This window comes from Pseudomonas sp. NFACC16-2 (assembly GCF_900119205.1).
Taxonomy (GTDB): Bacteria; Pseudomonadota; Gammaproteobacteria; order Pseudomonadales; family Pseudomonadaceae; genus Aquipseudomonas; species Aquipseudomonas fluorescens_Q.
The window spans coordinates 1-55604 of sequence record NZ_FPIX01000031.1 but is presented as its reverse complement, the minus strand read 5'-3'; the positions used below and the strand labels follow the sequence as shown (position 1 = coordinate 55604).

General features: G+C 61.0%; 56 protein-coding genes, 1 tRNA gene, 2 pseudogenes and 1 riboswitch (1 of these 60 running past the window's edge). Of the genes and pseudogenes, 34 read left to right on the top strand and 25 right to left on the bottom strand.

The genetic code is table 11. The features are described from left to right. Positions 1–859, top strand: partial view of an enoyl-CoA hydratase/isomerase family protein gene (locus tag BT116_RS21945; RefSeq protein WP_072347105.1) — the 3' portion only. It extends 254 nt beyond the left edge of the window; only the last 859 of its 1113 coding nucleotides appear in the window; the start codon falls outside the window, past its left edge; it ends in the stop codon at positions 857–859. A 174-nt stretch (positions 860–1033) separates the two neighbouring features. On the opposite strand, the gene BT116_RS21940 is transcribed toward BT116_RS21945, so the two are convergent. Next, positions 1034–1423 carry a hypothetical protein gene (locus BT116_RS21940; protein ID WP_072347104.1) on the bottom strand — a complete coding sequence of 130 codons (390 nt, stop codon included), beginning with the start codon at positions 1421–1423 and terminating at the stop codon, positions 1034–1036. Positions 1424–1727: 304 nt separating this feature from the next. Next, a riboswitch (guanidine-I (ykkC/yxkD leader) is annotated at positions 1728–1829 on the top strand. Positions 1830–1889: 60 nt separating this feature from the next. On the opposite strand from BT116_RS21940, the gene BT116_RS21935 reads away from it, so the two are divergent. From BT116_RS21935 to BT116_RS21875, 13 genes and pseudogenes are all read left to right on the top strand, one after another. After that, positions 1890–2957: a putative urea ABC transporter substrate-binding protein gene (locus BT116_RS21935; protein WP_072347103.1), complete on the top strand. Its 1068-nt coding sequence runs from the start codon at positions 1890–1892 to the stop codon at positions 2955–2957. Between the two features lie 15 nt (positions 2958–2972). Then, positions 2973–3788, top strand: coding sequence for an ABC transporter permease (locus tag BT116_RS21930; protein WP_072347102.1), 816 nt, complete (start codon positions 2973–2975; stop codon positions 3786–3788). Beyond that, positions 3785–4573: an ABC transporter ATP-binding protein gene (locus BT116_RS21925; RefSeq protein ID WP_072347101.1), complete on the top strand. Its 789-nt coding sequence runs from the start codon at positions 3785–3787 to the stop codon at positions 4571–4573. The genes BT116_RS21930 and BT116_RS21925 overlap by 4 nt, the downstream gene beginning before the upstream one ends. A 13-nt stretch (positions 4574–4586) precedes the next feature. Continuing rightward, positions 4587–5312 carry an urea amidolyase associated protein UAAP1 gene (locus BT116_RS21920; RefSeq protein WP_072347100.1) on the top strand — a complete coding sequence of 242 codons (726 nt, stop codon included), beginning with the start codon at positions 4587–4589 and terminating at the stop codon, positions 5310–5312. An 11-nt stretch (positions 5313–5323) separates the two neighbouring features. Further along, complete coding sequence (locus BT116_RS21915; protein WP_072347099.1) at positions 5324–5965, top strand: urea amidolyase associated protein UAAP2; 642 nt, start codon at positions 5324–5326, stop codon at positions 5963–5965. A 227-nt stretch (positions 5966–6192) separates the two neighbouring features. Beyond that, positions 6193–9873 carry an urea carboxylase gene (gene uca, locus BT116_RS21910; protein WP_072347098.1) on the top strand — a complete coding sequence of 1227 codons (3681 nt, stop codon included), beginning with the start codon at positions 6193–6195 and terminating at the stop codon, positions 9871–9873. Between the two features lie 22 nt (positions 9874–9895). Continuing rightward, the gene (gene atzF, locus BT116_RS21905; RefSeq protein WP_072347097.1) at positions 9896–11674 is read left to right on the top strand and encodes an allophanate hydrolase; all 1779 of its coding nucleotides are present in this window, start codon (positions 9896–9898) and stop codon (positions 11672–11674) included. Between the two features lie 344 nt (positions 11675–12018). Beyond that, positions 12019–12636, top strand: a pseudogene (locus BT116_RS21900) (GGDEF domain-containing protein); the annotation flags it as partial. Further along, positions 12629–12847, top strand: a complete 219-nt coding sequence (locus BT116_RS21895; protein WP_072347095.1) for a cysteine-rich CWC family protein — start codon at positions 12629–12631, stop codon at positions 12845–12847. The pseudogene BT116_RS21900 and the gene BT116_RS21895, both read left to right, overlap by 8 nt. Positions 12848–12882: 35 nt before the next feature. Beyond that, positions 12883–13575, top strand: a complete 693-nt coding sequence (locus BT116_RS21890) for a pseudouridine synthase (RefSeq protein ID WP_072347094.1) — start codon at positions 12883–12885, stop codon at positions 13573–13575. Between the two features lie 309 nt (positions 13576–13884). Continuing rightward, positions 13885–14769, top strand: coding sequence for an alpha/beta fold hydrolase (locus tag BT116_RS21885; RefSeq protein ID WP_072347093.1), 885 nt, complete (start codon positions 13885–13887; stop codon positions 14767–14769). A 162-nt stretch (positions 14770–14931) separates the two neighbouring features. Continuing rightward, positions 14932–15005, top strand: a tRNA-Gly gene (locus tag BT116_RS21880). A 141-nt stretch (positions 15006–15146) separates the two neighbouring features. Continuing rightward, entirely contained in the window at positions 15147–15728 is a 582-nt protein-coding gene (locus BT116_RS21875; RefSeq protein ID WP_072347092.1) for a hypothetical protein, read from the top strand. Positions 15729–15838: 110 nt separating this feature from the next. Here BT116_RS21875 and BT116_RS21870 read toward each other — a convergent pair whose 3' ends face one another. After that, positions 15839–16024, bottom strand: coding sequence for a hypothetical protein (locus BT116_RS21870; RefSeq protein WP_063322556.1), 186 nt, complete (start codon positions 16022–16024; stop codon positions 15839–15841). Positions 16025–16154: 130 nt separating this feature from the next. Next, entirely contained in the window at positions 16155–16349 is a 195-nt protein-coding gene (locus BT116_RS21865) for a hypothetical protein (RefSeq protein WP_072347091.1), read from the bottom strand. Between the two features lie 420 nt (positions 16350–16769). On the opposite strand from BT116_RS21865, the gene BT116_RS31910 reads away from it, so the two are divergent. Further along, positions 16770–17048 (top strand): DUF3077 domain-containing protein, encoded by a 279-nt coding sequence (locus BT116_RS31910; protein WP_371856177.1) that lies wholly within the window; start codon positions 16770–16772, stop codon positions 17046–17048. On the opposite strand, the gene BT116_RS21855 is transcribed toward BT116_RS31910, so the two are convergent. Continuing rightward, positions 16930–17412: an Lrp/AsnC family transcriptional regulator gene (locus tag BT116_RS21855; protein WP_024616088.1), complete on the bottom strand. Its 483-nt coding sequence runs from the start codon at positions 17410–17412 to the stop codon at positions 16930–16932. The two genes, BT116_RS31910 and BT116_RS21855, sit on opposite strands and share 119 nt — an antisense overlap. Before the next feature lie 145 nt (positions 17413–17557). Between BT116_RS21855 and BT116_RS21850 the strand changes: the two genes are divergently transcribed. From BT116_RS21850 to BT116_RS21830, 5 genes and pseudogenes are all read left to right on the top strand, one after another. Next, positions 17558–18187, top strand: coding sequence for a LysE family translocator (locus tag BT116_RS21850; RefSeq protein WP_072347090.1), 630 nt, complete (start codon positions 17558–17560; stop codon positions 18185–18187). A 297-nt stretch (positions 18188–18484) separates the two neighbouring features. Continuing rightward, entirely contained in the window at positions 18485–18787 is a 303-nt protein-coding gene (locus BT116_RS21845; protein ID WP_072347089.1) for a type II toxin-antitoxin system HigB family toxin, read from the top strand. Further along, a complete protein-coding gene (locus BT116_RS21840) occupies positions 18787–19146 on the top strand; it encodes a helix-turn-helix domain-containing protein (protein WP_063325151.1) in 360 nt (119 codons plus the stop codon). The genes BT116_RS21845 and BT116_RS21840 overlap by 1 nt, the downstream gene beginning before the upstream one ends. A 269-nt stretch (positions 19147–19415) precedes the next feature. Beyond that, positions 19416–19592, top strand: a pseudogene (locus tag BT116_RS21835) (type II toxin-antitoxin system HicA family toxin); the annotation flags it as partial. A gap of 40 nt (positions 19593–19632) precedes the next feature. After that, entirely contained in the window at positions 19633–20043 is a 411-nt protein-coding gene (locus BT116_RS21830; protein ID WP_058543061.1) for a type II toxin-antitoxin system HicB family antitoxin, read from the top strand. Between the two features lie 120 nt (positions 20044–20163). On the opposite strand, the gene BT116_RS31090 is transcribed toward BT116_RS21830, so the two are convergent. Beyond that, positions 20164–20310: a hypothetical protein gene (locus tag BT116_RS31090; protein ID WP_170845971.1), complete on the bottom strand. Its 147-nt coding sequence runs from the start codon at positions 20308–20310 to the stop codon at positions 20164–20166. A 176-nt stretch (positions 20311–20486) separates the two neighbouring features. On the opposite strand from BT116_RS31090, the gene BT116_RS21825 reads away from it, so the two are divergent. Then, complete coding sequence (locus BT116_RS21825) at positions 20487–20891, top strand: low affinity iron permease family protein (protein ID WP_025212333.1); 405 nt, start codon at positions 20487–20489, stop codon at positions 20889–20891. A gap of 46 nt (positions 20892–20937) precedes the next feature. Here BT116_RS21825 and BT116_RS21820 read toward each other — a convergent pair whose 3' ends face one another. The 4 genes from BT116_RS21820 to fos form a co-directional block, all read right to left on the bottom strand. Further along, a complete protein-coding gene (locus BT116_RS21820) occupies positions 20938–21846 on the bottom strand; it encodes an SDR family oxidoreductase (protein WP_072347088.1) in 909 nt (302 codons plus the stop codon). A gap of 77 nt (positions 21847–21923) precedes the next feature. Beyond that, positions 21924–22427 carry a DUF4142 domain-containing protein gene (locus BT116_RS21815; RefSeq protein WP_072347087.1) on the bottom strand — a complete coding sequence of 168 codons (504 nt, stop codon included), beginning with the start codon at positions 22425–22427 and terminating at the stop codon, positions 21924–21926. A gap of 325 nt (positions 22428–22752) precedes the next feature. Next, positions 22753–24102, bottom strand: a complete 1350-nt coding sequence (locus tag BT116_RS21810) for a sensor domain-containing protein (protein ID WP_072347086.1) — start codon at positions 24100–24102, stop codon at positions 22753–22755. Between the two features lie 178 nt (positions 24103–24280). After that, positions 24281–24694: a fosfomycin resistance glutathione transferase gene (gene fos, locus BT116_RS21805; protein ID WP_072347085.1), complete on the bottom strand. Its 414-nt coding sequence runs from the start codon at positions 24692–24694 to the stop codon at positions 24281–24283. Positions 24695–24951: 257 nt separating this feature from the next. On the opposite strand from fos, the gene BT116_RS21800 reads away from it, so the two are divergent. Both BT116_RS21800 and BT116_RS21795 read left to right on the top strand, forming a co-directional pair. After that, the gene (locus BT116_RS21800) at positions 24952–26187 is read left to right on the top strand and encodes an aminotransferase class I/II-fold pyridoxal phosphate-dependent enzyme (protein WP_063322565.1); all 1236 of its coding nucleotides are present in this window, start codon (positions 24952–24954) and stop codon (positions 26185–26187) included. A 13-nt stretch (positions 26188–26200) separates the two neighbouring features. Further along, a complete protein-coding gene (locus BT116_RS21795; protein WP_072347084.1) occupies positions 26201–27364 on the top strand; it encodes an MFS transporter in 1164 nt (387 codons plus the stop codon). 140 nt (positions 27365–27504) lie between these two features. On the opposite strand, the gene yiaY is transcribed toward BT116_RS21795, so the two are convergent. Further along, positions 27505–28653: an L-threonine dehydrogenase gene (gene yiaY, locus BT116_RS21790; RefSeq protein WP_072347083.1), complete on the bottom strand. Its 1149-nt coding sequence runs from the start codon at positions 28651–28653 to the stop codon at positions 27505–27507. Between the two features lie 140 nt (positions 28654–28793). Between yiaY and BT116_RS21785 the strand changes: the two genes are divergently transcribed. Continuing rightward, on the top strand, positions 28794–29813 hold the full coding sequence (locus tag BT116_RS21785) for a DUF4917 family protein (protein WP_072347082.1): 1020 nt from the start codon (positions 28794–28796) through the stop codon (positions 29811–29813). 163 nt (positions 29814–29976) lie between these two features. On the opposite strand, the gene BT116_RS21780 is transcribed toward BT116_RS21785, so the two are convergent. The 6 genes from BT116_RS21780 to BT116_RS21755 all read right to left on the bottom strand — a co-directional run bounded on the left by BT116_RS21780 (position 29977) and on the right by BT116_RS21755 (position 34852). After that, positions 29977–30321, bottom strand: coding sequence for a YegP family protein (locus BT116_RS21780; protein WP_057449704.1), 345 nt, complete (start codon positions 30319–30321; stop codon positions 29977–29979). 81 nt (positions 30322–30402) lie between these two features. Further along, positions 30403–30984: a DJ-1/PfpI family protein gene (locus BT116_RS21775; protein WP_072347081.1), complete on the bottom strand. Its 582-nt coding sequence runs from the start codon at positions 30982–30984 to the stop codon at positions 30403–30405. Positions 30985–31113: 129 nt separating this feature from the next. Then, positions 31114–32331, bottom strand: coding sequence for a class I SAM-dependent methyltransferase (locus tag BT116_RS21770; RefSeq protein WP_072347080.1), 1218 nt, complete (start codon positions 32329–32331; stop codon positions 31114–31116). A 436-nt stretch (positions 32332–32767) separates the two neighbouring features. After that, positions 32768–33385 (bottom strand): TPM domain-containing protein, encoded by a 618-nt coding sequence (locus tag BT116_RS21765; RefSeq protein WP_072347079.1) that lies wholly within the window; start codon positions 33383–33385, stop codon positions 32768–32770. Between the two features lie 28 nt (positions 33386–33413). Beyond that, the gene (locus BT116_RS21760; protein ID WP_256572591.1) at positions 33414–34244 is read right to left on the bottom strand and encodes a TPM domain-containing protein; all 831 of its coding nucleotides are present in this window, start codon (positions 34242–34244) and stop codon (positions 33414–33416) included. Then, entirely contained in the window at positions 34244–34852 is a 609-nt protein-coding gene (locus BT116_RS21755; protein WP_072347078.1) for a LemA family protein, read from the bottom strand. Before BT116_RS21755 ends, BT116_RS21760 begins: the two co-directional genes overlap by 1 nt. A gap of 252 nt (positions 34853–35104) precedes the next feature. Between BT116_RS21755 and bglX the strand changes: the two genes are divergently transcribed. Beyond that, entirely contained in the window at positions 35105–37396 is a 2292-nt protein-coding gene (gene bglX, locus BT116_RS21750) for a beta-glucosidase BglX (RefSeq protein ID WP_072347077.1), read from the top strand. Between the two features lie 64 nt (positions 37397–37460). Here bglX and BT116_RS21745 read toward each other — a convergent pair whose 3' ends face one another. The 5 genes from BT116_RS21745 to BT116_RS21725 all read right to left on the bottom strand — a co-directional run bounded on the left by BT116_RS21745 (position 37461) and on the right by BT116_RS21725 (position 41825). After that, a complete protein-coding gene (locus tag BT116_RS21745) occupies positions 37461–38618 on the bottom strand; it encodes a phospholipase D-like domain-containing protein (protein ID WP_072347076.1) in 1158 nt (385 codons plus the stop codon). Between the two features lies 1 nt (position 38619). After that, positions 38620–39210: a YceI family protein gene (locus BT116_RS21740; RefSeq protein ID WP_072347075.1), complete on the bottom strand. Its 591-nt coding sequence runs from the start codon at positions 39208–39210 to the stop codon at positions 38620–38622. Positions 39211–39458: 248 nt separating this feature from the next. Continuing rightward, complete coding sequence (locus BT116_RS21735; protein WP_072347074.1) at positions 39459–39767, bottom strand: amidase; 309 nt, start codon at positions 39765–39767, stop codon at positions 39459–39461. Further along, entirely contained in the window at positions 39764–40858 is a 1095-nt protein-coding gene (locus BT116_RS21730; RefSeq protein WP_072347073.1) for a serine hydrolase domain-containing protein, read from the bottom strand. The genes BT116_RS21735 and BT116_RS21730 overlap by 4 nt, the downstream gene beginning before the upstream one ends. A gap of 94 nt (positions 40859–40952) precedes the next feature. Continuing rightward, the gene (locus BT116_RS21725; RefSeq protein ID WP_072347072.1) at positions 40953–41825 is read right to left on the bottom strand and encodes an acyl-CoA dehydrogenase family protein; all 873 of its coding nucleotides are present in this window, start codon (positions 41823–41825) and stop codon (positions 40953–40955) included. A 144-nt stretch (positions 41826–41969) separates the two neighbouring features. Between BT116_RS21725 and olsB the strand changes: the two genes are divergently transcribed. Together olsB and BT116_RS21715 are read left to right on the top strand one after the other, a co-directional pair. Then, positions 41970–42725 carry an L-ornithine N(alpha)-acyltransferase gene (gene olsB, locus BT116_RS21720; RefSeq protein WP_003198679.1) on the top strand — a complete coding sequence of 252 codons (756 nt, stop codon included), beginning with the start codon at positions 41970–41972 and terminating at the stop codon, positions 42723–42725. After that, entirely contained in the window at positions 42725–43519 is a 795-nt protein-coding gene (locus BT116_RS21715; protein ID WP_072347071.1) for a lysophospholipid acyltransferase family protein, read from the top strand. The genes olsB and BT116_RS21715 overlap by 1 nt, the downstream gene beginning before the upstream one ends. Positions 43520–43571: 52 nt before the next feature. On the opposite strand, the gene BT116_RS21710 is transcribed toward BT116_RS21715, so the two are convergent. After that, positions 43572–44159: an acyl carrier protein phosphodiesterase gene (locus BT116_RS21710; RefSeq protein WP_072347070.1), complete on the bottom strand. Its 588-nt coding sequence runs from the start codon at positions 44157–44159 to the stop codon at positions 43572–43574. 154 nt (positions 44160–44313) lie between these two features. Between BT116_RS21710 and BT116_RS21705 the strand changes: the two genes are divergently transcribed. From BT116_RS21705 to BT116_RS21690, 4 genes are all read left to right on the top strand, one after another. Beyond that, positions 44314–44616 carry an ArsR/SmtB family transcription factor gene (locus tag BT116_RS21705; protein ID WP_072347069.1) on the top strand — a complete coding sequence of 101 codons (303 nt, stop codon included), beginning with the start codon at positions 44314–44316 and terminating at the stop codon, positions 44614–44616. 17 nt (positions 44617–44633) lie between these two features. Continuing rightward, positions 44634–45800 (top strand): MFS transporter, encoded by a 1167-nt coding sequence (locus BT116_RS21700; RefSeq protein WP_072347068.1) that lies wholly within the window; start codon positions 44634–44636, stop codon positions 45798–45800. Between the two features lie 37 nt (positions 45801–45837). Continuing rightward, positions 45838–46887, top strand: coding sequence for an alkene reductase (locus tag BT116_RS21695; RefSeq protein WP_072347067.1), 1050 nt, complete (start codon positions 45838–45840; stop codon positions 46885–46887). A 183-nt stretch (positions 46888–47070) separates the two neighbouring features. Next, positions 47071–47697 carry a hypothetical protein gene (locus BT116_RS21690; protein WP_072347066.1) on the top strand — a complete coding sequence of 209 codons (627 nt, stop codon included), beginning with the start codon at positions 47071–47073 and terminating at the stop codon, positions 47695–47697. 199 nt (positions 47698–47896) lie between these two features. Here the strand turns inward: BT116_RS21690 and BT116_RS21685 are convergent, their stop codons facing one another. Next, entirely contained in the window at positions 47897–48529 is a 633-nt protein-coding gene (locus BT116_RS21685; protein WP_072347065.1) for a TetR family transcriptional regulator, read from the bottom strand. A 261-nt stretch (positions 48530–48790) separates the two neighbouring features. Here BT116_RS21685 and BT116_RS21680 point away from each other — a divergent pair, with 261 nt between their 5' ends. The 3 genes from BT116_RS21680 to adeC are packed head-to-tail and all read left to right on the top strand — an operon-like array spanning position 48791 to position 54570. After that, positions 48791–49948, top strand: a complete 1158-nt coding sequence (locus tag BT116_RS21680; protein WP_139209471.1) for an efflux RND transporter periplasmic adaptor subunit — start codon at positions 48791–48793, stop codon at positions 49946–49948. Between the two features lie 3 nt (positions 49949–49951). Next, entirely contained in the window at positions 49952–53116 is a 3165-nt protein-coding gene (gene emhB, locus BT116_RS21675) for an efflux RND transporter permease subunit EmhB (RefSeq protein ID WP_072347063.1), read from the top strand. Then, complete coding sequence (adeC, locus tag BT116_RS21670) at positions 53113–54570, top strand: AdeC/AdeK/OprM family multidrug efflux complex outer membrane factor (RefSeq protein WP_072347062.1); 1458 nt, start codon at positions 53113–53115, stop codon at positions 54568–54570. The genes emhB and adeC overlap by 4 nt, the downstream gene beginning before the upstream one ends. 141 nt (positions 54571–54711) lie before the next feature. Here the strand turns inward: adeC and BT116_RS21665 are convergent, their stop codons facing one another. Both BT116_RS21665 and BT116_RS21660 read right to left on the bottom strand, forming a co-directional pair. Continuing rightward, positions 54712–54999 (bottom strand): type II toxin-antitoxin system RelE family toxin, encoded by a 288-nt coding sequence (locus BT116_RS21665; RefSeq protein ID WP_072347061.1) that lies wholly within the window; start codon positions 54997–54999, stop codon positions 54712–54714. Positions 55000–55010: 11 nt separating this feature from the next. Next, the gene (locus BT116_RS21660) at positions 55011–55301 is read right to left on the bottom strand and encodes a type II toxin-antitoxin system Phd/YefM family antitoxin (RefSeq protein ID WP_063322589.1); all 291 of its coding nucleotides are present in this window, start codon (positions 55299–55301) and stop codon (positions 55011–55013) included. Between the last annotated feature and the right edge of the window lie 303 nt (positions 55302–55604).

Genomic DNA, 55604 nt, shown 5'->3' with positions numbered 1-55604 from the left:
GCCGCTGGCTGCACAATTCTTCGCCGCGGAATACCGCTTGGACTTCAACCTGCACACCTACCCCAAACCCCTGCTGTGCTGGGGGCATGGCTATGTACTGGGTGGCGGCATGGGCCTGCTGCAAGGCGCCAGTACCCGCATCGTCACGCCAAGCAGTCGCCTGGCAATGCCGGAAATCAGCATCGGCCTGTACCCGGATGTCGGCGCCAGTTGGTTCTTGTCGCGCCTGCCTGGCAAGCTCGGCTTGTTTCTCGGCCTGACCGGCGCCCACATGAATGCCCGGGACGCCATCGACCTGGACCTGGCCGACCGCTTTTTGCTGGATGAACAACAGGACGACCTGATCGAAGGCCTGCTGCAACTCAACTGGCAGGAACAGACCGAGGTGCAGCTCAACAGCCTGCTCAAGGCCCTGCAACAGGAAGCGGTCGGCCAAATGCCCGAAGCCCAATGGCTACCACGTCGGCAGAAAATCGATGAATGGCTGGACGTCAGCGATGTGCGCTGCGCCTGGAAAGCCCTCAGTCTGCTGGTGGACTACTCGGACCCACTGATCGCCCGCGCCGCCAAGACCATGACCGAAGGTTCGCCCTTGACCGCTTATCTGGTCTGGGAACAGATCGCCCGTGCCCGGCATTTGTCCTTGGCCGGCGTGTTCCGGATGGAATACACCTTGAGCCTCAACTGCTGTCGCCATCCGGAATTCAGCGAAGGCGTGCGCGCGCGGCTGATCGACAAGGACCACAAGCCCCGTTGGCACTGGCCGGACATCAACCATGTGCCCGAGGCGGCGGTCGAGGCGCACTTTCACAAGGCGTGGGAGGGGCGGCATCCGTTGGCGGACTTGTCCAACGAGTAACGAGTCAGCAACTCCCTGTGGAAGCTTGCTCGCGATAGCGGCCTATCAGACACATGAATGTTGGCCGACCCGACGTAATCGCGAGCAAGCTCGCTCCCACAAGTGTTATCCCATCGGGTTTATTGCAGGCACAAAAAAGCGGCGCTTCATGCGCCGCTTTCTGTTGCCCTGGGATCAGCGGTGACTGCCCCGTCCATCGTGATCGCCGCGTCCCCGATGATCACGTCCGCCTCGACCGCCTCGGTCGTCATTCCAGCCGCCCCGGTCATGGCCGTCCCAGCCACCCCGGTTCGGATAAGACCGGTACGCCGCTCGCGGTGGCGAGTAGTAGCGTGGGCCTTGTTGGTAGTAACGCGGTGCCGAGTAATAGCGCGGCGCCGGTTGGTAATACCGCGGGGCGTAATAGCCACGCGGAGCCGAATAATAACTCCCGCCACCGTAATAGACCGGTGCCGGTGAGGTGTAGACCTCGGAACGGTAGTAGCTCGAGTCTCCGTCGTAGTAAGGCACGCATGCCGAAAGAGTCAAACCGAGAAACGCAATGAGGAGCAGTCGTCGATACATGGCGGCCTCCTGGACCGCGGATGGGCCACATCAGCGACGCTGATGGGCGGCAGCCAACTTTGTGTGACTGACGCATATTCAGACAGCAAAATCGGAATCTGGTGCGACCTGGCAACAACTAGAAACATGTCGCTCGTCGCCCTCTTCCGGTGCGCGACGGCACCACAAGCAAGCACAAATCCGCCCTCAATCGTCCTTCCCCAACTCCTGCCCTCTCTATCCCGGGCCTTTGCCCGAATTGGCACGGCTCTCGCTTTAACAAATTCCGTGCAGGAGTCATCACAGGTTCGCGGCACCACAATTTGCAATGGCTGACTAGGGTTCCGGCTCGCCTCTGGCGAGTGACTGGTCCGAGAGTTGGCGACCTCCAGTTGAGGTTACACGGCGGGACAAAAGCCCGGGAGACAAGCCACCGTTCGCGGTGCCGCGTTGCTCCTGTCCGCCCTTGATCAACTGGAGAACCACCATGTTCAAGCTTCGTCTGTCCGCCCTGCTCCTCGCCGTCCTCTCGGCCCTCGTGAGCTTCTCATCCGCCGCCGCCCAAAAAGACCACTTCAGCGTCTGCTGGACCATTTATGCCGGCTGGATGCCCTGGGAATACGCCGGTAGCCAAGGCATCGTCGACAAATGGGCGAAAAAATACGGCATCAAGATCGATGTCGTGCAGCTCAACGATTACGTCGAATCCATCAACCAGTACACCGCCGGTCAGTTCGACGGCTGCACCATGACCAACATGGACGCCCTGACCATTCCCGCCGCCGGCGGCGTGGACAGCACCGCGCTGATCGTCAGCGACTTCTCCAACGGCAACGACGGCATCGTCCTCAAGGGCGAAGGCAAGAAAGTCACCGACCTCAAGGGCATGGACGTCAACCTGGTGGAACTGTCGGTGTCCCACTACCTGCTGGCCCGCGCCCTGGATTCGGTTGGTCTCGCCGAGAAAGACCTGAAAGTCGTCAACACCTCCGACGCCGATATCTCCGCGGCCTTCAACACCGACCAGGTCAAGGCCGTCACCACGTGGAACCCGATGCTCTCGGACATCAAGGCCCAGCCCGGCGTGAGCGAAGTGTTCAACTCCAGCCAGGTCCCTGGCGAGATCATGGACATGATGGTGGTCAACACCCAGACCCTGCAGGACAACCCAGCCCTGGGCAAAGCGTTGACCGGCGCCTGGTTTGAAGTGGTGGCGCTGATGAACGCGAAAAACGCCGCGAGCAAGACTGCGTTGGAGCACATGGCCAAGGCCTCGGGCACCGACCTGCCCGGCTTCCAGGCGCAACTGGACACCACCAAGCTGTTCGCCACACCCAAGGAAGCCCTGGGTTTCGCCACCAGCGAACAACTGCCCGCCACCATGGGCAAAGTCGCCAACTTCTCGTTCCAGCACGGCTTGCTGGGCGAAGGCGCCAAGGACGCCAACGCAGTGGGCATGGCGTTCGCCAATGGCGTGACTCGCGGAGACAAGGCCAACCTCAAGCTGCGCTTTGACCCGACCTACGTACAGCTGGCCGCCGACGCCAAGCTGTAAACCGGAGGACCTGGCATGCGCCTGATCAACCGCTATCCGGATCGTCCCAGCCGCTTGTTGCTGGTGATCCTGCCCTTCGCGCTGGTGGTGTTCGCCTACTTCATGGGCTCGGCCGAACGGTTGACGGACAACCCCAACGACAAGCTGCTGCCCAGCGCCGTGCAAATGGCCGATGCGGTCAAACGCCTGGCCTTCACCGCGGACGCCCGCAGCGGCGAATACCTGCTCTGGCAAGACACCGCCTCGAGCCTGCGTCGGTTGGCCATCGGCCTGGGCATCAGCGCCCTGGCCGGACTGTGCCTGGGCATCGCCGCCGGCACGTTGCCGCTGTTGGGCGCGCCGTTATCGCCCTTGCTCACCGTGGTATCAATGGTGCCGCCGCTGGCCATCCTGCCGATTCTGTTCATCGTCTTCGGCCTGGGGGAATTGTCGAAAGTGATGCTGATCGTGATTGGCATCACACCGTGCCTGGCTCGCGACCTGGAACAGCGCGCCCGGGAAATTCCCACCGAGCTGCTGATCAAGGCCCAGACCCTCGGTGCTTCGACCTGGACCCTGATGCTGCGGGTAGTGCTGCCGCAACTGCTGCCGCGCCTGTTGATTTCCCTGCGACTGATGCTCGGTTCAGCCTGGCTGTTTCTGATCGCCGCCGAAGCCATCGCCTCCACCGATGGGCTGGGCTATCGGATTTTCCTGGTGCGTCGTTACCTGGCGATGGACGTGATCTTGCCGTACGTGGTGTGGATCACTCTGCTCGCCTGGCTGATGGACTGGGGCCTCAAGCGCCTGACCCGGCAAGCGTTCCCCTGGTATGAGGGGACGAAGGCATGAGTTTCATTAACGTGAACAACGTCTGGCAACAGTACGGCGACCAAGTCGTGCTCGAGCGCTTGAACCTGAGTGTCGCCGAGGGTGAGTTCTGCACCTTGGTGGGGGCGTCGGGTTGCGGCAAGTCGACCTTCCTGCGCTTGCTGCTGGGCCAGGAACGTGCCAGTCGCGGACAGATTCTCCTGGATGGCGAGCCCTTGGCCGGCGAGCCGGATGCCAGCCGGGGCGTGGTGTTCCAACGCTATTCGGTGTTCCCGCACCTGAGCGTGCTGGACAACGTCGCCCTGGGCCTGGAGTTGCCGCGCTCGCCGCTGCTGGGCCGTCTGTTCGGCAGTGCCAAGCGTCAGGCCCGGGAAGAAGCCGCACATCTGCTGGACAAGGTCGGACTCGGCCATGGGCAGGATAAATACCCGGCGCAACTGTCCGGGGGCATGCAACAGCGATTGGCCATCGCCCAGGCACTGATCATGAAGCCCAGGGTCCTGCTGCTGGATGAACCCTTCGGTGCCCTCGACCCGGGCATTCGCAAGGACATGCACGCCTTGTTGCTGGAGCTGTGGCGCGAAACCCGCCTGACGGTGTTCATGGTCACCCATGACCTGTCCGAAGGTTTCAGCCTCGGCACGCGCCTGCTGGTGTTCGACAAAGTCCGTGTCGATCCCCACGCCCCTGGCGCCTATGGCGCACGCATTACCTACGACATTCCATTGAACAGCGACCGCCGCACCGCCCGTGCCGCCGTCGACGCCCTGCCCGCCGAACTGGCCGGCACCTTGCGTATCGCTTGAAAGGAGTTTTTCCATGCCCGACTCGACCCGATTGTTTACACCCTTCGCCGAAGAACTGCTGCCCGGCGGCGGCCACCGTTCGTTCGTGCTCAAGCGCGGCCAACTGCTGCGCCTGACCGATCTGCGCGGCGGGGCCAACGTGAGCCTGACGCTACTCAATGCCAACGAGAAAACCGAACGCCTGAACCTGCCCGACAGCCTCAAATGCCAACACACCGCCAAACTCACCGCCGGCCATTGCCTGTATTCGGACATGGGCCGAGTGCTGGCGGCCATCACCGCCGACACCTGCGGCTGGAGCGACAGCCTGGGCGGCGTGCTCTGCGCCGAGGAAGTCGCGCAAAAATACGGCCAGGGCCGCTACCAGGAACTGCGTAACGGCTTCTTTCGCAACGGCACCGACAACCTGTTGGTGGAACTGGGCAAATGGGGACTGGGCCTGTCCGACCTGCTGATGACCCTCAACCTGTTCAGCCGGGTCGATGTCGACGAGGCCGGAAACTTTCACTTCGTCGAGGGCAATTCCCTGACCGGCGACTACATCGAGTTGTACGCGCCGATGGACACCCTGGTGGTGCTGACCGCGCTGCAACACCCGATGGACCCGAACCCGCAATACGCCCCGCAACCGCTCAAGCTCAGCTGGATGAATGCCGATGCCAGCGTCGCCGAGCACTGCCGCCTTTCGCGTCCGGAAAACCAGCGCGGCTTTATCAACACCGACCGCCTGTTCGCCTGAGGATCGCTGCCATGTCACTCGCCATCGCCACCGCACACAAGCAACCCGATACCGCCGTCTACCGTGCCACGATTCCCGCCGGGGAACCCTGGCTGGTGGAGGTCAAGGCCGGCCAGACCCTGCGCATTCTCGACCTGGAAGGCAACCAAGCGGTCGATACGCTGTTCTACAGCCTGGCCAACCCCAAGGAACGCTACGACGTGCAGCGCACCCTGCGCCGGCAAAACAACGTTTACCTGAGCACCGGCAGCGTGCTCTATTCGAACCTCGGCCACCCGATGCTGACCATCGTCGAAGACACCTGTGGACGCCACGATACCCTCGGCGGCGCCTGCGCCCAGGAAAGCAACACCGTGCGCTACGCCCTGGAAAAACGCTACATGCACAGCTGCCGTGACAACTACCTGCGGGCCTGCGCCCACGATGGTCGCCTGGGCAAGGGCGATATCGGGCCGAACATCAACTTCTTCATGAACGTGCCGGTCACCGCCGACGGCGGGCTGACCTTCGAAGACGGGATCTCGGCGCCAGGCAAATACGTCGACCTGCGGGCCGAGATGGACGTGATCGTGCTGATCTCCAACTGCCCGCAACTGAATAACCCGTGCAACGCCTACAACCCCACGCCAGCGGAGCTTTTGATATGGAACTGAAACTCACCCGCCTGCGGCGCTGGCTGTTCGCGTTGTGCCAGAGCCGGTCAGGGCAATGCATTAAATAACGCCCTGATCCCTTATGGGAGCGAGCTTGCTCGCTCCCATAAGGGGGCGCAGTGATGTTTGGAAATTTCGCCACCTGGGACGACCCCGGCGGCCATCGAAAACTGCGGGACGGCCCGCATCCCAATTCAGGCAGCACCCATGCCTGAGGGGGCAATGCCATGTTCGAAAAAATCCTGATCGCCAACCGTGGCACCATCGCCTGCCGCATCCTGCGGACCTTGCGTGAACTGAAGGTCCAAGGTGTCGCGGTGTATTCCCAGGCCGACGCCGCCAGCCTGCATATCTTGCAGGCCGACGAAGCCCACTGCCTGGGCGAGGGCGCGGCGGCCAATACGTATTTGGCGGTGGACAAACTCCTGGCGATTGCCAACAGCAGTGGCGCGACCGCGATCCATCCCGGCTACGGCTTTCTCTCGGAAAACGCCGCCTTCGCCGAAGCTTGCGAAGCGGCCGGTATTGCCTTCATCGGTCCGACGCCAGAGCAACTGCGTGTGTTCGGCCTCAAGCACACCGCCCGTGACCTGGCGCGCCGGCACGGCGTGCCGCTGCTCGAGGGCACCGAACTGCTCGACAGCCTCGACGCCGCACTGTTGGCCGCAACCCGGATCGGTTATCCAGTGATGCTCAAAAGCACCGCCGGCGGCGGCGGCATCGGCATGCGCGTGTGCCGCAGCGCCGCCGACCTGAGCGAATCCTTCGAAGCGGTCAAGCGCCTGGGCCAGAACAACTTCAGCGACGCCGGGGTGTTCATCGAGAAGTACATCGAACGCGCGCGGCATCTGGAAGTGCAGGTGTTCGGCGATGGCCAGGGGCAGGTGATCGCCCTGGGGGTGCGCGACTGCTCGGTGCAACGGCGCAACCAGAAAGTCCTCGAGGAAACCCCGGCGCCGAACCTACCCGAGGGCATGGCCGACGAACTCTGCGCAGCGGCAATCCAACTGGCCCAGGCCGTGAACTACCGCAGCGCCGGCACTGTGGAGTTCGTGTTCGACAGCGACGCGGGGCGCTTCTATTTCCTGGAAGTGAACACCCGCCTGCAAGTGGAGCATGGCGTCACCGAGCAGGTGTGGGGTGTGGACCTGGTGCGCTGGATGGTGCAATTGGCGGCCGGTGATTTACCGCCACTGAACGAGCTGGGCCAAGGTTTGAAAGCCGAGGGCCACGCGATCCAGGCGCGCTTGTATGCCGAGGACCCAGGCCGGGATTTCCAGCCAAGCCCGGGGCTTTTGACCGCCGTGGAATTTCCCCAGGCCGACGGCAAAGCACTGCGCATCGACACCTGGGTCGAGGCCGGTTGCCAGATCCCGCCCTACTTCGATCCGATGATCGCCAAGGTCATTCGCTGGGCGCCGACCCGCGAGCAGGCATGCCTGGGCTTGCATCAAGCGCTGGACGAAAGCCTGCTGTACGGCGTCGAGACCAACCGCCAATACCTGCAACAAATTCTCCTCGACACCCCGTTTGCCAGCGGCCAGCCCTGGACTCGTTGCCTGGAGGCGTTGGTCTATCGTGCCCACACCGTTGAGGTGCTCAGCCCCGGCACCCAGACCAGCGTCCAGGACTATCCCGGCCGCCTCGGTTATTGGGCCGTGGGTGTACCGCCGTCGGGACCGATGGACAGCCGTTCGCTGCGCCTGGGCAATCGCCTCTTGGGCAATGAAGAAGGTGCGGCGGCATTGGAAATCACCATGAACGGGCCGCTGCTGCGTTTCAACTGCGCCGCCCGAGTGGCGGTGACCGGTGCGGTGATTGCCCTCACGCTCGACGGTGAAGCGGTGCCGATGAATACACCGTTGTCGATTGCTGCCGGCGCCACCCTCGCGATCGGCAACATCTCTGGCGCCGGGGCACGCAGTTACCTGTGCCTGCAAGGCGGCGTGCAAGTGCCGGATTACCTGGGCAGTAAAAGCACCTTCACCCTCGGCCAGTTTGGCGGCCACGGCGGACGAGCGTTGTGTACCGGCGACGTGTTGCACCTGGCACCGCTGGATGAACACACGACACTGCCGCCAACGAGCGCACCGGACCTGGAACTGCCGAGCGTGCGGCAGATCCGCGTGATCTACGGCCCCCACGGCGCGCCCGAATATTTCACCGAGCGCTACGTCCAGACCTTCTTCGACACGGCGTGGGAAGTGCACTTCAACTCCAGCCGCACCGGCGTGCGCCTGATCGGGCCGAAACCCGAATGGGTCCGCGCCGACGGCGGCGAGGCCGGGCTGCACCCTTCCAATATCCATGACAACCCCTACGCCATCGGCGCCGTGGACTTCACCGGCGACATGCCCGTCATCCTCGGCCCCGACGGCCCGAGCCTGGGCGGTTTCGTCTGCCCGGTGACGGTGATCGAAGCGGACCTCTGGCAGTTGGGGCAACTCAAGGCAGGGGACAAGGTGCGGTTTGTGCCGGTGGACATATCGACCGCCCGCTCACTGGCGACACACATCCCTTGTGGCGAGGGAGCTTGCTCCCGCTCGAGTGCGCAGCACTCGCCAGACAATGATCCTACCGATAAAGAGTGGGGGCCGCTTCGCGACCCAGCGCGAGCAAGCTCGCTCGCCACAGGTTTTGGGTGTACCCAGAAATGGGGGTCGCCTGTGGTACTGGATATCGGCCAGGACGATACCCGCCTGGTTGCAAGGCTATCTGGCGACACCCACCTGCTGCTGGAAATCGGCGCCCCCGAACTGGACCTTGTGCTGCGCTTTCGCGCCCACGCCTTGATGCAAGCGTTGGAATACAAACACCTGCCCGGCGTGATCGACCTGACGCCGGGCATTCGCTCGCTGCAAGTGCACTACCAACCCGAACAATTGCCCCTGGCCGATCTGCTGGCCATCGTCGCCGGGGAGTGGGACGCCGTGTGCGCCGCGCAGGACCTGCAAGTGCCGTCGCGCATCGTTCACCTGCCGCTGTCCTGGGATGATCCGGCCTGTCAGTTGGCCATCGAAAAATACATGACCACGGTGCGCAAGGACGCGCCCTGGTGCCCGAGCAACCTGGAGTTCATCCGACGCATCAACGACCTGCCCAACCTCGATGAGGTGCAACGCACCGTGTTCGACGCCAGCTACTTGGTGATGGGCCTGGGCGACGTCTACCTCGGCGCGCCGGTCGCCACGCCGCTCGACCCGCGCCATCGCCTGGTGACCACCAAATACAACCCGGCCCGGACCTGGACCGCGGAAAACTCCGTGGGCATTGGCGGCGCCTATATGTGCGTGTACGGCATGGAAGGCCCGGGCGGCTATCAGTTCGTCGGGCGCACGTTGCAGATGTGGAACCGTTATCGGGACGTCGCCGCCTTCGACGGCAAGCCGTGGCTGCTGCGGTTCTTCGACCAGATCCGCTTCTACCCGGTCAGCGCCGACGAACTGCTGCGCATCCGCCGGGACTTCCCCCTGGGCCGCTTCGACCTGGCGATCGAGCATAGCCAGCTCAATCTCGCTGAATACCAGCGTTTCCTGGCGCAGGAGGCTGACAGCATCGCTGCGTTCCGCCGCCAGCAACAAGACGCCTTCGAGGCCGAGCGCGAGCGTTGGATCGCCAGTGGCCAGGCGCACTTCGACAGCGAAGAACCGGCCATCGCACCGAGCGAGGATTCGCCGCTGACTGACGGTCAACGGAGTGTCGACAGCCATATCGCCGGCAACCTCTGGCAGGTGCAGGTGGAGGTTGGCGCTCGGGTCGCCGCTGGCGATGTGCTGGTCATCCTGGAGTCGATGAAGATGGAAATCCCGGTGCTGGCACCCGTGGCCGGCGTGGTACGCGAGGTGCGCGTGCAGCCCGGTTCGGCGGTGCGCGCCGGACAACGCGTCGTGGTGCTGGAACGTGACTGAACTCAATAAAAGGATTAACCCCATGAACCTTTCGCTTCGCTTGGACGACCTGCGCAATGCCTACCGCAGCGGCGAACTGACGCCTCGGACATTGCTGTTGGAGCTGCGGGAAAAAGCCGCGGCGCTGAACCCGGACTACCACCTGTTCATCCACCTGCTGACGGCCGAGGAACTGGAACCCTACCTGGCCGCGCTGGAAGGCCGCGACCTGGAGAGCCTGCCGCTATACGGCGTACCTTTTGCCATCAAGGACAACATCGACCTGGCCGGCATTCCGACCACCGCCGCCTGCCCGGCGTTTGCCTACGTGCCAGACCGCTCGGCGACCATTGTCGAGCAGTTGTTGGCACTCGGCGCGATCCCCCTGGGCAAGACCAACCTCGACCAATTCGCCACCGGACTCAATGGCACTCGCTCGCCCTACGGCGCCTGCCGCAACAGCGTGCTGCCCGACTACCCGGCAGGCGGTTCGAGCGCCGGCTCGTCGCTGGCCGTGGCCCTGGGCGTGGCGAGCTTTGCCTTGGGCACCGACACCGCCGGCTCCGGTCGGGTGCCCGCCGCGTTGAACAACCTGGTGGGATTGAAAGCCACCCTAGGGCTGATCTCCACGGCAGGCGTGGTCCCGGCCTGTCGCACGCTGGACTGCGTCACGACCTTCACGGCGACGGCCAAGGAAGCCAGCCAGCTGTTGGCGCTGACGGCCCGTCCAGACCCTCGTGACGACTACAGCCGCCACAACCCGCAGTGGAACGATGGCACCGCGTTCGGCGCGCCCCGGCGCTTTCGCTTCGGTGTGCCGCGCCAACAGGACCTGGCATTTTTCGGCTGCCAGGAAGGTCCGCAACTGTTTCAGGAAGCCGTCGAACGGCTCGAACGCCTGGGCGGAGAAGCCGTGGAACTGGACCTGTCGCCGTTCCTGGAAGCCGCACGGCTGCTTTATGAAGGCCCATGGGTGGCCGAACGCTACAGCGTTGCCGGCCCATTGATGGAGCGCGAGCCCGACGCCGTCCTACCCGTCATCCGCACCGTATTGGCGAAAGCGCCCACAGTGGATGGCGTACAAACTTTCCGCGCCCGCTACCGTTTGCAGGCGCTCAAAGCCCAATGCGACCGGGCCATGGAGGCGCTTGATTGCGTACTCACACCGACCATCGGCCGGCCGGTGACCCTCGCCGAACTGGCCGTCGAACCGGTGCTGCGCAACTCGGAGCTGGGGTACTACACCAATTTCATGAACCTGCTGGACTACGCCGCCGTCGCCGTTCCCAGTGCGTTCATGGGCAACGGCTTGCCTTGGGGCGTGACGCTGTTCGGCCGAGCATTCACCGATCAATACCTCTTGAGCGTGGCCGATGCCTTGCAGCGCCAACAGGACACGGCTTTGCCAGCGCCCGCCAACCCGGCGCGCCACGACCGGGCGCGGCTGGTGGTGTGTGGTGCACACCTGGACGGGTTGACACTGAACTGGCAGCTCAAGCAACGCGGTGCCCGGCTGATCGAGGCTACCCAAAGCTCGCCGGACTACCGCCTCCATGCGTTGGCCGGCGGCCCACCCTTGCGTCCCGGCATGGTTCGGGTTCGTGAAGGCGGCGTGGCGATCGAGGTCGAAGTCTGGGAGCTGCCGAGTAGTGAACTGGGCTCGTTCCTGACGGGCATTCCCGCACCGCTGGGGCTGGGCAAGGTGCAACTGGCCGATGGGCGCTGGGAAAGCGGATTCATCTGTGAGTCGTATGGCCTGGAAGGCGCACGGGACATCAGCCATCTGGGGGGATGGCGGGCTTATCTAACGACCCTTGAGTAAACAGTACCCTGTGGCGAGGGGATTTATCCCCGCTGGGCTGCGCAGCAGCCCCAAAACCTGTCAGCGTGGTGTATCAGACAGAATGCATTGGGGCCGCTTCGCGGCCCAACGGGGATAAATCCCCTCGCCACAATCTTGCAAACCTGCAAATTCGACTGTCTTTTCCCACAAGGCCACTAAACTGACTTCATTGGGTCTGCGCCAAGGGAATCGCCATGTCGCTCCGTTCGCCGTTGTATTCCCAGCGCAAGCCGCTCCTGGCCGTGGTGGCGCTGCTGGGTGCCGGATTCCTGATCATTGCGTTGCTAGGCTATTACGCAGCCCATGCCTCGGTACGCGATAACATCCTCAAGACACTGTATCTGAACCTGTTGATCGGCATACTTGTGACACTGGCCGTCCTGGCAATCCTTTATCGGTTGATCAACAGCTACCAACAACGCATCGACGCCCAGGCCACCCTCGACAGCCTGACCGAATTGCCGAATCGCCGTGGCTTCGATCTGCTGGCCGTGCAAGCCCTCCATGAAGCCCAGCGCGAACCCAAACCCTTGACTGCGCTGCTGGTGGAACTGGACGACTTCAAGCGGCTGGACACCACTCACGGTCATATCGCCACCGATCAACTGTTGACCGGGTTCGCCCGCAGCCTGACTGAGAGCCTGCGGCATTCGGACATCGTCTGTCGCTGGAGCGCCGAAGCCTTTGTCGTCCTGCTCAAGGACACCGATGGACAGACCGGTCTGAAGATCGCAGAGAAAATTCGTCAGCACATCGAAAAGCAGCGCTATTTCTGCAGTGGAAAACAATTGCTGGTCACCGTCAGCCTCGGCCTCACCACCTTGCAGGACGAAGACACCTTGCACAGCCTGCTGTCGCGGACCGATCATGCGCTACAACGCGCCCGGCAGACTGGGCGCAACCGAACCTGCGTGGAAATGCCTCATTCCAGTTATGAATAAGCCCGATCTTTGCCCGGCCTGCGGCGGTGCCAATGACTGCACCCTGGCCGACCCACGAACCGCCGACCGCGCCTGCTGGTGTTACGGCGTGAGCATCGACCCGGCCGTGCTTGAAGCATTGCCAGCCGAGCTGCGTGATCAATCCTGCCTGTGCCCACGCTGCGCCCAGGTCCAAGCCCAGTTGCGCGCCAAGCCTCAGCCGATCGCGTAAGATGCCCGCCCTCCGTTGCCTTGCCTGAACTGCCCATGCGCGTCGACCGTTTCCTCAGTAATCTGCCGCGATTCAATCGCCAACAAGTGCGCCTGTTGCTGGTGGAACGCCGGGTGCGGATCGACGGCCAGACCGTCAGCGATCCCCATGCACAAGTCCGCGAATTCAGCCGTGTAGAAGTCGACGACGAAATGCTGCAAGCAGGCCGGCCAGCGCGCTACTTCATGCTGCACAAGCCGCCCGGCTGTGTCAGTGCAACCCGCGACCCGCAACACCCCACGGCGCTCGACTGGTTGGACGAACCGGACAAGGACGACCTGCACATCGCCGGGCGCCTGGATTTCAACACCACCGGACTGATGCTGATCACCAACGACGGCGCCTGGTCGCGGCGCCTGACCCAGCCGCAGACCAAATTGCCCAAGGTCTACTACGTTGAAACCGAGCAAATCATCACCGCCGAATACGCCACCACCTTCGCCCACGGCTTGTACTTCGCCTTCGAAGACCTCACCACTCAGCCCGCTGAGCTGACGTTGCTGGGGCCGAAATCAGCGCGACTGAGCATCGTCGAAGGGCGCTATCACCAGGTCAAGCGCATGTTCGGCCACTTCGATAACAAGGTGCTGCGCCTGCACCGTGAACGTATGGGGCCACTGCTGCTGGACGCCAACCTCGAGCCCGGTCACTACCGCGCCTTGACGCCTGAAGAGATCCGTCTGATTTGAGTCGATGACCGTCGGGCAGAAGTGTCGAACAATTTTCCGATAGGTACTTGCGCAACGGTCGCCCCCCTGCTTGAATCAAACCGTCGGCCGAAATGTGACCGATGAGTCACAACATACTTCCAAGAAACTTTTTGCCGGCCGGAACCCTCAGGTTCCGCCTTGTCCCGCCGGCGAACTGCCCGCCTATAACAACACCCGTCGACCGTTTTCTGGATCGACATGGGCCTTATCTTCCAGGCGTATGCCTACCTGTCACATTACTCGTGCAATCTCATTGCGCGCATACCCGCTTGCCAGGAGTCTTATGACATGAGGCCAGAAATCGCTGTGCTGGATATACAGGGTCAGTATCGGGTTTACACGGAGTTCTATCGCGCAGACGCCGCACAAAAGACCATCATCCTGGTCAACGGCTCAATGGCCACCACCGCGTCGTTTGCACAGACCGCCAAAAACCTCTACCCGCAATTCAATGTTGTGCTGTACGACCAACCCTACGCGGGCAAGTCAAAAGCTCACAACCGACATGAGCAAATGCTGACGAAAGAGATCGAGGGCCAGATTCTCCTGGAACTGATCGACCACTTCGCCGCCGAGCACGTGCTGTCGTTTTCCTGGGGCGGCGCCGCCACGCTGACCGCCCTGGCCCAGCGCCCACGGCGCATCGAAAAAGCCGTGATCAGTTCGTTCTCACCGGTACTCAATGCGCCGATGCGTGACTACCTGGAGCGCGGTGTGGATTACCTGAGCAGCCTGGACGGCGACCGTGTCGGACACTTGGTCAACAGCACCATCGGCAAACACTTGCCGCCGCTGTTCAAGCGTTTCAACTATCGCCACGTGAGCAGCCTGGCCGAGCACGAATACGGGCAGATGCACTTCCACATCAGCGATGTGCTTCACAGCGACCAGTTGTGCTACGTCAACGCGGCGAAAAAAATCAACGTGCCGGTGCTGTTCCTGAACGGCGAATGGGACGAATACACCTCGGCCGACGACGCCAGGCTTTTTGCCGATCACGTGCAGTACAGCAGCTTCAGCACACTGCAAGCCACCGGGCACTTCCTGGACATGGAACACAAGGCCGCCTGCCGCGACAGCCGCAACGCCCTGCTGGACTTCCTGAAACCGGCCCACCACGAAAGTCGACCACGCTACAACTACGTGCAGGACTACCATGCACTGGCTATCTGAAACCGAGTCCTCGCAAGCAAGCCCCGCCCAACGCTTCTGGCAACGGGGCTTGCCCGCGAACGACCGCTCTGGTTTGAGCCTTGCGTAGACGAGTGATCTCGCCGTACGTAAAGAAAAACTTCAAATCCTCGGCCACATCTGGTACAAAGTCAGCCGCTCTGAGCGGGTGTCGTATAATGGCATTACTCCAGCTTCCCAAGCTGATAACGAGGGTTCGATTCCCTTCACCCGCTCCAATCGAATTCTGGTCCTGCGCTGTGTGTTTTTTGGCGAAGGATAAAAAAACCGGCTCTTGGTGGCCGGTTTTTTTTGGTCTGGAATTTTGTGGGATTTGCGCCCCTGAGGTTCACACCGAGTACCTATGAAGGAGAGCAAGGATGCACCTGATTGACTCATATCTGCCTACGTATCAGTTCAGTGAATTGCATACCGTGGACATCCCCGTAGACCCTTCCCGTGCCATTGCGGCAATCCTCGACCACCGCCCCGAAGACGACCGTTTCTTTCGGTATGCAATCAAGCTTCGCGAACTCCCCATGCGCCTGCTGGGTCGATCTCCGCATCCAGGCGCTGATCAACGCGCTTCATTCGGCATGGATAATTTCACATTGCTTCAGCGCAACGGCGACGTAGAGGTCGCTTACGGACTCGCCGGCAAGCTGTGGAAAGCTGACTACGGCCAAGTCGTTGTCGCGGATGCCGAAGCGTTCGAGCTATTCAATGAGCCGGGGAATGTGAAGCTGGTCATCAGTTTCAGCTGCCAGTTGCTGCGATCGGGGCTGACGAGGGTCACCACGCAGACACGGGTGCATTGCCTCGACGCGGATGCGTTGCGAAGTTTTACGTCGTATTGGTATTTGATTCGCCCGGTCAGCGGGCTTATCCGTCGGCGCATGCTGAAGGCTATTGCGAGGCGTTGCGCAGCAGGCGCTTTGAAGAGCAGTACGCCAAGAGCATGAATGAGCGCTCATGGCGAAAATTTCACCGCGCCCTCACCAAGAGGGGAACTGGTAGGCGGTAAGGGTGCTGACCAAACCGGACTGGGCTGTGCCGAAAAGTGGACAGAAAATCAAACATGCCTTGCGACAAAAGCGACGACGGCAAACAGGGTCAGGGCGAACGCGGCACCGATGCTGAACGGCAAAAACGTAACGCGGAATGTGGCCGGGGCCGGGCGTCTCATCTCTTCAGCTAACGCCTCTACCTCTTGATGCAATTGCTCGATGCTTGCTTGGTAACTACGAGGTGTAGGCATGTTTCTTTCTCCTCCGAGGTCGCGGGTCGTGCTGAGTCTGAACCATTTCGAGCAATGTGAGCCGTATGCTTGCAAAGCTCAAGTACCAGTAATGTAGGGTGGGTATTGGCGCATTGTGGCGAACCAGCGTTCAAATTTTAATCCCAAAACCCGCAACGGCGACAAGGGCAGTCGCAACCCTTGCCCCTACTGCGTATGGATACCAGAAGGCCTCGTGCTTCAGCTTCGTTTCCTCGGCCGTAAGTTTGCGAGTCTCAGCCAACAGCTTTCGGGTTTCGATCAATAGTTTATCGAGTTCTAAATTATCGCGGTCGTTCTGAAGCATTGATCATCCTTCCAAGGTTTGAGCCGCCGCATTAAGCGTCGTTTTCTGCGAAGCCGGAAAAATCTGTCGGACATCAATGGCTCGTTGCCAACCGTGTAGTCCGTCTGCGGAGCACTATTTCCTATCTGCGCAGTTGTGGATAGCGGGCGGCTCTCGCTTAATTTGTAGGCCGAATCCGAGAATTGCGTAGGGGGTGCGCATACTTTACTTTTCGGCGAGTTTCGCCTTGTTGCGCTTGTCCTTCGAGCCACTCTCCAGACGTCGCTGCAAATCAGCGATCGGGGCTTGGAAACCCGCGAGTCAAGCAACCGCGCTTCACGGGAGCTAGACAATGCGTACCTCGCAGCAAATCAAATCACTTTCAAACCAGCCAAAGCTCAGGCCCCGAACCTACTGTTTCTCGATCGACAGAGGCAGGCCATGAACGAAAACACTGAACTAAAAACCATCGGCTACCCCCCCTTCAACTATTCCGCTGATCGAGCGCTGTTCCGGGTCAACGGCGGATTCCCCATCCAAGAGGCACTGGAACAGGCGTCGGATCTTTGCTTTTTGTATCTTGGCCGCCCACTTGTGTCGTTCATTGCTCAGTCCCCGGCAGATGCCCCAACGGCAGCGCCCCCGGCGTCTTCACCGTATGAATCGCAAAATTGCTCCGGATATCACTCACACCCGGCAGTTTCAGCAGCCGCCCGGTGAGGAACCGGTCGTAGGCCCGCAGATCCGGCACCACCACTTGCAACAGGAAATCCGATTCGCCTGACACCAGAAACGCCGAGATCACCTCCGGCAATGCCGTGACCGCCTGGCGAAACGCTTCGGCTTGTTCGTCGTTGTGCCGTTCGACCTTCACGCCGACAAAGATCGTCAGCCCGAGGCCCACTTCGTCGCGATCCAGAATGGCTTGATATCCGCGAATCACCCCGGCTTCTTCAAGCATCCGCACGCGGCGCAGGCAGGGCGACGGGGACAGGCCGATTTCTTCGGCCAGTTGCACATTACTCAGGCGACCATCGCGTTGCAGCGCGGCGAGGATTTTGCGGTCGAAGGCATCCAGTTTCACGAGTTGGCATTTCCCGATTGAATAACACGAGTGCATGGCAGGTTATGCCAATTTCCTGAGCTTTAGAAGCTGACTTCGCAACCACCTGCCCTGCCCTTCGGCCCTAGACTGGCACGACCGAATCGTCGATGAAGGGGGATGTGGCATGGCAGAGCTCTGGTTGTTCCTGATGGCCTTGATGGTGGTGTATGTGCTGCCTGGGCCGGACATGATCCTGTTGCTGCAAACCGGTGCCCGCCAGGGCAGGGGCGCGGCGCTGGCGACGGCGGTGGGCCTGGGCGTTGCCCGGGGATGTCATGTCGCGCTGGCCGCATTGGGGCTTTCGGCATTGTTCAAGACTGCGCCCTGGACCTTTGACGCGGTACGCCTGGCCGGGGCGGCCTATTTGTTATGGATCGGTTTTCAATGCCTGCGGACCACGTTGTTGCCGAGTTTTGAAGGAGCCGGTATCGAGGCCGGAAAACGGCGTTGGTATCAGGCGATTCGGCGCGGTCTGCTGACCAATCTGCTCAACCCCAAGGCATTGTTGTTTTGCTCGGTGTTATTGCCGCAGTTCATCGATCCGCAGGGCGGACCGGTGTTGGGGCAGTTTGCGACCCTGGGCGTGGTGTTGGTCAGCGTGGGTTTGTTGTTCGATAGCGCCTACGCGCTGGTAGGTGTCGCGCTTGGGCGCTGGCTTCAACGCTCGCCATCGGTCCAGCGTGTTCAGCAATGGTTGTTTGGGAGTCTTTTGATTGGGTTTGCGGTGCGGCTGACGTTTGTGCAGCAGGCCTAGTGCCTGGATAAGCTGGTCGGACGGGACCTGGAGCGAAGTAAACCGGGGACTGCTACGCAGCCCAGCGGGAGCAAGCTCCCTCGTCACGTGGCATCACCTGTCGCAATCACATTCCAAATGTCAGTAAATCGAACCAGGCGTCTTCTGATGTACTTCTTCACCATCGGGAATAGCGCACTAGCATGGGGTGCTAGGGGTCGAGCGGACCTTTCAGCCCCCTCAACTCCGTTCCCGTTAAGCACCATTTGCAATGGTGGGATGCTCAGACTAGACTCCTCCCAAAACGGGAGGTAATGGGTGCGGATTATTGCGAGAGGTACCTTGCGGGAATTTTGGGAAAGTAATCCGGCTTATGCCGACTCTCAGACTCCACTGGTTGAATGGTATCGACACATGGAGAAAGCAACCTATCACACGCCTCAAGAGATTAAGGCAGAACTCGGAACAGCCAGCATTCTCAAAAGCAGCAGGGTTGTATTCAACATTGGCGGTAACAAATACCGAATCATTCTGGCGATCGACTATCAGCGCCAGCTCGGTTTTGTCCGGTTCGTCGGAACCCATGCCCAGTACGACCAAATCAATGCGGAGACCGTATGATGAACATCAAACCCATTCGCAACCAAGATGATCTGAATGCAGCCTTTGCGCGCATCGAGCAACTCTGGGGTGCTGACGTCGGTTCGGCTGAAGGTGATGAGCTGGAAATCCTTGCCTTGCTGATCGAAAAATATGAGGACGAGCACTACCCAATGCCGCCTTCCGACCCAATTGAGGCCATCAAATTCCGGATGGATCAGCAAGGCTTGACCGCGCGCGACTTGGAACCGTTCCTCGGTTCGAGCGGGCGTGTATCTGAAGTGCTGAACCGCAAACGCAAACTGAGTCTGGCGATGATTAAACGCCTTCACGATGGATTGCGAATCCCTTATGAGAGCCTTTTGGCGGACGTTGCCTAACACGTGACGGCATCGACCAATCCCACCAACATCTCAAATAGAACCGGTCCATCGTGACCGGTTTTTGAGGTCCTCGTTTTAGTCACTACCATCCTCATCACATCCCGAAATAACTCACTCCCTCTCCCCCGCAGTCCTTACCGGGCGCGGCTTCTACACTTCGAAGCAACCCACTCAACCACCCGCCAGTGTCGTCCCTGGTGGTTATAGTGTTGATCATTAAATTTCAGTAGGTATAGTACCCACCAAGCACACCACACGGAGGTGTTGTGAATAGCCGATTCTTGATAAGCCAAATCATTGCAGACGGTTGGTATCTGGTGCGGGTTCGGGGCAGCCACCATCACTTCAAGCACCCGACCAAGCCGGGATTGGTCACGGTTCCTCATCCGAAGAAGGACCTGCTCAAGAAAACGGCCATCAGTATTTTGCAACAGGCGCTGCTTCAGCCGGCCCGTTGCGCGACGTTCCCGGAGGACGATGAATATGCTTTACCCGATTGCGATTTCCATGGGCGATGACAAGCACGCCTGGGGGGTTGAAGTGCCGGATATTCCCGGATGTTTCTCCGCAGGCGATGACCTGGACGAGGCCATGGCGATGGCGCGTGAGGCCATCGAGGGACATTTCGAGATTCTGGCTGAAGACGGCTCGCCGATTCCGCCGGCCAATACCGTCACCTTGCACGCCGCCAATCCGAAATATGCTGGCTGCACCTGGGCGCTGGTGGACATCGATGTGACCAAGTACCTGGGCAAGGCGCAGAAACTCAACATCACATTGCCTGGCTATTTACTGAATCGCATTGATGAATATGTGTTGCACCATCCTGAAGAGAAGAGCCGCTCCGGGTTCCTGGCGTCGGCGGCGCTGAAGGTGTTGCAACAAGGCCGGTGAGAAGCCGCCACTACCTGTGGGAGCGAGCTTGCTCGCGATAGCGCCCTGTCAGCCAACAGGAATACTGCTGATCTGACGCCATCGCGAGCAAGCTCGCTCCCACAGGACTCAGCCAGACGGCTATTTGTTCTCCTTTCCAGACTCCTGCATCTGCACCGAAGACTTGGTGCCATCGGTGTTGTCCTTGGTCTCGTTATCCGAGTTGTCGAAACAGCCTTGCAGGGTGAACAAGCAGCAGGCAAGGCAAAAAATGCGGGCGAGATTCATGATGTACTCCAATGCCGAGGGCTTTCAGCAGTGACCTGCGAGAGCGGCAATGGTTGCGACTGTCATCGTGCCGAACGATGAACGTCGACGGATGTTGGGGACTGAAATGTAAGTAGAATCTTCACCGTCTCGTTGCTGTCACACCAGACAGGTGCATCCAATAAGGAAACACGGCAATGACGTTCGCAAAAATCGCGCAAAAACTGGCCCTCTGGGCGGGGAGTCCCAAGACATTCCTGGGGGCCATCGTATTGTTGGCACTGTGGGCAGCCAGCGGACCTTTCTTCGGTTTCAACGACACCTGGCAATTGATCATCAACACCTCAACCACGATCATTACCTTCCTCATGGTGTTCCTGATTCAGAACACGCAGAACCGCGATACAGACATCTTGCACCTGAAGATCGATGAATTGTTGCGAGCGACCAAGGAGGCACAAAACGCAATGCTCGGACTCGAATCCCTGGACCTCAAGCAACTGGAGGCGCTGAGGAAACACTACCAGGCCATGGGCAACGACGAGGTCAAAAGCCTTGAAGGCCTGGAAGCGAAAAGCAAGATCGACCTGAACCAGTGCTGAAAGATGCGCGAGTGGTGAGGTGCCACTCGCGCGGTTCGGCCGAGCGTCAAGGCAGTGGGTTACCGCCCGTCACGCCAAACACTTCCCCAGTGATGTAGCTCGACTCCTGGGATGCCAGCAATACATAGAGCGGCGCGCATTCGGCCGGTTGGCCTGGACGTTTCATCGGCACTTGGGCGCCAAAGGTAGGAATCTTCTGCTGCGGTTGGCCGCCACTGGGTTGCAGCACGGTCCAAATCGGTCCCGGTGCCACAGCATTGACCCGGATGCCCTTGCTGATGACCTGTCCGGCCAACGCCTTGGTGAACGCCACGATGGCCGCTTTGGTCGTGGCGTAATCCAACAGCGTCGCGGACGGATCGTAGGATTGGATCGATGCGGTGTTGATGATGGTCGCCCCCGCCGGCATCAGCGGCACCGCTGTCTTGCAGATCCAGAACATCGCATAGATGTTGGTTTTCATGGTGTCGTCGAATTGCGCAGTGGTGATGTCGGCAATGTCTTTTTGCGCTTCCTGCTTGCCGGCAACGTTCACCACAATATCCAGGGCGCCCAATTGCTCGTGGGCACTCTTGACCAATTGCACACAAAAGGTTTCGTCCTTGAGGTCGCCGGGAATCGCAATCGCCTTGCGGCCTTCGGCTTCGATCAGCTCGATGACTTGCCGCGCATCCCGCTCTTCGCTGGGCAAGTAGTTGATCGCGACATCCGCGCCCTCGCGGGCATAGGCGATGGCGGCGGCACGACCGATGCCTGAGTCACCACCGGTGACCAGGGCCTTGCGCCCTTCCAGACGCCCGAAGCCCTGGTAACTGTTTTCACCATGATCGGGCTTGGGCACCATGTCCTGGTCAATGCCCGGTGGCGACTGCGGCTGATCGGGAAAGGGTGGGCGCGGATATTGGGTCAGTGGGTTCTGCATCGCGTATTGGTTGGGTTCTCGGCGTGTGGACATCGAGGTTCTCCTTTTCGGCGGGCAAAAATCAGCCGGGACGCGAACGTCCCGGCACTGAATACAAAAAACGCAGCGGATCAGCGGCTGGCTTGCAGCGCCCTGGCCATTTCAAGGTGAGTCTGCAATTTAGGCAGGGTTTCATCGGCAAACGCCTTGATCTCCGGCACTTCGGTGGTCTGGGCCTGCTGCTGGATCTGCGCGATGGCCTCCTCGGTGGCCTTGACCTGGGTGGCGGCATACGCAGCCTCGAACGACTCGCCTTCCTTGACCTGCGGCATCAGGGCCTTGGCCTTGTCCGCCACCTCCTCCCGGGGGGCGACAGGCAAGTCGAGCTTCTTGGCGATCTTCGCCAAGTGTTGATTGGCCGTGGTGCGGTCGTTGATCACCATGATGGTGTAGTCCTTGACCTCCCTGGATTCGGCTTTCCCATGGGCCATGCGACTTGTCTCGATGTCAGCCATGCCTTTGGCGGAAGCATCGTTGATGAATTCGGCAGGCGATTGGGCCCAGGCACTGTTGGCGCCCAGGCCCACCAACACGACAACACTGGTGGTGCGAAAAAAGCTGGCCATACGGCTCATGATCGCGCCCTCCTCTGATGAAAGTTCTGGTGGTTTATCCACCGTTGAATCAGAACCAGCCATGAATACAGCGAAACGTGCGACCCGGCTTTCGACGGTTTCTATCGACGGTCGTGATGGTGGTTCTCCCACTTCTGCGACCCGCTTTGGACACCTTCGTTCGATCATGAGCAATGTTTGCCAGATAAATATCGCTTGAACCGGGCATGGTCCGGCCCCCCCTATTCGTGGATGCAGGGCACGCAGCCCCCTTCTTGCATTCGAATGGGATACGGGTTGAAGGTTTGAGAAAGGTGCTCGTGCCACGACGAACGGTGGCGCACTTTCAGATGCCGAACGCCCTGTGATTCTGGCGTTTGGCGGCATACATCGCCTCGTCGGCGTGGCGAAACAGGGCAACATCTTCAGTGCCATGGTCGGGGAAACAGGCCACGCCGATGCTCGGTTCGATGCTCAGGCAGTGCCCGTCCAGACGCAGCGGCTGGGCCAATGCATGACGGATTTTTTCCTGCACGCGTTGGGCATCCTCCAAGGCCTGGATGCTGTGCAGCAGCACCACGAACTCGTCCCCACCAATACGTGCCACGGTGTCGGTGTCGCGGATACAGCCCTTGAGACGATTGGCCACCGCCTGTAACAGCATGTCGCCAACCCCGTGGCCATAGGTGTCGTTGATCTGCTTGAAACGGTCCAGGTCGATGTACAGCAAGGCCATGCGCCCAGACGCCGCGCGCGCGGTCGCCAATGCACACTTGAACCGTTCACGGAGTAATTCGCGGTTGGGCACCTGGGTCAATTGATCGTACTGAGCCATGTGCTGCAATCGGGCGTGCAACTGCTTGCGCTCGATGGCGACGGTGATCTGTGCGCAGACGTATTGCAGCAGTTCCTTGTCCTGCTCGGTGTAGCGCTCGTTGTGCGGCGCACTCTTGACGATCAGCGCGCCAATCGTACCGCTCTGCGAGTTCAGCGGCACGCCCAGCCAACACGGCGCATCCGGCCGCGCTACAAGGTCATCGAACCCCGGCGGCAAGTCGTTACAACCAGGCGTCAGCAGGATCGGCTGGCCGCTGCGAATCACCTCGGCGCACAAACGTCCGGTGACCGTGCCCGGCAATTCGGGCTGCCCTTCCCGGTCGTCGACGTGATAAGGGAAGTTAAGTTGCGAACATTGTTCGTCATACAGCGCCACCGAGAAATTCAGCGCCGGCAGCCACTCGCCAATAATCAGGTGGATGCGCTTGAACAGCGCCAACAGGTCTGCCGCGGCATGGGCCGCCTCGGAAATCGCATACAACGCCGCCTGTCGGGACTCGGCCTGCTTGCGTTCGGTGATGTCTCGGGCCACGGCAATGCGCAGCTGGTCCGCCGGCGACCAGCGCGCCGACCACAGGATGTGCACCACCCGCCCGTCCTTGCGCACGTAGCGGTTCTCGAAATTGAGCTTGGGCTCGCCGTCCATGATCTCCCGCGCCGCCTCAAGGGTCCGCTGGCGGTCGGCGGGATGCACCAGGTCGATCATTAGCTGGCCGATCAGTTCCTGCGGTGTGTAGCCAAAGATCTGTTCGCAGGCAGCACTGACGAACACGAAACGCCCTTGGCCGTCGACGGCACACACGGCGTCCAGCAGAAGATCGATGTAGCTGGCCAGCGGCGCGGAACTTCGAGTGTCCATGGGGCTGGAGGTCATCCGGATAATGCAGCGGTGAGCGAAGCGGGTGATCGTCAGTTCGTGACGCCGATACCACGAACGAGAACTACGCGCCCCCTGTAGCGATGAGGATAGCGCAGGGGATCAACTGTAGGGAACGAAAAGCCCAAGAGGTGCAGCCACTCGCTTCAACGCAACCCCGTCACTCCGTAAAAAACGCCATACCGGCATACGGTGCCTGCCGACAGGCCTTCAACCGCGACGCCAGGTCGCCCACATGCACTTCAAGCTTGTGCCCGTCCGGGTCGAGAAAGTAGAACGAATCACCCTCGCTGCGGTTGTCGCGCCACGATGACACCTGGGCCGCGTTCAGCCGCGCCACCAGTGCCGGAAAATCCTCGGCAGTGATGCTGAAAGCGTAATGGGTGTAGTCCGCCGCCGGTTCGGGGCTGCGTAACGGGTCGAAAGCCAGGCACAACCACAAACCCGGCAGCGACAAATAGGCCCCGCGATCCCACTTGGCTTCGAGACGCAACTGTAATAGCTCGCCATAAAAACCCACGCTGCGATCCAGGTCGGTGACGGCAAGGGTCAGATGATTGAAGCCTGAGAGCATCAGCAAACCACTTTCAGAAAAGAGTGATAACCCAGTGGGCGTGGGGCGAACCCAGGGTACTTCCAAGCTCCGACATCGCCGACGGATTCCCCGTCCAAGGCCCTAGGCAAAGTCCTACGCAGAACTCTCCAGTGACACTCAAACACGCCGGAAACAGCCGATTCAAAGCCCTGCACAACAATCTGTAAAGTCTGGAAACACACCGCTATCGAAACACCCCACGGACAGTACCATTCACCAAGGAATGTAATCGCACCATGAACCAGACTGCTCAAGCGCCCCATCACTTCACCCACTACCGCAAGGTGATTTCCCTGGCAGACCAGAACTGGCAGGGCACCGAGGCCGGCAAGGTCTCAGGGCTGAATGTCGAGGTCAAGACACCCAATGTGCTGGTCGACCAATACGGTCGTACCTTTCATCATTTCTGTACCACGTCCTACCTGGGCCTGGACTATCACCCCGCATTGCTGGACGGCGCCATGACGGCCCTGTGGGAAACCGGGACCCTGCGGGTCGCCAACTCAAGGAATCGCTGCAAGCTGGCGATCCTGGACCAGTACGAAACCCAATTGTCGGAGCTGTTTGGCGCCAGTTGCCTCAGTGCCCTGTCGTGCAGCGCGGCAAGCGCCGGAATCCTGCCGCTGCTGGCCAGCGGTGCATTCACCAACCATTGTTCGCCGGTCATGGTGTTTGACAAACACGCCCATTACTCGATGAACCACAGCAAGGCCGCCTGTGCCGATGAAACCCAGGTCGTCACGTGTCCGCACAACGACATGGACTTCATCGAAGACCTGTGCAAACGCCAGCGCTGCGTGGCGTACGTGGCCGACAGCGCCTACAGCATGGGCGGCTTGGCGGACCTGGACAGCCTGATGTATCTCAAGCAACGCTATGGCCTGTTTCTCTATCTGGATGACTCCCACGCGCTGTCTGCGGTCGGGGAGTCCGGCGCAGGCCTGGTCCGTTCGCGCGTCCCGGCCGTGGATGAACGCACCCTGATCGTTGCGTCCTTGGCCAAGTCATTCGGGGCCAGTGGCGGGATGGTCATGTTCGGTAGCGAGCGGCACAAAGCGCTGGTGCAGCGTTACGGTGGGCCGAGCAATTGGTCCCAGAGCCTGAACGCAGCGGCCATCGGCGCCGGTATGGCGTCGATACGCCTGCACCGCAGTCGAGAATTCAGCGCCCTGCAGGAGCGTTTGCAAGCTAATATCCGCTTCTTCGACAGCCTCGTGCGCACTGAACAGCGTGGCAATCCCATGGCAATCCGCATGGTGCCCTGCGGTGAAGCGGCCCTGGCCAACAGCCTGGCCGTCGAACTGGCCGAACTGGGGTATTTCACTTCAGCGGTCTTTTTTCCCGTGGTGCCGCAAGGCAAAGCCGCCATTCGCATCACCCTGCGCGCCGACATGGAGCCGAACGTGATTCGCTCGTTTTGCGAAAAGATCACCGAACTGCTGCTGACCCACGGGCGTGACATCCGCCCTTGAGACAGGACGCTCGATGAAGAACCGTACAACCCTGATCGTCACCTGCACTACCGTTTTCCTGGCCCAACTGGGCATGAGCATCTACTTGCCGGCCCTGCCCGATATCGCCCGGGACCTGGGCGCCGATGCGTCCCGGGTTTCCTGGGGCTTGTCGGTGTACCTGATCGGCATGGCGCTGCCCATGTTGCTGTGGGGCAGCCTGAGCCAACGGCTGGGGCGCAAGCCGGTCTTGCTGGCGGCCTTGGGGTTGTACGGTTTGGGCAACCTGGCCCTGCCGCTGGGCACAACCGTGGAGGCGTTCCTGACGCTCAGGTTGATCCAGGGCATCGGCGCCAGCGGTATCTCGGTGATGGCGCGGGTACTGATTCGGGACAGTTTCAGCGGCGACCTGTTGGCCAAGGCACTGTCATGGATATCGATCGCCTTTGTGATTGCCCTTGGTATCGGCCAGTACCTGGGCTCGCTGATCCAGGCCGTTTTCGGCTGGGAGGCGATTTTCCAAGGCTTGGGCGCCGTCAGCCTGGCCATGGCAGCGGCGGTGTCCCGGGCCAGGTTCCCAGTGCTGGTGCAAACCAGCAATGGGCAATCGGCGTGGGGCATCTACGGGCTCATCCTGCGACAACCCGCGTTCCTGCTGCCGGCCTTGGCCGGTGGGCTGGGTTACGGCGTGATCGTCGCCTTCAACACCGCCGCGCCATTGATCCTGCAGGAAAGCTACCACTGGTCACCCATTGAATACGGCCTGCTGGGCTGGCCGGTCAGTGCGGCGTACTTGCTTGGGGCGTTGGTGGTGAATGCTTTTGTACTGCGTACCGGTCAACGGCGAATGATGGGCTGGGGCATTGCCCTGGTGCTGGGCGGGAGCATGAGCATGCTGGCAGGCAGCCTCACCTTGAGCAGTGTCGCGCTGCTCTTCTGGCTGCCGTATTGCTTCGCGGTGTTTGGCCAGTCGTTGATCTACCCCATCAGCCTGTCCCTGGCCAACGAAGGCTCACCGGTGGCCGGCGCTTACGCCATGGCGTTGAGTGGGTTCCTGCACCAACTGATGGCCTCGGTGATCGGTGCCATGGCCAGCCTGTTGTTGAGCCAACAGGCCTGGCCGCTGGCGGGGTTATGCGCACTGTTGGGGGCGGCGGCGATGCTCTGTGTGAAGTTCGTGCCACCCCGGGTCGCTTAGGCTTTGTACGAAAAGTGCCTGCGCGACGATCATGCTGCGTTGAAAACAGGCTCGGAATGCTCATTGACAACCAGTCAACTCCGCTTCCTCGCCTGTTTTCGCCTTGCCTGATCGCCGCTCGGCGACTTTTCATACAAAGCCTAGAACGCGCTGCGGAAAATCTCTTCGATCTGCCGCTGATCCGCCGCCCGTGGGTTGGTCAGGCCGCAGGCGTCTTTCAAGGCGTTGGCGGCCAGCACCGGTACGTCGTTGAGGCGTACGCCCAGGTCACGCAAACCGGCCGGAATGTCCACGTCAAGGGCCAGTTTGCGAATCGCAGCAATGGCGTCCCGGGCGCCCTCTTCCGGGCTGAAGCCGCGTGTATCGGCGCCCATGGCATGGGCCACGTCGGCCAGGCGAACGGCGCATACCGACGCATTGAAGCTCTGCACATGAGGCAACAGCACCGCGTTGCACACACCATGAGGCAGGTCATAGAAGCCACCCAACTGGTGCGCCATCGCGTGCACGAAACCCAGCGATGCATTGTTGAACGCCATCCCCGCGAGAAACTGCGCATAGGCCATGTTCTCCCGCGCGGTCAGGTCATTGCCGTCACGCACGGCCAGGCGCAGGTTGTTGCTGATCAGGGTGATGGCCTTCAGGGCGCAGGCATCGGTGATGGGGGTGGCGGCGGTGGAGACATAAGCCTCGATCGCGTGGGTCAGTGCATCCATGCCGGTGGCAGCCGTCAGGCCCTTGGGCATCGCCACCATCAGCGCCGGGTCGTTCACCGACATCAATGGGGTGACATTGCGATCGACAATCGCCATTTTTACGTGGCGTGTCTCGTCGGTGATGATGCAAAAACGGGTCATTTCGCTGGCGGTGCCCGCCGTGGTGTTGATGGCGATCAGCGGCAACTGCGGTTTGCTCGAACGGTCGACGCCTTCATAGTCGCGAATCTGCCCGCCGTTGGTGGCACACAGGGCAATGCCCTTGGCGCAGTCGTGGGGCGAACCGCCACCCAGCGACACGACGAAATCACACTGGCTCTCCTTCAGCAGCCCCAGCCCGAGCTCGACGTTGGCGATGCTTGGGTTGGGCTTGGCGCCGTCGAAAATGACCGAGTCGACGTCCTGTATCGCCAACAATTCGGCCACCTTGGTGGCGACACCGGCCTTGGCCAGCCCCGCGTCGGTGACGATCAGGGCTTTGCGAAAGCCGTAGTTGCGGATAGCGGTCATCGCTTCATCGAGGCAACCCAGCCCCATGATGTTCACGGCGGGAATGAAAAAAGTGCTGCTCATGGGGTCACGCTCCTGGTTGAGGCCGGATCGGCAGGGCCTACAGAATGACCGACTAGTCATGACGCATCTTGATCTGGCTCAAGACTGGGTCGTGATAAAGTCGCGCCCTGCCTTTGCCACGTTTTGAGATGATCCTTGCGATGACCGATTTCCAGGAATACGACACCCGGCTCGAAGACTGGGAGGCCTTGCGCGCCGACACCGCCTTCAGCGGCCTGTTGGTGGGCAATGGGGCCAGCCGCGCAGTGTGGGATGATTTCGGCTATGACTCGCTGTTCGAAAATGCCCGCACCGTCGAGGAGAAACCCCTGAGCCCGTCGGAGCTGAGCGTGTTCGATGCGATGCAGACGCGCAGTTTCGAGCAGGTCCTCGCTGCGCTTAAAACCACCAGTCGGGTCAACAAGGCCCTGGCCGTCAGCTCCGCCGCGCCGCGCAATCGCTATTACGCGATCAAGGAAGCACTGATCAACACTGTGCATACGGTGCACATCCCATGGCGCCTGGTGCAACCCTCGACCCTGGCGACGCTCAACCAGGAGCTGAGCCGCTACCGCACGGTGTTCACCACCAACTACGACCTGCTCAACTATTGGGCAATCCAGCAGGCGCCCGAGAGCATCAGCGACCTGTTCTTCGGCGTCGACCACAGTTTTGACCTGAGCCAGGTGACCACCGACAAACCGCGCCTGCTGTACCTGCACGGTGGCCTGCACCTGGTACGCAACCAGGACGGCACGGCGCGCAAACTCACCTCCACCGAAGGCACCTTGCTGGGCAGTTTCGCCATCAACAACACGATCAAGACCCTCGACGACGTGCCTTTGTTCGTCAACGAAGGCCCAAGCCAGGACAAGCTCAAGACCATCCGCAGCAGCGATTACCTGTCGTTCTGCTACGACCAGTTGCTGCAGCACGGCGACAACCTGTGCCTGTTCGGCCATGCCCTGGGCGAACAGGACAAGCACATCGTGCAAGCCCTGCGCCTGGCCGCACCGAAGACCGTGGCGATTTCGATCTATCCCCGTAGCCAGGCGTTCATCCAGCATCAGAAGCGGCATTACGCCAAGGTGTTCCAGGGGCTGGAGGTGCAATTGCGCTTCTTCGATGCCAAGAGCCACCCGCTGGGCGATCCGAAGTTGTCGGTGCCGGTGGAGGTTTAACCAGTGCAGGCATGACCTGGAAACCCGACTTCAGTGAATGGTGGCGAGGGAGCTTGCTCCCGCTGGACTGCGAAGCAGTCCCATAGTGCAAATGACGGCTGCTTCGCAGCCGAGCGGGAGCAAGCTCCCTCGCCACGGGAAGCTCGCTGCCACAGGGATGAATTCAAAGCGCCGCCACGGTCTTGTCCTTGATCACCGTCGTCGGTCCGTTGGCCTTGACGCTGGCAATGCCTTTGTCCCGGGCCGCGTCCGATGAATAAGCTTCACTGCTGCCAATCACTTCATGGTTGGCCGCCTTGAGGTTGAAGTACGGATGGCCGTCCTTGGTGTTCTTGAGTTCGTAGCGCTCGGCCAACGGACTGTTTTTCTGCACCGAAGCAATGCCACCATCGACACCGCTGCGGGTGGTGTACAGCTCACTGGTCAAGATTGTCTCGGCGTTGGCCGCCTTGAGTACAAACCGAAACTGGCCGCTGCTGCTTTTGCTGATTTCGTACCATCCGGACATGATTTTTCTCCTGGCAATGAAGACATGCCCCGAGAGTAAAGACCCGCCGCGCTTGCCCTGCCAGTCCGCTGTGCAGCGTTATTACAATGTGATGGCCGTGCCCAGCAGCGTCAGGAAACCCGCCAGCCAGCTCGGGTGCGCAGGCCAGGCCGGTGCAGTGGCGAGGTTGCCCTGGACATGGCCTTGGGTCACGGGAATGTCGATATAGGTCCCGCCCGCCAGCCGGACTTCCGGAGCACACGCCGGATAGGCGCTGCATTCACGTCCTTCGAGAATGCCCGCCGCCGCCAGCAATTGCGCACCGTGGCACACCGCGGCAATCGGTTTGCCCGCCAGATCGAAATCGCGCACCAGTTGCAGGACGGTTTCATTCAGGCGCAGGTATTCCGGCGCGCGTCCCCCCGGCACCAACAGCGCGTCGTAGTCGGCGGCCTGGACGTTGGCGAAGTCATGGTTAAGGGCAAACAAGTGCCCTGGTTTTTCACTGTAGGTCTGGTCGCCTTCGAAATCGTGGATCGCCGTGCGCACCGTCTGCCCGGCGGTTTTGTCCGGGCACACGGCGTGCACGGTGTGGCCGATCATCTGCAGGGCCTGGAACGGCACCATGACTTCATAATCTTCGACGTAATCGCCGACCAGCATGAGGATTTTCTTGGCGGCCATGGGAAGGGCTCCTTTGGGGGGCTGCATGAGTGGTTAACGCATTAAAGGTAGCCCGCTACGTCGGTAGATGAGGGATAAGCGCTGATTACCTGACGGGATGCACCTCGCTCCCACAGGATGTCAGTGATGTCAGACGAGGTATCCATCCGCCCGCAGCAGCGTTTCGAGGCAATGCTCGGTAACGTGGTAGAACGCCTTGAGTTCCTGGATCTTGGCCAGCAGCTCGGTGGGGTCCGCCGGTTCGGCGCGTTTGACGGCCAGGATCATCTTGTTCTTGTTGGTGTGCTCAAGGGAGATGAACTCGAAGACCTTGGTCTCGTAGCCGCACGCTTCCAGGAACAGCGCCCGCAAGCTGTCAGTGACCATTTCCGCCTGCTGGCCAAGGTGCAGGCCATATTGCAGCATTGGCTTGAGCAAGGCCGGGCTCTGGATCTGCAAGCGGATCTGCTTGTGGCAGCACGGCGAGCACATGATGATCGAGGCGCCCGAGCGAATGCCCATGTGGATCGCGTAGTCGGTGGCGATGTCGCAGGCATGCAAGGCGATCATCACGTCCACCGCGCTCGGCGCCACGCTGCGCACGTCGCCGTGCTGGAAGCTCAGGCCCGGGTGTTCCAGGCGCGCGGCGGCTTCGTTGCACAGCTTGACCATGTCTTCGCGCAGCTCGACACCGGTCACCACGCCTTCGGCCTGCAAGGTGTTACGCAGGTAATCGTGGATGGCGAACGTCAGGTAGCCTTTGCCCGAACCGAAATCCGAGACCCGCACCGGTTTGTCCAGGGCCAGTGGCGAAGACGTCAGCGCATGGCTGAAGACCTCGATGAACTTGTTGATCTGCTTCCACTTGCGCGACATCGCCGGAATCAGCTCGTGCTTGTGGTTGGTCACGCCCAGGTCGGCCAGGAACGGTCGGCTCAGGTCAAGAAAACGGTTTTTCTCCCGGTTGTGCTCCGCCGACGGCACTTCTCGCAGTTGCTGGGGCTTGCTCTTGAACAACGAGCTCTTGCCCTTCTTGCTGTACTCCAGCTGCGCCTCGTCGGTGACCGCCAGCAAATGTGCGTTCTTGAACGAAGCTGGCAACAATGCGGCGATGGTGTCCACGCCTTCGGCCAGGGGGAAATTCTTGGTGATATCGCGGGTCTTGTAGCGGTAGACGAAGGACAGGCACGGCTGGTCCTTGACCGTCAGTTGCTTGATGATCAGCCGCTGGAGATCCGCCTCATCCCCCACATACTTGGCCAGCACCAGTTTGATGAACGCATTCTGTTCGAGACTGGTTTTCAGCAACTCGATGAACTGGGCGTGGTGATCCGGCGCGTGATGGGCGGGGGTTGCAGTGGCGGACATGAACAAACGGCCTCGGGGCGGGCGAATCGGAGAATGGCGGGTATTTTAGGGGGGATGGGATGCGAGGGCACGGGAAAATTCATTTGTGGCGAGGGGATTTATCCCCGCTGGTCTGCGCAGCAGACCCAAACCGGGCTGGGGACAAGGTCTCCCTGCATGACCGGTTGTTGGTTTTTTTTTGGGGGGGCTATGCCCCCCAACGGGGATAAATCCCCTCGCCACAGATAAATCCCCTCACCGCAGCTAAATCCCCTCACCGCAGCTAAATTCCCTCGCCACAGATAAATCCCCTCACCACAGCTAAATTCCCTTACCACAGATAAATCCCCTCACCACAGCTAAATTCCCTTACCACAGATAAATCCCCTCGCCACAGCTAAATTCTCTTACCACAGATAAATCCCCTCGCCACAACGGTGTCCGGCAGAAATTTATCTCAGCCCAGCACCACCAACCTATTCGGCAGTTCATTGCGCTCCTGGGTCACCGGCACGTGCTCCTTGAGCAATTCGCCGCAAGCTTCGATGCAGGTCACGAACCCCTGCAACGTCTGCCCCTGGCGAACCTGCTGGGTGAACGCTGCGACGATGGCATCCCAGCATGTGTTGTCCAGGCGCTTGGAAATGCCTTCGTCCACCAGGATTTCCACGTACCGCTCAGCCTCGCAGACAAAGATCAACACACCCGTGCTGCCCACGGTGTGGTGCAGGTTCTGCTCGAGGAATTGCCGGCGCGCCAGGTTGGAGGCCCGCCAGTGACGCACGGAACGGGGGATCAGGTGGGTGGTGATCCTTGGGATGCGAAACACCAGGCACAACACGATGAAACTGACCCACTGCACCAGCAACAGGCTGTGCAGGGCCAACCAACCGGTGAGGTAATGGACCGCGCCGGGCACCACCAGCGCCAGCAGGCTCGCCCAGAGCAGTGGGATGTAAGCGTAGTCGTCGGCGCGGGCGGCCAGCACCGTGACCAGTTCGGCGTCGGTATGCTGCTCGACCCGGGCGATGGCCTCGGCGACCTTGCGTTGTTCGTGTTCAGTCAGTAATGCCATGGTTAAAAGTGCCCGCTCATTATTATTGTCACCAGCCGCCCGACGAACCGCCGCCCCCGAAACTGCCACCGCCACCGCTGAAGCCGCCACCGCCGCCTCCACCGCTGAAGCCCCCCCCACCGTAGCTGCCCGAACCGCTGGAGCCACCGCGCCCGGCCGGCAGGATACCGAGCATCTGGCAGACCGATATCGTCAAAATAAACAGGATCACCAGGAAGATGAACAGCCCGGCATGGCGCTCGACAAAATCGCCCTGCTCCTGCTGTGCATCCGTACTGTAGGCCGGCGCCGGCTCGTCCAGCGGGCTACCGCCCAGCACCACTAGCATCGCCGCGACGCCGTCGCTGATGCCTTTGTTGAAGTTGCCGGTCTTGAAGGCCGGCGTGATCACCTGGTTGATGATCACCGAACTCTGGGCATCGGTCAGGCGATCCTCCAGGCCGTAGCCCACCTCGATGCGCAGTTTACGGTCATCCCGGGCGACGATCAGCAGCGCGCCGTTGTTTTTATCCTTCTGCCCGATGCCCCAATGGCGCCCCAGTTGATAGCCGAAATCTTCGATGCTGCTGCCCTGCAAGTCCGCCAGGGTCACGACCACCACCTGTTCGCCGGTCGCCTGTTCATGGGCCTTGAGCTGCGCTTCCAGTTGCGCGCTCACCGACGGTTCGAGCATCTGGGCGGCGTCCACCACCCGCCCGGTCAATGCCGGAAACTTCAGCTCGGCCTGGGCCGTGATGGCAAACACCCAGAGCAACAGCACAAAGGCGCAACTGCGAGCGGCTAGCTTCACGCCGTAAGCAAAAGCAGTGCGCAAGACCTGTGCTTGCGGCTTGTAGCTTGAAGCGTGTAGCTGCTCCATTAAAACTTCACTTGCGGCGCTTTTTCGGCATCGGGGCTGGTGGCCTCGAACGTTTCGCGCAGCGGCAGGTCGCTGTACATCACGCTGTGCCACAGGCGCCCCGGGAATGTGCGGATTTCGGTGTTGTACTTCTGCACGGCCAGGATGAAGTCGCGGCGGGCCACGGCGATGCGGTTCTCGGTGCCTTCGAGCTGCGATTGCAACGCCAGGAAATTCTGGTTGGCCTTGAGGTCCGGGTAACGCTCGGACACCACCATCAGTCGGCTCAACGCGCCGGTCAACTGGTCCTGGGCCTGCTGGAACTGCTTGAGTTTTTCCGGGTTGTCCAGGGTGCTGGCGTCGACCTGGATCGACGTCGCCTTGGCCCGCGCTTCAATCACCGCAGTCAGGGTTTCCTGCTCGTGCTGGGCGTAGCCCTTGACGGTTTCCACCAGGTTGGGAATCAGGTCGGCGCGGCGCTGGTACTGGTTCTGCACCTGGCCCCAGGCGGCCTTGGCCTGTTCGTCCAGGGTCGGGATGTTATTGATGCCGCAACCGGCCAGCAACGTGGTGAGCAGCATCAGGGCCAGCATCGGCAAGCTGCGAAGGTGGTTCAGTCGTGGATTCATCGAGTGGAGCTCTCCCTTGCATGACATTGGAAAAACACGGCCACCTATCTCACCGGCACCTGGGGCATAATCTGCCGCCGCACTGGATTGAAACGGGTCGATGGGCTAAAAGATGCGCAGTGCGAAACTAAGTTCAGCCCAATGGGTTCGAAAGTGTGCTGCATTTAACTGAACAACAATAGCCGCTCCTCACATTTTGGCCGACCGGCGTGGCCTGATCACCGCCCTTTTAGGCTTGCGAGAAAATTATTCATGAAGAAGCTGTGTTTGCTGGGCCTGTTTGTCAGTCTGGCCAGTCAATCCGTATTAGCCGACAACCTGCCAGCCCCCATAGAGAACAAGGATGCGTTCATCAGCAACCTGATGAAGCAGATGACCCTCGAAGAGAAGATCGGCCAATTGCGCCTGATCAGCATCGGCCCGGAAATGCCCCGGGAGATGATCCGCAAGGAAATCGCCGCCGGCAACATCGGCGGTACGTTCAACTCCATCACCCGCGATGAAAACCGTCCGATGCAGGACGCGGCGATGCGCAGCCGGTTGAAGATCCCGATGTTCTTCGCCTATGACGTGATCCACGGCCATCGCACGATTTTCCCGATCCCCCTGGCCCTGGCCTCGAGCTGGGACATGGACGCGATCTACCACTCCGGCCGCATCGCCGCCCAGGAAGCCGCGGCGGACAGCCTCGACATCACCTTCGCGCCGATGGTCGATATTTCCCGCGACCCGCGCTGGGGCCGCACCTCCGAAGGCTTTGGCGAAGACACCTACCTGGTGTCGCGCATCGCCGGGGTGATGGTCAAGGCTTTCCAGGGCAACGGCGCCAACGCGGCCGACAGCATCATGGCCAGCGTCAAGCACTTCGCCCTGTACGGCGCGGTGGAAGGCGGCCGGGACTACAACACCGTGGACATGAGCCCGGTGAAAATGTACCAGGACTACCTGCCACCCTACCGCGCCGCCATCGACGCGGGTGCCGGTGGGGTGATGGTCGCGCTGAACTCCATCAACGGCGTGCCGGCGACCGCCAACACCTGGCTGATGAACGACCTGCTGCGCAAGGAGTGGGGGTTCAAGGGCCTGGCGGTCAGTGACCACGGCGCCATTTTCGAACTGATCAAGCACGGCGTCGCCAAGGACGGTCGCGAAGCGGCAAAACTGGCGATCAAGGCCGGCATCGACATGAGCATGAACGACTCGCTCTATGGCAAGGAACTGCCAGGGTTGCTCAAGGCCGGTGAAATCGAGCAGAGCGACATCGATAACGCCGTACGGGAAGTGCTCGCGGCCAAATACGATATGGGCCTGTTCAAGGATCCGTACCTGCGCATCGGCAAGGCCGAGGATGACCCGGTCGACACCTACGCCGAAAGCCGCCTGCACCGCGCCGACGCCCGTGACGTGGCGCGCCGCAGCCTGGTCCTGCTGGAAAACCGCAACCAGACCCTGCCCCTGAAGAAGACCGCGAAGATCGCCCTGGTCGGTCCGCTGGCCAAGGCACCGATCGATATGATGGGCAGTTGGGCCGCCGCCGGGCGTCCTGCGCAATCGGTCACCCTGTTCGATGGCATGACCCGCGCCCTGGGCGCCGACGCGAAGCTGATCTACGCCCGTGGCGCCAACATCACCGGCGACAAGAAGGTGCTCGACTACCTGAACTTCCTCAACTTCGATGCCCCGGAAGTGGTAGACGACCCGCGTCCGGCCCAGGTGCTGATCGACGAAGCGGTAAAAGCCGCCAAGGATGCCGATGTGGTGGTGGCCGCCGTAGGCGAGTCCCGTGGCATGTCCCATGAATCGTCGAGCCGTACCGAGCTGAACATTCCTGCCAGCCAACGCGAGCTGATCAAGGCCCTGAAGGCCACCGGCAAGCCGCTGGTGCTGGTGCTGATGAATGGCCGTCCGCTGTCGTTGCTGGAAGAAAAGCAGCAGGCCGATGCGATCCTGGAAACCTGGTTCAGCGGCACCGAAGGCGGCAACGCCATCGCGGACGTGCTGTTCGGCGACTACAACCCATCGGGCAAACTGCCCATCACCTTCCCACGCTCGGTGGGGCAGATTCCGACCTACTACAACCACTTGAGCATCGGCCGGCCATTCACGCCGGGCAAGCCGGGCAACTACACCTCGCAGTATTTCGATGACACCACCGGCCCGCTCTATCCGTTCGGCTACGGCCTGAGCTACACCGAGTTCAGCCTGTCGGACATGGCCCTGTCGTCGACCACGCTGAACAAGACCGGCAAGCTCGATGCCAGCGTGACATTGGAAAACACCGGCAAGCGTGACGGCGAAACGGTGGTGCAGTTGTACATCCAGGACGTGACCGGCTCGATCATTCGCCCGGTGAAGGAACTGAAGAACTTCCGCAAGGTGATGCTCAAGGCCGGCGAGAAGAAAGTCATCCACTTCACCATCACCGAGGACGACCTGAAGTTCTTCAATGCCCAACTCAAGTACGCGGCTGAACCGGGCAAGTTCAACGTGCAGATCGGCCTGGATTCCCAGGACGTGAAGCAGCAGAGTTTTGAGTTGCTCTGACCTTCAGAACAACTTGATTCTAACTGTGGGAGATCGCTCCCACAGTTGTATCTGGGGGTTCGGGCTAGCCCCGTCGATCCAAAAGGTTCACCACCACCCGATCCACCAAGCCCCACACCCGCTGCTTGAAGCGCTTCCACAGCGGCCGACGCTGCCAGGCGTCGAGGCTGACTTGCAGGCTCTGGGTGAAGTCCCGCTCGAAACTGGCGGCCACTGCACTGCTGAGCCTGGAGTCCAAGGCTTCGAGGTTGGCTTCCAGGTTGAAGCGCAGGTTCCAGTGATCGAAGTTGCAGGAGCCGATGCTGACCCAGTCGTCCACCAGCACCATCTTCAAGTGCAGGAAACACGGCTGGTATTCGAAAATCTGCACGCCGGCCTTGAGCAATCGCGGGTAGTAACGGTGCCCGGCGTAGCGCACGGACGGGTGATCGGTGCGCGGGCCGGTCAGCAACAGGCGCACGTCAATGCCGCGGGCGGCGGCCTTGCGCAAGGAGCGGCGCACGTTCCAGGTCGGCAGGAAATACGGCGTCGCCATCCAGATGCGCTTCTGGCCGCTGTTCAATGCCCGCGACAGCGATTGCAGGATGTCGCGATGCTGGCGCGCGTCGGCATACGCCACCCGCCCCATCCCCTCGCCCACTGGCGGTACGCGCGGCAGGCGCGGCAAGCCGAAGTTGGACGCCGGTTTCCACGCTCGCCGATGGCGGTTGGCGAGCCACTGGCGGTCGAACAGCAACTGCCAGTCGAGCACCAGCGGGCCGACGATCTCCACCATCACTTCATGCCACTCACTGCGGTCGTCGAGGGGGTTCCAGAACTCATCGGTCACCCCGGTACCGCCGACCACGGCCAGGCGTTGGTCCACCAACAGCAACTTGCGGTGATCCCGGTAAAGGTTGCGCACCCAGCGGCGCCAGCTCAGGCGATTGTAGAAACGCAACTCCACCCCAGCCTCGGTCAGACGCTTGCGCAAGGCCAGGGTAAACGCCAGGCTGCCATAGTCATCGAACAGGCACCGCACGCGAACGCCACGCTCAGCGGCCTGCACCAGTGCCTGGACCATCGCCTCGGCGCAAGCGCCCGCTTCCACCAGATAGAGTTCCAGCTCGACCTGCTCCTGGGCTCGAGCGATTTCCACCAGCATGCGCGGGAAGAACTGCGGGCCATCGATCAACAGCTCGAAGCGATTGCCTTCACGCCAGGGAAAAACCGCGCCGCTCATGTCAGCGCGCCGTGAAAATCAGCACCGCATTCACCGGCACCGAGAGGCTGATGGCCGACAACCCGGCCAGGTTTCGCAGCTTTTCCAGCCCCGGCGCCAGATCGAAATCCGCCGCGTTGAGCACCACCGGTTCCAGGGTCACCACTTGGAAGCGGCGCTCATCCAGGCGCGTCGCCAGCAGTTCGACGTTGTATTCGTGCTGCTTGCCGTGCAGGTTCACCGTCAGCGGCAGGCGCAATTCCAACTGCGCACCGTTGGCCAGGTCCTGGATCGGTGCCAGGTCGATCTTGGCGGTGACAGTGGCGTCGGCAAATTGCTTGATCTCGAACAGCTCGGCCCGCATGCGCTCATCGCGCAGGGGAATGCCGCTGTTGATGGATTCCAGCTCCACCTCCAGGCGTGCCAAGCCCTCGGGCTGGACCTGACCGTGCAGCACCAGGAACCGCTGGACCTCGGAGACGTTGCCATTTTTACTGCTGATAAACGACAGCCGCGACGACTCGCCGTCCAGGTACCAGTCGGCCTGGGCTGGCAACGCGGCGCCGGCCAGCAACGCACTTGCGACAGCATGAGAGAAGAACCGCTTGAACATACACACTCGCAGGGCACATAAACCTGTGGCGAACCTTAACCGCGCCGAGGGCGCTTGCAAACTGTCTGTTTCAACAACTGCCAGAAACACACAAGTTCCTGTGGCGAGGGGATTTATCCCCGTTGGGCCGCGCAGCGGCCCTATAGCTGACTATGAGGCCTGTCAGACGGACCGCATCGCCTGTTTGGGGTTGCTGCGCAACCCAACGGGGATAAATCCCCTCACCACAGGTTCGCGCCGTTCTCGAGTTACTCCAACCGACACCCCATCCGCGCCCCCATCCACCGCGCACTGTGGCTACGTCCCAACCCGCTGACGGTAATGCGTTTCGCTTCAGCGGTTTCGAGAAAGTCGCTGATGGGCACCGACTGCTTCACATAGCCACGGCAATAGTCCGCCGGTTGCTCCATCACATAGCGGCACGAGCAGTATTCCTTGGCGGTGTAGGCGCTGATGATGTCGGGGAAGGCCCGCAATGCCACCCGCTCCAGCCAGACCCAACCGAGCAGGACAATGAGTAGCACCGACAGCAAGGTAAGCAAGATCTTGCGCTTCATGGCTGCCCTCTCCCGACAAACGCCGCCATGGCGCGCTTGAGCAGTTCGTTATGGCGATAGCTGCCGTCGCGGTCGTCGCCGTAGCGCACGATCACCAGTCTGGCGCTGGGAATGACGTACAGCGCCTGGCCCCAATGACCCAGCGCGGCAAAGGTATCCGGCGGTGCATCGGGCCAAGGATGGATGGCCGGCTCGGTGGCGCGGTTGAGCCACCAATGCCCGCCGGGTACGGCTTCGTCCTGGCCGGCCTGGAAGTGGGCGAAAGGTTCGCGATTGAAGGCGACCCATTCCTTGGGGATCAGTTGCCGTTCGCCCCAGCGACCGTCCCGTTGCATCAGCAACCCGACGCGCGCCAGGTCCCGCGCGGTGAGGTAGGCATAGGACGATCCCACGAACGTGCCGCTGGCGTCGGTTTCCCAGGTGGCGTGGCGGATGCCCAGGGGTTCGAACAAGGCCGTCCAGGGGTATTCGGGATAGCGCTGCGGGCCGACGATGTTTTTCAGGGCGACCGCCAGCAGGTTGCTGTCGCCGCTGGAATAACGAAACGCCTGTCCTGGGCGGCTGAAGCTTTCATGGCGCGCGGTAAATGCCGCCATGTCATGACGCCCGCGGGTGTAGAGCATCGCCACCACCGAGGACTTGAGCGGCGCGTATTCATAGTCTTCCTGCCAATCCAGGCCCGAGGCCCAGTGGAAAAGATCGGCCAGGGTCAGGCCCGGGTGCCGGCTCAGTGGCGGGTAGTACTTGGCTGCTGGATCATCCAGGGCAAAGCGCTTTTCCCTGTAGGCCACGCCAAACACCGTCGCCAGCAGGCTTTTGCTGATGGACCAGCTCAGGTGCGGGGTCTGGGCGGTAGTCGGTCCGGCGTAGCGTTCGTAGACCAGCCGACCGTCCTGGATCACCAGCAGCGCGTCGGTGCGGATGCCTTGGCGGCTGGCATCGTCCCGGGGTGGGAAGGCGTATTGTTCCAAGGCTTCGATCGCCGGCCCGCTCGGGGTCGGACCGATTGGCCATTGCTCGCCGGGCCAGTCTTCGGCCTGGACGCTCAGGGTGAGTATCAGCAGCGGGATCAGGAACCAGCCTTTGGACATGCTTGGGGCTCGCAGGATTGAACCTTCAGAGCCTATGCAGACTTGATGACAATTTGAGTTTGTGTGCTCCCACAGGGGGCAGTCGCTTGAAGGGCTAGCCCAACGCCTTGGCCAACCGCTTGGCCCGCGCCCCTGCCGCAATCTCCATCACGCCTTTATCCCGCGTCCACATCTCGCGCCACGCCGCAGGCCCGGCGGCCAGGGCAGCGTCGAGTTCGCCATCGAGCCCTTGGAACTGAGCGAACAACCCGCCCAGCAGCACATGCCCGGCCACACTGGAAGGATTATGCCGACTCACCTCCGCGCAGCCGGCGAGCAACGCCAGCAGGCGCAATTGCAACGCCTGGGGCCAGGCACATTCCTGCCCGACGCCATACAACCAGGCGGTCATCGCACTGAGCACATAAAGGTCTTCCAGGGTGCGGAACGGTTTGACGTAGGCGTCCCAGCCATCACCGGCCAGCAACTCGCACAGCGCGCCGTCGAGCAGCACGCGGCCATGGCTGATGTCCGGCATCAGGGCAATGGCGGGCAGTTTTTCCAGGGTTACGCCGGGCTCGCCCGTATAGGCCACTGCCAGATTCAGCCGTGGCGTTTCACCGGGAGCTTCGCAGCGAGCAGCAACCAGCAGCCACTCGGCGGCGTCGCCGGCGGTGACGAAATCCTTGCGTCCGCTCAGGCGCAAGTCGTCGAGACGGGTGTGCATGTCCGCCGGGCGCAGGCTGCGCTGTTCGGTGGCACACAAGGCGCCGAGGCTCTGGGGCGCACTGGGCCAAAGCACCCGTAGCGCCGCCTGATACCCCACCAGGAACGCCAGCCCCGGTGTCGCCATCAACCGCGCCCCGGTTACGGCCAGCTCGAACGGCGTCACCGGTCCCAGGCGTTGCAACAACGCTGAGTAACCTTCGGCCAGGTCCGGATGGGCCGGCAGGCGCTCGCCGCGTTCGATCAGGGTGTGCCAGGGCATAAGAGGCTCCTCGAGGGCTGTCATATAAGCATCACCAAAGCTTCATGGCGATGACACCGGGGCTACATAGCCTGACTTTGCACAACATGGCTGCATAAAGAAAGTCGATTGGCTGCAACTGAACAGCCCGCACGGAGATTCGCTATGACCCAGATCGCCCGCATCAGCGACACCGGCAATGAACGCCGCCTGCAAGCCGAACGCCTGATCGGCGCCCAAGCCTTGCAAGAAGCACAGGCCCTGCGTTTCAACGTCTTCAGCGGCGAATTCAACGCCAAGCTCAAGGGCGCGGAAATGGGTCTGGACATGGATGACTATGATGTTCACTGCGCCCACATCGGCGTACGCGACCTGAACACCGGCCGCCTCGTGGCGACCACGCGCCTGCTCGATCACCAGGCCGCCAGCAGCCTGGGTCGGTTCTACAGCGAAGAAGAATTCAGCCTTCACGGCCTGGTCCATCTCAAGGGCCCGATCCTGGAAATCGGCCGTACCTGCGTCGACCCGGCCTACCGCAACGGTGGCACCATCGCGGTGCTCTGGGGCGAACTGGCCGAAGTCCTGAACGAAGGCGGCTACAGCTACCTGATGGGCTGCGCGAGCATTCCGATGCAGGACGGCGGTATCCAGGCCCAGGCGATCATGCAGCGCCTGCGTGAACGCTACCTGTGCACCGAACACCTGCAAGCCGTACCGAAAAAGCCGCTGCCGACCCTGGACGTGCCGTCCAACGTCATCGCCGAAATGCCGCCACTGCTCAAGGCTTACATGCGCCTGGGGGCGAAGATTTGCGGCGAACCGTGCTGGGACGAGGATTTCCAGGTGGCTGACGTGTTCATCCTGCTCAAGCGCGACGAGCTCTGCCCGCGCTACGCTCGCCACTTCAAGGCAGCGGTCTGATGAACCGGCTGCGGGTGTACGCGCGAATCGCGCGAGTATTGCTGGTGGTGGCGCTGGGCCTGAGCATGGCCAGCGTGTTCGGCCTGTTCGAACGAGCAGGAATCGCCAACTCGATGGTCCGTCGCCAGCGCTGGTCGCGGTTCTTCATGGCACGGCTGAGCCGTGCCCTGCCCTTTTCAGTCACCGTCCACGGTCAATTGCCGCAACGGCCGATGCTGTGGGTCAGCAACCACGTGTCCTGGACCGACATCCCGTTGCTGGGCATGCTCACGCCGCTGTCGTTCCTGTCCAAGGCCGAAGTGCGCACCTGGCCGGTGGCCGGATGGCTGGCAGCCAAGGCCGGCAGCCTGTTTATCCGACGCGGTTCGGGTGACAGCCAGTTGATCCGCAAGCAAATGAGCCGCCATCTGGAACAGGCCCATCCACTGTTGATGTTCCCGGAAGGCACCACCACCGATGGCCGCACCTTGCGCACCTTCCACGGTCGCTTGTTGTCGGCGGCCATCGATGCCGATGTCGCGTTGCAGCCGGTGGCGATCCGTTACCTGCGCAACGGTGAACCGGATTCGCTGGCACCGTTCATTGGCGATGATGATCTGTTGTCGCACTTGATGCGCTTGTTTGCCAACGATAGGGGTGAGGTGGAAATCCATCTGCTGGAACCGATTGCCTGCCATGGCCAGGAACGCGCGGCACTGGCATTCCAGGCGCAGCAGGCGGTGCACAAGGCGTTGTTCGGGGCGCTTCCAGAGAAACAGCAAGCGCCGATGCGACCTGCTGCGATTGCGGCCTGATCCGGATCTCTGCGCAGCCCCCCTGTGGGAGCGAGCAAGCTCGCTCCCACAATTAGTAGTCCTGCGGCGTGACTTGGTTTTGAGCAAAATCCTGAAGCTGCGGGTAGAACAGCCGAAAGTCCTCGCTCAGCGGCTCATAGAGCGCCATCAACTCCCTCATCGCCCCGGCCAGTTCCTCGGGCCGGGACAGGCGTCGGGAAATGCCGCGCAGCACCTGCCCCAACACTTCGAATTCCCGATAAGACCCCAGCCAGTCATCCGCCGCCATGTACGGCGCGATCTGTGCCAGGCGCCCCGGCAACTGCGGTTCGGTGCCGAGTACCTGGTACACCCGGGCAGTGAAATCCACCAGCGGCCCTTCGCCGTACAACGTCCAGTCCCGGGCCAGGCAGTGGTCGAAAAACACGTCCAGCACGATCCCGGCATAGCGCCGTCGCACCGTGGAAAAGCGCGACAGGGCGATGTCCACCAGGGGATGGCGATCGGTGTACATGTCGATGCGCCGATGCAGGGCAATCGCCGCTTCGATCCGTGGGTCGTAGAGCCCTTGCAGCGGGCCTTTGACGAAGTCGCCGTAGAGGCTGCCGAGCAGTTGTTCCCGGCCAGGGCCGCCGAGGTGCAGGTGCGCGAGATAGTTCATGGCCGCAGCTTAGCACCACCCTGCCAATATCGTTATAACCCGATATAGCGATTTGTTCGGCTTCCAGGTCAAATCCATATTTGTATATCGCGAAATAACGATTTAAGGTTCGCTCCATCGCGATATAGCGTTTTACTCATCACGAGCTGCCACCATGCCCCTTGACCTCGACGAAATAATAAAAGCCCTGGCGCACCCAGTACGGCGAGACATCCTCAACTGGCTCAAAGACCCCAAGGCCCAGTTCCCGGAACAGTTGCACAACCACGAATTCGGCATTTGCGCCGGGCAGATCGACCAGCGTTGCGGCCTGTCGCAATCCACGGTGTCTGCGCACTTGGCGGTGTTGCAACGGGCGGGGCTGATCACCAGCCAGAAGGTCGGCCAATGGCACTTCTTCAAGCGCAACGAGGAAACGATCCAGCAGTTCCTCAAGCAAATGAGCCAAGAGCTCTGACCCGACAAGGACCCATCATGCCCCTCTCACTCCTGATCCTGGCCCTGAGCGCCTTCGCCATCGGCACCACCGAGTTCGTCATCATGGGCCTGTTGCCCGATGTGGCGGCCGACCTGGGCGTGTCGATTCCTGGCGCCGGCTGGCTGGTGACCGGCTACGCCCTGGGCGTGGCCATCGGTGCGCCGTTCATGGCCCTGGCCACTGCGCGACTGCCGCGCAAGGCCGCCCTGGTGGTATTGATGGGGATTTTCATCGTCGGCAACCTGCTCTGCGCCATTGCCAGCGACTACAACGTGCTGATGTTTGCCCGGGTCGTCACGGCCCTGTGCCACGGCGCGTTCTTCGGTATCGGTTCGGTGGTGGCCGCCGGTCTGGTGGCACCCAACAAGCGTGCTTCGGCCGTGGCCCTGATGTTCACCGGCCTGACCCTGGCCAACGTGCTCGGCGTACCGCTGGGCACCGCATTGGGCCAGGAAGCCGGCTGGCGTTCGACCTTCTGGGCAGTGACTGTCATTGGCGTAATTGCGCTGATCGGCCTGATCCGCTTTCTGCCGGCCAAGCGCGATGAAGAAAAACTCGACATGCGCTCGGAACTGGTCGCGCTCAAGGGCGCCGGCCTGTGGCTGTCCCTGAGCATGACGGCGCTGTTCTCCGCCTCGGTGTTTACTCTGTTCACCTATGTCGCCCCACTGCTGGGTGAAGTGACCGGCGTATCGCCCCGCGGCGTGACCTGGACCCTGGTGCTGATCGGCCTGGGTCTGACCCTGGGCAACATCATCGGCGGCAAGCTGGCGGACAAGAGCCTGGCGAACACGCTGATGGGCGTCTTCCTCACCATGGCCGTGGTGTCCACCGTATTGAGCTGGACCAGCGTGGCGCTGATCCCCAGCGAAATCACTCTGTTCCTCTGGGCCACCGCCTGCTTCGCTGCCGTGCCGGCCCTGCAAGTCAACGTGGTGACCTTTGGCAAAGATGCACCCAACCTGGTTTCCACGTTGAACATCGGCGCCTTCAACATCGGCAACGCCCTGGGCGCCTGGGTCGGCGGCAGCGTCATCGACCACGGCCTGGGCCTGACCTCCGTGCCCCTGGCCGCCGGCGTGCTGGCCGTGCTGGCGCTGCTGGTCACCCTCATCACTTTCCGCCAGGGCGGCAATGCCGAACTGGCCCCAGCCACTCACTGACTTTAACCACTCCTTGATTCTGACGAGGTTGTAATTCATGGCGACTATTTTCGATCCGATCAAACTTGGCGACATCGAGCTGAAGAACCGCATCATCATGGCTCCACTCACTCGCTGCCGCGCCGACGCGGGCCGCGTGCCCAACGCGCTGATGGCCGAGTACTACGTGCAACGCGCCTCCGCCGGCCTGATCCTCAGCGAAGCGACCTCGGTCACGCCGATGGGCGTGGGCTACCCGGACACCCCGGGCATCTGGTCCAACGACCAGGTGCGCGGCTGGTCCAACGTCACCAAGGCGATCCACGGCGCCGGCGGCAAGATCTTCCTGCAACTGTGGCACGTGGGCCGGATCTCACACCCGTCGTACCTGAACGGCGAAACCCCGGTGGCGCCCAGCGCGATCCAGCCCAAGGGCCACGTGAGCCTGGTGCGTCCGCTGGCCGACTACCCAACCCCACGCGCACTGGAAACCGCTGAAATCGCCGACATCGTCGAGGCGTACCGCGTCGGCGCCGAGAACGCCAAGGCTGCCGGTTTCGACGGTGTGGAAATCCATGGCGCCAACGGCTACCTGCTCGACCAGTTCCTGCAAAGCAGCACCAACCAGCGCACCGACCAATACGGCGGCTCCCTGGAAAATCGTGCCCGCCTGCTGCTGGAAGTGACCGACGCGGCCATCGAAGTCTGGGGCGCCGGCCGGGTGGGCGTGCACCTGGCACCACGCGCCGATTCCCATGACATGGGCGACGAGAACCGCCTGGAAACCTTCAGCTACGTGGCCCGGGAACTGGGCAAGCGTGGCATCGCCTTTATCTGCTCCCGTGAAAAGGAAGGCGACGACAGCATCGGCCCGCAACTCAAGCAAGCGTTCGGCGGCCCGTACATCGCCAACGAACGCTTCACCAAGGACAGCGCCAATGCCTGGCTGGCCGAAGGCAAGGCCGATGCCGTCGCCTTCGGAGTGCCGTTCATTGCCAACCCGGACCTGCCGGCGCGCTTGAAAGCCGATGCACCGCTGAATGAGCCTCATCCCGAAACGTTTTATGGAAAAGGGCCCGTGGGATATATCGATTACCCCGTACTCTGATGGTTTAACTGGAATAACTGAGCCCTGCCTCGAAAGAGCAGGGCTTTTTTATGCATTTAAATATTCGGTCAACTATCTAAACTTCCTAAAGCCCAAGGCAATGCTCATATTAAGTCTGACGACAAAGCCAAACAGCGCCGTCGATCAAACTTTAATACGCCTCATTTGAAAAGGAATTCAAGCATGACGAAGAACCTTGGGCACAGCCACCAGGACAACAATGGGTTTTACGAAAAAACACTCGCGCAGTTCAACTACGCACCGCTGGATGTTTTGTACAAATACATTGAGTCGCTGAACACGCAAGAGCACGCGGAGATCCTCGACGCCCTGATGAAACAAGCAAAGCTGAACGACGGTGCCAACCAACAGGTTCAAGCCTGGCAGCAGGAGCGCATTCGCCCAAACCGCACTCGCCTCATCGTAAAAGTAATCAACCATACCGAGCGGGCGTTTCCCGTGGGTGAAAACGATATCAACCTGGACGACGATGAACGAGATTTTTTGAGCATTCGTCCTTGGGACATCCTGGCCTTCAAGCTCGACTTCATATATTCCAGACAACTGGGCAGCCGCAGCAAGGACATGTACAAGAACTTCATGATGTTTGGCGACGACGACGCTGCCTTCCTCTTCAACTTCGGCTTGCGCGTCAATACGACATTCGGAGTAATTTCATCGACACTGACGCCAGTCCGGACAAACAGGGTGATCTCTGTCGGCGCGACACCCATCAAGTGCTCGACCCGAATCACTCACTCGGCAAATGAAGAACCCTACGGTTTCACCGTGGAGATCACGCTGACTTGAAAATGCGGCCCCGGCAGGTTCGTCTGGCGGGGTATCCAGCGGGCCTTTCGAATGGACTTTTCATGGTCTTTCACAAGTACGAAACAAATCACCTACAAAATTTGCCACCGATTGCCTATCAACCACGGTTGTGTCGGTTTATAAAAGCACCTTTGGATCTCAGGTATTGACATAAACTGACAAAATTACTCATTTTGTTTCATTTGCGCAGGCTGGGGCTCAGGCGCAGCATATCCAGCCCGATGTCGACCCAGCGCTCAGCCTCAGCGGCCAGCGCGAAACTGTCGGGCGCCAGTAGCCATTGGTAGAGAATGCCGTCGATGTAGGCGTGGATGGCAATCGCCGCCCTTTCGGGATCCAGGTCATCCGGCAACTGACCGCGCTTCATCGCATTGCTCAACGACAGCACGATACGCACGTTGCAGTCGAGACTGACCTGGCGCCGCTGCTGGCGTAAATCGCACATTTCATCGGTGAATTCGCACTTATGGAACAGAATTTCATTAATGCGTCGGGTCTTCGGGTCCAGGGCAACTTGCTGAAACAATTGCACCAGCAGCTTGCGAGTACAGCCCAGCGGGTCAAGTTCCTCTTCATTCTCACTGGCGCGGGCCAGGTCATCGAGCGGCTCATGCAAGGTATCGAGCATGGCTTGGAGCAGGTCCGCCTTGTTGCTGAAATGCCAATAGATGGCGCCACGCGTCACACCGGCCAGGGTTGCGATATCGGCCAGCGTCGTGCGAGCCACGCCCCGCTCGAAGAAGGCTTTTTCGGCCGCTTCGAGAATCTGGCTGCGAGTCTCCAGGGCTTCCTCTTTGGTACGACGGACCATGGCAGTAAACACCTCAATCAGGATGCATCAACAATGCGTAAGGATCAGCTAGACGTGAGGCGGCGTTTCTCGAAACGCGTCCCCGACCTCCGAATGCCTTTGTCAGGCTTTTGTAAATACGGATGGTACGCAATTTGGCTGTTTACAAACAACCATGTACGTAAGTATATTTCTTAGCATCCTACTAATTGCTTATCTTGCTCTTTTTCCACCTTCCACCTTTCGAGTGCGCCCGTTGCGCGCCTGGACCCGAGGATTTCCATGCAATTCAAGCCAGCTGTTACTGCCCTGGTCACTGCCATCGCCCTGGCATCGCTGCTCAGCGGATGCAAAAAGGAAGAGGCTGCACCTGCTCCTCCGCCTCCTCAGGTCGGCGTCGTAACCCTCAAGACCCAGCCCTTCACCCTGACGTCGGAGCTTCCAGGGCGCACCAGCGCGTTCCGCGTCGCGGAAGTACGGCCACAGGTCAACGGCATCATTCTCAAGCGCCTGTTCAAGGAAGGCGCCGACGTCAAGGCCGGCCAGCAGCTCTACCAGATCGATCCAGCCGTGTACGAAGCGACCCTGAAAAGCGCCGAGGCCAACCTGCGGTCCACCAAGTCGATCGCCGATCGCTACAAGCAATTGGTGGACGAACAGGCCGTCAGCCGGCAGGAATACGACACCGCCGTGGCCAACCGCCTGGAGTCGGAAGCCAACCTGCAGACTGCCCAGATCAACGTGCGTTACACCAAGGTCTACGCGCCCATCTCTGGTCGCATCGGCCGCTCCTCGGTCACCGAAGGCGCGCTGGTGAGCAATGGTCAGGCCGACGCCCTGGCAACCATCCAGCAACTGGACCCGATCTACGTCGACGTGACGCAGAGTTCGGTCGAGTTGCTGCAACTGCGCCGAGAGCTGGAAAGCGGTCGTCTGCAAAAGGCCGGCGATAACGCCGCCATGGTCAAGCTGACCCTGGAAGATGGCAGCCTGTACCCGCACGAGGGCAAGCTGGAATTTTCCGAAGTGTCGGTTGACCAGACCACCGGTTCGGTGACCTTGCGCGCCGTGTTCCCCAACCCGGACCACACCCTGCTGCCGGGCATGTTCGTCCACGCCCAATTGCAGGCCGGTGTGAACAGCGCAGCCATCCTGGCGCCACAGCAAGGCGTGACTCGTGACCTCAAGGGTACGCCGACCGCTTTGGTCGTTGGCGCTGACAACAAGGTCGAACTGCGTCAACTCAAGGCCAGCCGCACCGTCGGCAGCCAATGGCTGGTCGAAGACGGGCTCAAGGCCGGTGATCGCGTGATCACCGAAGGGTTGCAGTTCGTACGCCCTGGCGTGGAAGTCAAAGCCACCGAAGCCACTAACGTCAATACCAAGAACCCGGCCCCCGCACAGGCAGCTGATAAAGCCGCTGGCGGCAAAGGGGAGTAAACCATGTCGAAATTCTTTATCGACCGTCCGATTTTCGCCTGGGTGATCGCCCTGGTGATCATGCTGGTCGGGGCTCTATCGATCCTCAAGTTGCCGATCAACCAGTACCCGAGCATTGCGCCGCCGGCCATTGCGATCCAGGTGACCTACCCGGGCGCATCCGCGCAAACCGTACAGGACACCGTGGTGCAGGTGATCGAGCAGCAGCTCAACGGCATCGACAACCTGCGTTATGTATCGTCGGAAAGTAACTCCGACGGCAGCATGACCATCACTGCCACCTTCGAGCAAGGCACCAACTCCGATACCGCGCAGGTCCAGGTCCAGAACAAGCTGAACCTGGCCACCCCGCTGCTGCCGCAAGAAGTGCAGCAACAGGGCATCCGCGTGACCAAGTCAGTGAGAAACTTCCTGATGGTGATCGGCGTGGTGTCGCGCGACGGCAGCATGACCCGGGAAGACCTGTCCAACTACATCGTGTCCAACATGCAGGACCCGATCTCGCGTACCGCTGGTGTCGGTGACTTCCAGGTCTTCGGCGCCCAATACGCGATGCGGATCTGGCTCGACCCGGCCAAGCTGAACAATTTCAACCTGACCCCGGTGGATGTGAGCACGGCGATTACCGCGCAGAACGTCCAGATCGCCTCCGGCCAGCTCGGCGGCCTGCCGGCCATGCCCGGCCAGCAACTGAACGCCACTATTATCGGCAAGACCCGCTTGCAGACCGCAGAGCAGTTCAAGGCAATCTTGCTCAAGGTCAACCCGGACGGCTCGCAAGTGCGTGTCGGCGACGTGGCCGATGTTGCCTTGGGCGGTGAAAACTACAGCATCAACGCCCAGTTCAATGGCGCCCCGGCTTCCGGCCTGGCAGTGCGGCTGGCGACTGGCGCCAACGCCCTCGACACGGCCAAGGCCCTGCGCAAGACCGTCGACGACCTCAAGCCGTTCTTCCCGCAAGGCCTGGAAGTGGTGTTCCCCTACGACACCACGCCAGTGGTGAGCGAATCGATCAAGGGTGTGGTTGAAACCCTGGTCGAGGCGATCGTCTTGGTGTTCCTGGTGATGTTCCTGTTCCTGCAGAACTTCCGCGCCACCATCATCACCACGATGACCGTGCCGGTGGTACTGCTCGGTACCTTCGGGATCCTCGCGGCGTTCGGTTTCAGCATCAACACCTTGACCATGTTCGGCATGGTGCTGGCCATCGGTTTGCTGGTGGACGACGCCATCGTCGTGGTGGAGAACGTCGAACGGGTGATGAGCGAAGAAGGCCTGTCGCCCAAGGAAGCCACCAAGAAATCCATGGGGCAGATCCAGGGCGCCCTGGTGGGTATCGCCCTGGTACTCTCGGCGGTACTGCTGCCGATGGCGTTCTTCGGCGGCTCCACCGGTGTGATCTACAAGCAGTTCTCCATCACCATCGTCTCGGCCATGGCCCTGTCGGTACTGGTGGCACTGATTTTCACCCCGGCCCTGTGCGCCACCATGCTCAAGCCAATCCCCAAAGGTGAGCACGGCACGCCGAAACGCGGCTTCTTCGGCTGGTTCAACCGAACCTTCGACCGAGGCGTCAGAAGCTACGAACGGGGCGTGGGCAACATGCTCAAGCACAAGGCCCCGTACCTGCTGGCCTACATCATCATCGTGGTGGGCATGGTCTGGCTGTTCACCCGCATCCCGACGGCGTTCCTACCGGAAGAAGACCAAGGCGTGCTGTTTGCCCAGGTACAGACACCGGCCGGTTCCAGCGCCGAACGTACCCAGGTGGTAGTGGACAAGATGCGAGAGTTCCTGCTGCGTCCGGGCAAGGATGGCGGCGAAGGTGATGGCGTAGCCTCGGTGTTCACCGTGACCGGCTTCAACTTCGCCGGTCGTGGCCAGAGCTCCGGCCTGGCATTCATCATGCTCAAGCCCTGGGAAGAGCGTAACGCTGATAACACCGTGTTCAAGATCGCTGGCCGCGCCCAGCAACACTTCTTCACTTTCCGCGACGCAATGGTGTTCGCCTTCGCCCCGCCAGCGGTGATGGAACTGGGTAACGCCACCGGTTTCGACGTATTCCTGCAAGATCGCGCCGGTATCGGCCATGAAAAACTGATGGAAGCCCGCAACCAGTTCCTGGGCATGGCATCCCAGAGCAAGATATTGGCCCAGGTGCGTCCCAACGGCCTGAACGACGAACCGCAATACCAGTTGGAAATCGATGACGAGAAGGCCAGCGCGCTGGGCATCACGCTCTCGGAGATCAACAGTACCCTGTCGATTGCACTGGGCAGTAACTATGTAAACGACTTCATCGACCGTGGCCGGGTGAAGCGGGTGTATGTCCAGGGCCAGCCGAACTCGCGCATGAGCCCCGAGGACCTGAAGAAGTGGTACGTGCGCAACAGCGCCGGGACCATGGTGCCGTTCTCTGCGTTCGCCAAGGGCGAGTGGGTCTATGGCTCGCCGAAACTGGCGCGTTACAACGGCGTGGAAGCGATGGAGATCCTCGGTACCCCGGCACCGGGTTATTCCACCGGTGAAGCCATGGCCGAAGTCGAAGCCATCGCCAAGAAGCTGCCGGCCGGTGTTGGTATTTCCTGGACGGGCCTGTCCTATGAGGAACGCCTGTCGGGTTCCCAGGCACCAGCGTTGTACGCCTTGTCGCTGCTGATGGTGTTCTTGTGCCTGGCTGCGTTGTATGAAAGTTGGTCGATTCCGATCGCGGTCATGCTCGTGGTTCCCCTGGGCATCATCGGTGCCCTGATGGCGACCAGCCTGCGCGGCCTGTCCAACGACGTGTACTTCCAGGTGGGCTTGTTGACAACCATTGGCTTGGCGGCGAAAAACGCCATCCTGATCGTCGAGTTTGCCAAGGAACTTCACGAGCAGGGCCGCACGCTGATGGAAGCCGCCATCGAAGCCTGTAGGATGCGTCTGAGACCGATCATCATGACGTCCCTGGCGTTCGTCCTCGGCGTGGTCCCACTGGCGATTTCCACTGGTGCAGGTTCGGGCAGCCAGCACGCCATCGGTACCGGTGTGATCGGCGGTATGTTGACCGCCACCGTCCTGGCGATCTTCTGGGTGCCATTGTTCTTCGTGACCGTGTCGTCGATAGGCCGTCGAAAAAATACCGACGAGCACGACACTCCTGAAACTTCCAAAGAGGCTGGCCAATGAGCAAGTCGCTACTCTCCCTGACCATCGCCGCCGTCGTGCTCAGCGGTTGTTCGCTGATCCCCGACTATCAGCGGCCCGAAGCACCGGTCGCGGCGCAATACCCGCAAGGGCCGGCCTACGAGGCGGCCAATGCACCCGGCCAGGCCGCCGCCGAGCAAGGCTGGAAACAGTTTTTCCATGACCCGGCGTTGCAACAGCTGATCCAGGTCGCCTTGGAAAACAACCGCGACCTGCGTGTCGCGGCGCTGAACATCGATGCCTATGCCGCGCAATACCGTATCCAGCGCGCGGACCTGTTCCCGGCCGTCTCGGCCACCGGCTCCGGCAGCCGCCAGCGGGTACCGGCACGGGCTTCGCAAACCGGTGAAGCGGCGATCAGCAGTTCGTATTCGGCAACCTTGGGCATCAGCGCCTATGAACTGGACCTGTTCGGTCGGGTTCGCAGCCTGAGCGAGCAAGCGCTGCAAAGCTACTTCGCCACCGAAGAAGCCCGTCGCAGCACCCAGATCAGCCTGGTGGCCAACGTCGCCAATGCCTACCTGACCTGGCAAGCCGACAAGGAACTGCTCAAGCTGACCCGGGAAACCCTCGGGGCCTACGAACAAAGCTTCAAGCTGACCTCGCGCAGCGCCGAAGTCGGCGTGGCCTCGGCCCTGGACTTGAGCCAGGCGCGCACCGCCGTGGAAAACGCCCGCGTGCAACTGGCCCGCTACACCCGCCAGGTGGCCCAGGACGAAAACAGCCTGACCCTGCTGCTGGGCACTGGCCTGCCGGCCAACCTGAACTCGCAACCGCTGAGCGATGACCTGCTCAGCGAAGTGCCGGCCGGGCTGCCGTCGGACCTGCTGCAACGTCGTCCGGATATCCTCCAGGCCGAACGCAACCTGCTGGCTGCCAACGCCAATATCGGCGCCGCGCGGGCTGCGTTCTTCCCGAGCATCAGCCTGACGGCCAACGCCGGCACCCTGAGCCCGGACCTGTCCGGCCTGTTCAAGGGCGGCTCGGGCACCTGGACCTTCGCTCCGCAAATCAACCTGCCGATCTTCAACGCCGGCAGTCTGCGGGCGAGCCTGGACTACGCCAAGATCCAGAAAGACATCAACGTCGCACAGTACGAGAAGTCGATTCAGACGGCGTTCCAGGAAGTCTCCGACGGCCTGGCCGCGCGCCAGACCTACAACGAACAGTTGCAGGCCCAGACCGACTTCGTCGCCGCCAACCAGGACTACTACCGCCTGGCCGAGCGTCGCTACCGCATTGGCGTCGACAGCAACCTGACCTTCCTCGACGCCCAACGCCAGTTGTTCAGCGCGCAACAGTCGCTGATCACTGACCGTCTTGCGCAACTGACCAGCGAGGTCAATCTGTATAAGGCACTGGGTGGTGGCTGGAATGCCGAGACCGGCAAGAACGAACCGGTGAAAGAAGAAGCGCCGAAGATGAAGTTGTTCTGATGGATGCCTGACCGCTGAAACACGAAGCCCACCGAAAGGTGGGCTTTTTTTTAGGGATCCAACTCTGGCGAGGGGATTCATCTCAGCTCAAGTGCAAAGCACTCGCACAGCTTGTGCTCCCAGGGAAATCCAGAGGGTTGCTTAGAGACGACGCTGCGCTGCGTCGTAAACTTCCTTGTCTCGCCGAGCACCGACGGCCACGATCAACACCTGGATGGCTTTCCCATCGACTCTATAAACGATACGCGTATCGCCCGTTCGAATTCTTCGACATCCGGCCAGGCTGGCTCTGAGCGGCTGACCGGTTTTGTCCGGCTCTCCCCTGACAATCCGCTCTTCAATGACATCAAGGATACGGTTCGCCGCTGCCGCCCCCAACTGATCCAGATCGTCCTGAACCTCCAGATGGTAGATAACCCCCCAAACCATTCACCCCTCCTTCAGTCGTTTTTGGCGTACCGCGCTCGCATAGCCTCATGACTGATGGCCTTGGCCTCATCGAAATCGAGCAGCCGCTCGCGGGCTGTCGCTTCGACGCGAAGGTTTTCCAGTTCATCAAGCATTTCCTGATAGGCATCGACATTAATAATCACGGCTGCCGGCTCATTGTCCTTGAAAATAACCAGTCTTTCGGTTGCGCGACTCGAGACGTCCTTGAGCTTCGCGCTGAAGTTCCTGACCATTGCGGTAACGGATACCGCCTGATCAGCCCGTTCCAATAGCGCTGCCATAACCAACCTCCTAGCACATCAAGTTACATATATTTATACATATCTTTATGCGTAAAGTGTTGCGCTTCAAGAAGCATAAATCAAGTTGAAAAAACAGCTCCCGACCGGTTGCGCCTCTACAGATCCTCCCCACTCAAAAGCCCCCGCTGCCAGGCACCGTTTTTTTTCACTAGGCACACAACCCTGTGGCGAGGGGATTCATCCCCGTTGGGCTGCGATATAGGTAGTCCGTTCCTTGCTCCCCCATACTGATACTCGCTGGAGTCCGGTTGTCGCGAGGAAGGAACATGCACCTGCGAGCTA

Coding starts and splice junctions, on each gene's coding strand:
- BT116_RS21940 (WP_072347104.1), bottom strand. CDS start 1,423: ATGTATCGACGACTGCTCCTCATTGCGTTTCTCGGTTTGACTCTTTCG.
- BT116_RS21935 (WP_072347103.1), top strand. CDS start 1,890: ATGTTCAAGCTTCGTCTGTCCGCCCTGCTCCTCGCCGTCCTCTCGGCC.
- BT116_RS21930 (WP_072347102.1), top strand. CDS start 2,973: ATGCGCCTGATCAACCGCTATCCGGATCGTCCCAGCCGCTTGTTGCTG.
- BT116_RS21925 (WP_072347101.1), top strand. CDS start 3,785: ATGAGTTTCATTAACGTGAACAACGTCTGGCAACAGTACGGCGACCAA.
- BT116_RS21920 (WP_072347100.1), top strand. CDS start 4,587: ATGCCCGACTCGACCCGATTGTTTACACCCTTCGCCGAAGAACTGCTG.
- BT116_RS21915 (WP_072347099.1), top strand. CDS start 5,324: ATGTCACTCGCCATCGCCACCGCACACAAGCAACCCGATACCGCCGTC.
- uca (WP_072347098.1), top strand. CDS start 6,193: ATGTTCGAAAAAATCCTGATCGCCAACCGTGGCACCATCGCCTGCCGC.
- atzF (WP_072347097.1), top strand. CDS start 9,896: ATGAACCTTTCGCTTCGCTTGGACGACCTGCGCAATGCCTACCGCAGC.
- BT116_RS21895 (WP_072347095.1), top strand. CDS start 12,629: ATGAATAAGCCCGATCTTTGCCCGGCCTGCGGCGGTGCCAATGACTGC.
- BT116_RS21890 (WP_072347094.1), top strand. CDS start 12,883: ATGCGCGTCGACCGTTTCCTCAGTAATCTGCCGCGATTCAATCGCCAA.
- BT116_RS21885 (WP_072347093.1), top strand. CDS start 13,885: ATGAGGCCAGAAATCGCTGTGCTGGATATACAGGGTCAGTATCGGGTT.
- BT116_RS21875 (WP_072347092.1), top strand. CDS start 15,147: ATGCACCTGATTGACTCATATCTGCCTACGTATCAGTTCAGTGAATTG.
- BT116_RS21870 (WP_063322556.1), bottom strand. CDS start 16,024: ATGCCTACACCTCGTAGTTACCAAGCAAGCATCGAGCAATTGCATCAA.
- BT116_RS21865 (WP_072347091.1), bottom strand. CDS start 16,349: ATGCTTCAGAACGACCGCGATAATTTAGAACTCGATAAACTATTGATC.
- BT116_RS31910 (WP_371856177.1), top strand. CDS start 16,770: ATGAACGAAAACACTGAACTAAAAACCATCGGCTACCCCCCCTTCAAC.
- BT116_RS21850 (WP_072347090.1), top strand. CDS start 17,558: ATGGCAGAGCTCTGGTTGTTCCTGATGGCCTTGATGGTGGTGTATGTG.
- BT116_RS21840 (WP_063325151.1), top strand. CDS start 18,787: ATGAACATCAAACCCATTCGCAACCAAGATGATCTGAATGCAGCCTTT.
- BT116_RS21830 (WP_058543061.1), top strand. CDS start 19,633: ATGCTTTACCCGATTGCGATTTCCATGGGCGATGACAAGCACGCCTGG.
- BT116_RS31090 (WP_170845971.1), bottom strand. CDS start 20,310: ATGAATCTCGCCCGCATTTTTTGCCTTGCCTGCTGCTTGTTCACCCTG.
- BT116_RS21825 (WP_025212333.1), top strand. CDS start 20,487: ATGACGTTCGCAAAAATCGCGCAAAAACTGGCCCTCTGGGCGGGGAGT.
- BT116_RS21820 (WP_072347088.1), bottom strand. CDS start 21,846: ATGTCCACACGCCGAGAACCCAACCAATACGCGATGCAGAACCCACTG.
- BT116_RS21815 (WP_072347087.1), bottom strand. CDS start 22,427: ATGAGCCGTATGGCCAGCTTTTTTCGCACCACCAGTGTTGTCGTGTTG.
- BT116_RS21810 (WP_072347086.1), bottom strand. CDS start 24,102: ATGGACACTCGAAGTTCCGCGCCGCTGGCCAGCTACATCGATCTTCTG.
- fos (WP_072347085.1), bottom strand. CDS start 24,694: ATGCTCTCAGGCTTCAATCATCTGACCCTTGCCGTCACCGACCTGGAT.
- BT116_RS21800 (WP_063322565.1), top strand. CDS start 24,952: ATGAACCAGACTGCTCAAGCGCCCCATCACTTCACCCACTACCGCAAG.
- BT116_RS21795 (WP_072347084.1), top strand. CDS start 26,201: ATGAAGAACCGTACAACCCTGATCGTCACCTGCACTACCGTTTTCCTG.
- yiaY (WP_072347083.1), bottom strand. CDS start 28,653: ATGAGCAGCACTTTTTTCATTCCCGCCGTGAACATCATGGGGCTGGGT.
- BT116_RS21785 (WP_072347082.1), top strand. CDS start 28,794: ATGACCGATTTCCAGGAATACGACACCCGGCTCGAAGACTGGGAGGCC.
- BT116_RS21780 (WP_057449704.1), bottom strand. CDS start 30,321: ATGTCCGGATGGTACGAAATCAGCAAAAGCAGCAGCGGCCAGTTTCGG.
- BT116_RS21775 (WP_072347081.1), bottom strand. CDS start 30,984: ATGGCCGCCAAGAAAATCCTCATGCTGGTCGGCGATTACGTCGAAGAT.
- BT116_RS21770 (WP_072347080.1), bottom strand. CDS start 32,331: ATGTCCGCCACTGCAACCCCCGCCCATCACGCGCCGGATCACCACGCC.
- BT116_RS21765 (WP_072347079.1), bottom strand. CDS start 33,385: ATGGCATTACTGACTGAACACGAACAACGCAAGGTCGCCGAGGCCATC.
- BT116_RS21760 (WP_256572591.1), bottom strand. CDS start 34,244: ATGGAGCAGCTACACGCTTCAAGCTACAAGCCGCAAGCACAGGTCTTG.
- BT116_RS21755 (WP_072347078.1), bottom strand. CDS start 34,852: ATGAATCCACGACTGAACCACCTTCGCAGCTTGCCGATGCTGGCCCTG.
- bglX (WP_072347077.1), top strand. CDS start 35,105: ATGAAGAAGCTGTGTTTGCTGGGCCTGTTTGTCAGTCTGGCCAGTCAA.
- BT116_RS21745 (WP_072347076.1), bottom strand. CDS start 38,618: ATGAGCGGCGCGGTTTTTCCCTGGCGTGAAGGCAATCGCTTCGAGCTG.
- BT116_RS21740 (WP_072347075.1), bottom strand. CDS start 39,210: ATGTTCAAGCGGTTCTTCTCTCATGCTGTCGCAAGTGCGTTGCTGGCC.
- BT116_RS21735 (WP_072347074.1), bottom strand. CDS start 39,767: ATGAAGCGCAAGATCTTGCTTACCTTGCTGTCGGTGCTACTCATTGTC.
- BT116_RS21730 (WP_072347073.1), bottom strand. CDS start 40,858: ATGTCCAAAGGCTGGTTCCTGATCCCGCTGCTGATACTCACCCTGAGC.
- BT116_RS21725 (WP_072347072.1), bottom strand. CDS start 41,825: ATGCCCTGGCACACCCTGATCGAACGCGGCGAGCGCCTGCCGGCCCAT.
- olsB (WP_003198679.1), top strand. CDS start 41,970: ATGACCCAGATCGCCCGCATCAGCGACACCGGCAATGAACGCCGCCTG.
- BT116_RS21715 (WP_072347071.1), top strand. CDS start 42,725: ATGAACCGGCTGCGGGTGTACGCGCGAATCGCGCGAGTATTGCTGGTG.
- BT116_RS21710 (WP_072347070.1), bottom strand. CDS start 44,159: ATGAACTATCTCGCGCACCTGCACCTCGGCGGCCCTGGCCGGGAACAA.
- BT116_RS21705 (WP_072347069.1), top strand. CDS start 44,314: ATGCCCCTTGACCTCGACGAAATAATAAAAGCCCTGGCGCACCCAGTA.
- BT116_RS21700 (WP_072347068.1), top strand. CDS start 44,634: ATGCCCCTCTCACTCCTGATCCTGGCCCTGAGCGCCTTCGCCATCGGC.
- BT116_RS21695 (WP_072347067.1), top strand. CDS start 45,838: ATGGCGACTATTTTCGATCCGATCAAACTTGGCGACATCGAGCTGAAG.
- BT116_RS21690 (WP_072347066.1), top strand. CDS start 47,071: ATGACGAAGAACCTTGGGCACAGCCACCAGGACAACAATGGGTTTTAC.
- BT116_RS21685 (WP_072347065.1), bottom strand. CDS start 48,529: ATGGTCCGTCGTACCAAAGAGGAAGCCCTGGAGACTCGCAGCCAGATT.
- BT116_RS21680 (WP_139209471.1), top strand. CDS start 48,791: ATGCAATTCAAGCCAGCTGTTACTGCCCTGGTCACTGCCATCGCCCTG.
- emhB (WP_072347063.1), top strand. CDS start 49,952: ATGTCGAAATTCTTTATCGACCGTCCGATTTTCGCCTGGGTGATCGCC.
- adeC (WP_072347062.1), top strand. CDS start 53,113: ATGAGCAAGTCGCTACTCTCCCTGACCATCGCCGCCGTCGTGCTCAGC.
- BT116_RS21665 (WP_072347061.1), bottom strand. CDS start 54,999: ATGGTTTGGGGGGTTATCTACCATCTGGAGGTTCAGGACGATCTGGAT.
- BT116_RS21660 (WP_063322589.1), bottom strand. CDS start 55,301: ATGGCAGCGCTATTGGAACGGGCTGATCAGGCGGTATCCGTTACCGCA.